The 55918-nt window shown below is 65.0% G+C and carries 57 protein-coding genes and 1 tRNA gene (2 of these 58 running past the window's edge); 47 read left to right on the top strand and 11 right to left on the bottom strand.

Annotated elements, in window-relative coordinates:
- The 10 genes from AC10V3_RS04790 to AC10V3_RS04835 form a co-directional block, all read right to left on the bottom strand.
- Nucleotides 1–178: the start of an LOG family protein gene (locus AC10V3_RS04790; protein WP_022534037.1), read on the bottom strand. It extends 407 nt beyond the left edge of the window; the window shows 178 of its 585 coding nt (coding positions 1–178); the start codon lies at nucleotides 176–178; its stop codon lies beyond the left edge, outside the window.
- Nucleotides 175–876 carry a TetR/AcrR family transcriptional regulator gene (locus AC10V3_RS04795; RefSeq protein ID WP_022534038.1) on the bottom strand — a complete coding sequence of 234 codons (702 nt, stop codon included), beginning with the start codon at nucleotides 874–876 and terminating at the stop codon, nucleotides 175–177. Before AC10V3_RS04795 ends, AC10V3_RS04790 begins: the two co-directional genes overlap by 4 nt.
- Before the next feature lie 92 nt (nucleotides 877–968).
- Nucleotides 969–1454 (bottom strand): diacylglycerol kinase, encoded by a 486-nt coding sequence (locus tag AC10V3_RS04800; RefSeq protein ID WP_022534039.1) that lies wholly within the window; start codon nucleotides 1452–1454, stop codon nucleotides 969–971.
- Nucleotides 1381–2496 carry a glycosyltransferase family 4 protein gene (locus AC10V3_RS04805; protein ID WP_022534040.1) on the bottom strand — a complete coding sequence of 372 codons (1116 nt, stop codon included), beginning with the start codon at nucleotides 2494–2496 and terminating at the stop codon, nucleotides 1381–1383. The genes AC10V3_RS04800 and AC10V3_RS04805 overlap by 74 nt, the downstream gene beginning before the upstream one ends.
- A 71-nt stretch (nucleotides 2497–2567) precedes the next feature.
- The gene (locus AC10V3_RS04810; protein ID WP_490923190.1) at nucleotides 2568–3563 is read right to left on the bottom strand and encodes a UDP-2,3-diacylglucosamine diphosphatase; all 996 of its coding nucleotides are present in this window, start codon (nucleotides 3561–3563) and stop codon (nucleotides 2568–2570) included.
- A 120-nt stretch (nucleotides 3564–3683) separates the two neighbouring features.
- Nucleotides 3684–4664, bottom strand: coding sequence for an esterase/lipase family protein (locus AC10V3_RS04815; RefSeq protein ID WP_022534042.1), 981 nt, complete (start codon nucleotides 4662–4664; stop codon nucleotides 3684–3686).
- Nucleotides 4661–5209, bottom strand: coding sequence for an RDD family protein (locus AC10V3_RS04820; RefSeq protein WP_041681276.1), 549 nt, complete (start codon nucleotides 5207–5209; stop codon nucleotides 4661–4663). The genes AC10V3_RS04815 and AC10V3_RS04820 overlap by 4 nt, the downstream gene beginning before the upstream one ends.
- 115 nt (nucleotides 5210–5324) lie before the next feature.
- Nucleotides 5325–6098: a DUF3106 domain-containing protein gene (locus AC10V3_RS04825; RefSeq protein ID WP_022534044.1), complete on the bottom strand. Its 774-nt coding sequence runs from the start codon at nucleotides 6096–6098 to the stop codon at nucleotides 5325–5327.
- 1 nt (nucleotide 6099) lies between these two features.
- Complete coding sequence (locus tag AC10V3_RS04830; RefSeq protein WP_022534045.1) at nucleotides 6100–6534, bottom strand: DUF3619 family protein; 435 nt, start codon at nucleotides 6532–6534, stop codon at nucleotides 6100–6102.
- A complete protein-coding gene (locus AC10V3_RS04835) occupies nucleotides 6531–7100 on the bottom strand; it encodes an RNA polymerase sigma factor (protein WP_022534046.1) in 570 nt (189 codons plus the stop codon). Before AC10V3_RS04835 ends, AC10V3_RS04830 begins: the two co-directional genes overlap by 4 nt.
- A 391-nt stretch (nucleotides 7101–7491) precedes the next feature.
- Between AC10V3_RS04835 and AC10V3_RS04840 the strand changes: the two genes are divergently transcribed.
- The 7 genes from AC10V3_RS04840 to AC10V3_RS04870 all read left to right on the top strand — a co-directional run bounded on the left by AC10V3_RS04840 (nucleotide 7492) and on the right by AC10V3_RS04870 (nucleotide 15254).
- Nucleotides 7492–9255, top strand: a complete 1764-nt coding sequence (locus tag AC10V3_RS04840; protein ID WP_022534047.1) for an acetolactate synthase 3 catalytic subunit — start codon at nucleotides 7492–7494, stop codon at nucleotides 9253–9255.
- Entirely contained in the window at nucleotides 9255–9746 is a 492-nt protein-coding gene (gene ilvN, locus AC10V3_RS04845) for an acetolactate synthase small subunit (RefSeq protein WP_022534048.1), read from the top strand. The genes AC10V3_RS04840 and ilvN overlap by 1 nt, the downstream gene beginning before the upstream one ends.
- A gap of 129 nt (nucleotides 9747–9875) precedes the next feature.
- Nucleotides 9876–10892 (top strand): ketol-acid reductoisomerase, encoded by a 1017-nt coding sequence (gene ilvC / locus AC10V3_RS04850; RefSeq protein ID WP_022534049.1) that lies wholly within the window; start codon nucleotides 9876–9878, stop codon nucleotides 10890–10892.
- Nucleotides 10893–11136: 244 nt separating this feature from the next.
- On the top strand, nucleotides 11137–11787 hold the full coding sequence (locus AC10V3_RS04855; protein ID WP_022534050.1) for a phosphatidylserine decarboxylase: 651 nt from the start codon (nucleotides 11137–11139) through the stop codon (nucleotides 11785–11787).
- Between the two features lie 25 nt (nucleotides 11788–11812).
- Nucleotides 11813–12721, top strand: a complete 909-nt coding sequence (pssA, locus tag AC10V3_RS04860; protein ID WP_022534051.1) for a CDP-diacylglycerol--serine O-phosphatidyltransferase — start codon at nucleotides 11813–11815, stop codon at nucleotides 12719–12721.
- Nucleotides 12722–12876: 155 nt separating this feature from the next.
- Nucleotides 12877–13380: a peptidoglycan-binding protein LysM gene (gene lysM / locus AC10V3_RS04865; protein ID WP_022534052.1), complete on the top strand. Its 504-nt coding sequence runs from the start codon at nucleotides 12877–12879 to the stop codon at nucleotides 13378–13380.
- Between the two features lie 332 nt (nucleotides 13381–13712).
- Nucleotides 13713–15254, top strand: a complete 1542-nt coding sequence (locus AC10V3_RS04870) for a 2-isopropylmalate synthase (protein ID WP_022534053.1) — start codon at nucleotides 13713–13715, stop codon at nucleotides 15252–15254.
- Between the two features lie 100 nt (nucleotides 15255–15354).
- Here the strand turns inward: AC10V3_RS04870 and AC10V3_RS04875 are convergent, their stop codons facing one another.
- Nucleotides 15355–15888, bottom strand: coding sequence for a membrane protein (locus AC10V3_RS04875; protein WP_022534054.1), 534 nt, complete (start codon nucleotides 15886–15888; stop codon nucleotides 15355–15357).
- A 201-nt stretch (nucleotides 15889–16089) separates the two neighbouring features.
- Between AC10V3_RS04875 and AC10V3_RS04880 the strand changes: the two genes are divergently transcribed.
- The 40 genes from AC10V3_RS04880 to AC10V3_RS05075 form a co-directional block, all read left to right on the top strand.
- Nucleotides 16090–17346 (top strand): branched-chain amino acid ABC transporter substrate-binding protein, encoded by a 1257-nt coding sequence (locus AC10V3_RS04880; protein WP_490923193.1) that lies wholly within the window; start codon nucleotides 16090–16092, stop codon nucleotides 17344–17346.
- Nucleotides 17347–17520: 174 nt separating this feature from the next.
- Nucleotides 17521–17790 carry a 30S ribosomal protein S15 gene (gene rpsO / locus AC10V3_RS04885; RefSeq protein ID WP_010809136.1) on the top strand — a complete coding sequence of 90 codons (270 nt, stop codon included), beginning with the start codon at nucleotides 17521–17523 and terminating at the stop codon, nucleotides 17788–17790.
- 462 nt (nucleotides 17791–18252) lie between these two features.
- Entirely contained in the window at nucleotides 18253–20427 is a 2175-nt protein-coding gene (pnp, locus tag AC10V3_RS04890) for a polyribonucleotide nucleotidyltransferase (protein WP_022534056.1), read from the top strand.
- 183 nt (nucleotides 20428–20610) lie between these two features.
- Nucleotides 20611–21615: an NAD(P)H-quinone oxidoreductase gene (locus tag AC10V3_RS04895; RefSeq protein ID WP_022534057.1), complete on the top strand. Its 1005-nt coding sequence runs from the start codon at nucleotides 20611–20613 to the stop codon at nucleotides 21613–21615.
- A 118-nt stretch (nucleotides 21616–21733) separates the two neighbouring features.
- Nucleotides 21734–22480, top strand: coding sequence for a triose-phosphate isomerase (gene tpiA / locus AC10V3_RS04900; RefSeq protein WP_490923195.1), 747 nt, complete (start codon nucleotides 21734–21736; stop codon nucleotides 22478–22480).
- A 52-nt stretch (nucleotides 22481–22532) separates the two neighbouring features.
- Nucleotides 22533–22907, top strand: a complete 375-nt coding sequence (gene secG / locus AC10V3_RS04905) for a preprotein translocase subunit SecG (RefSeq protein WP_022534059.1) — start codon at nucleotides 22533–22535, stop codon at nucleotides 22905–22907.
- 187 nt (nucleotides 22908–23094) lie between these two features.
- Nucleotides 23095–23179: transfer RNA gene (locus AC10V3_RS04910), tRNA-Leu, on the top strand.
- A 166-nt stretch (nucleotides 23180–23345) separates the two neighbouring features.
- Nucleotides 23346–23705 carry an NADH-quinone oxidoreductase subunit A gene (locus AC10V3_RS04915; protein ID WP_022534060.1) on the top strand — a complete coding sequence of 120 codons (360 nt, stop codon included), beginning with the start codon at nucleotides 23346–23348 and terminating at the stop codon, nucleotides 23703–23705.
- A gap of 6 nt (nucleotides 23706–23711) precedes the next feature.
- Nucleotides 23712–24194 carry a NuoB/complex I 20 kDa subunit family protein gene (locus AC10V3_RS04920; RefSeq protein WP_011297145.1) on the top strand — a complete coding sequence of 161 codons (483 nt, stop codon included), beginning with the start codon at nucleotides 23712–23714 and terminating at the stop codon, nucleotides 24192–24194.
- Between the two features lies 1 nt (nucleotide 24195).
- The gene (locus tag AC10V3_RS04925; protein WP_022534061.1) at nucleotides 24196–24795 is read left to right on the top strand and encodes an NADH-quinone oxidoreductase subunit C; all 600 of its coding nucleotides are present in this window, start codon (nucleotides 24196–24198) and stop codon (nucleotides 24793–24795) included.
- A gap of 9 nt (nucleotides 24796–24804) precedes the next feature.
- On the top strand, nucleotides 24805–26058 hold the full coding sequence (locus tag AC10V3_RS04930) for an NADH-quinone oxidoreductase subunit D (RefSeq protein WP_022534062.1): 1254 nt from the start codon (nucleotides 24805–24807) through the stop codon (nucleotides 26056–26058).
- Nucleotides 26059–26242: 184 nt separating this feature from the next.
- Nucleotides 26243–26743, top strand: a complete 501-nt coding sequence (gene nuoE / locus AC10V3_RS04935; RefSeq protein WP_041681277.1) for an NADH-quinone oxidoreductase subunit NuoE — start codon at nucleotides 26243–26245, stop codon at nucleotides 26741–26743.
- A gap of 1 nt (nucleotide 26744) precedes the next feature.
- Nucleotides 26745–28040 (top strand): NADH-quinone oxidoreductase subunit NuoF, encoded by a 1296-nt coding sequence (nuoF, locus tag AC10V3_RS04940; RefSeq protein ID WP_022534064.1) that lies wholly within the window; start codon nucleotides 26745–26747, stop codon nucleotides 28038–28040.
- A gap of 12 nt (nucleotides 28041–28052) precedes the next feature.
- The gene (gene nuoG / locus AC10V3_RS04945) at nucleotides 28053–30419 is read left to right on the top strand and encodes an NADH-quinone oxidoreductase subunit NuoG (RefSeq protein WP_022534065.1); all 2367 of its coding nucleotides are present in this window, start codon (nucleotides 28053–28055) and stop codon (nucleotides 30417–30419) included.
- 26 nt (nucleotides 30420–30445) lie between these two features.
- A complete protein-coding gene (gene nuoH / locus AC10V3_RS04950) occupies nucleotides 30446–31510 on the top strand; it encodes an NADH-quinone oxidoreductase subunit NuoH (protein WP_022534066.1) in 1065 nt (354 codons plus the stop codon).
- A gap of 70 nt (nucleotides 31511–31580) precedes the next feature.
- The gene (nuoI, locus tag AC10V3_RS04955) at nucleotides 31581–32072 is read left to right on the top strand and encodes an NADH-quinone oxidoreductase subunit NuoI (protein ID WP_022534067.1); all 492 of its coding nucleotides are present in this window, start codon (nucleotides 31581–31583) and stop codon (nucleotides 32070–32072) included.
- A gap of 160 nt (nucleotides 32073–32232) precedes the next feature.
- Nucleotides 32233–32877, top strand: coding sequence for an NADH-quinone oxidoreductase subunit J (locus tag AC10V3_RS04960; RefSeq protein ID WP_022534068.1), 645 nt, complete (start codon nucleotides 32233–32235; stop codon nucleotides 32875–32877).
- A gap of 16 nt (nucleotides 32878–32893) precedes the next feature.
- Nucleotides 32894–33199, top strand: a complete 306-nt coding sequence (gene nuoK / locus AC10V3_RS04965) for an NADH-quinone oxidoreductase subunit NuoK (protein ID WP_022534069.1) — start codon at nucleotides 32894–32896, stop codon at nucleotides 33197–33199.
- A 58-nt stretch (nucleotides 33200–33257) separates the two neighbouring features.
- Nucleotides 33258–35345, top strand: coding sequence for an NADH-quinone oxidoreductase subunit L (gene nuoL / locus AC10V3_RS04970; RefSeq protein WP_022534070.1), 2088 nt, complete (start codon nucleotides 33258–33260; stop codon nucleotides 35343–35345).
- Nucleotides 35346–35372: 27 nt separating this feature from the next.
- The gene (locus tag AC10V3_RS04975) at nucleotides 35373–36839 is read left to right on the top strand and encodes an NADH-quinone oxidoreductase subunit M (RefSeq protein WP_022534071.1); all 1467 of its coding nucleotides are present in this window, start codon (nucleotides 35373–35375) and stop codon (nucleotides 36837–36839) included.
- 18 nt (nucleotides 36840–36857) lie between these two features.
- Nucleotides 36858–38333, top strand: coding sequence for an NADH-quinone oxidoreductase subunit NuoN (nuoN, locus tag AC10V3_RS04980; protein ID WP_022534072.1), 1476 nt, complete (start codon nucleotides 36858–36860; stop codon nucleotides 38331–38333).
- A 13-nt stretch (nucleotides 38334–38346) separates the two neighbouring features.
- The gene (locus AC10V3_RS04985; RefSeq protein WP_022534073.1) at nucleotides 38347–38655 is read left to right on the top strand and encodes a DUF2818 family protein; all 309 of its coding nucleotides are present in this window, start codon (nucleotides 38347–38349) and stop codon (nucleotides 38653–38655) included.
- 44 nt (nucleotides 38656–38699) lie between these two features.
- Complete coding sequence (locus tag AC10V3_RS04990) at nucleotides 38700–39326, top strand: NUDIX domain-containing protein (protein ID WP_022534074.1); 627 nt, start codon at nucleotides 38700–38702, stop codon at nucleotides 39324–39326.
- A 182-nt stretch (nucleotides 39327–39508) separates the two neighbouring features.
- On the top strand, nucleotides 39509–39967 hold the full coding sequence (locus AC10V3_RS04995; RefSeq protein ID WP_022534075.1) for a DUF1178 family protein: 459 nt from the start codon (nucleotides 39509–39511) through the stop codon (nucleotides 39965–39967).
- A 94-nt stretch (nucleotides 39968–40061) separates the two neighbouring features.
- Nucleotides 40062–41264 (top strand): acyl-CoA dehydrogenase family protein, encoded by a 1203-nt coding sequence (locus AC10V3_RS05000; protein WP_349609474.1) that lies wholly within the window; start codon nucleotides 40062–40064, stop codon nucleotides 41262–41264.
- 13 nt (nucleotides 41265–41277) lie between these two features.
- Nucleotides 41278–42396, top strand: a complete 1119-nt coding sequence (locus AC10V3_RS05005; protein WP_022534077.1) for an acyl-CoA dehydrogenase family protein — start codon at nucleotides 41278–41280, stop codon at nucleotides 42394–42396.
- A 160-nt stretch (nucleotides 42397–42556) separates the two neighbouring features.
- Nucleotides 42557–43000 carry a MaoC family dehydratase gene (locus tag AC10V3_RS05010; protein ID WP_022534078.1) on the top strand — a complete coding sequence of 148 codons (444 nt, stop codon included), beginning with the start codon at nucleotides 42557–42559 and terminating at the stop codon, nucleotides 42998–43000.
- Between the two features lie 40 nt (nucleotides 43001–43040).
- Nucleotides 43041–43517, top strand: a complete 477-nt coding sequence (locus AC10V3_RS05015) for a MaoC family dehydratase (protein ID WP_022534079.1) — start codon at nucleotides 43041–43043, stop codon at nucleotides 43515–43517.
- A 609-nt stretch (nucleotides 43518–44126) separates the two neighbouring features.
- Nucleotides 44127–45095 carry a ubiquinol oxidase subunit II gene (gene cyoA / locus AC10V3_RS05020; RefSeq protein WP_022534080.1) on the top strand — a complete coding sequence of 323 codons (969 nt, stop codon included), beginning with the start codon at nucleotides 44127–44129 and terminating at the stop codon, nucleotides 45093–45095.
- 8 nt (nucleotides 45096–45103) lie between these two features.
- Nucleotides 45104–47077: a cytochrome o ubiquinol oxidase subunit I gene (gene cyoB, locus AC10V3_RS05025; protein ID WP_041681278.1), complete on the top strand. Its 1974-nt coding sequence runs from the start codon at nucleotides 45104–45106 to the stop codon at nucleotides 47075–47077.
- A gap of 5 nt (nucleotides 47078–47082) precedes the next feature.
- A complete protein-coding gene (cyoC, locus tag AC10V3_RS05030) occupies nucleotides 47083–47727 on the top strand; it encodes a cytochrome o ubiquinol oxidase subunit III (protein ID WP_022534082.1) in 645 nt (214 codons plus the stop codon).
- Entirely contained in the window at nucleotides 47727–48092 is a 366-nt protein-coding gene (gene cyoD / locus AC10V3_RS05035) for a cytochrome o ubiquinol oxidase subunit IV (RefSeq protein WP_349609471.1), read from the top strand. Before cyoC ends, cyoD begins: the two co-directional genes overlap by 1 nt.
- Nucleotides 48093–48499: 407 nt before the next feature.
- Nucleotides 48500–49756, top strand: coding sequence for an urea ABC transporter substrate-binding protein (gene urtA / locus AC10V3_RS05040; protein ID WP_022534084.1), 1257 nt, complete (start codon nucleotides 48500–48502; stop codon nucleotides 49754–49756).
- 154 nt (nucleotides 49757–49910) lie between these two features.
- The gene (urtB, locus tag AC10V3_RS05045; protein ID WP_041680967.1) at nucleotides 49911–51527 is read left to right on the top strand and encodes an urea ABC transporter permease subunit UrtB; all 1617 of its coding nucleotides are present in this window, start codon (nucleotides 49911–49913) and stop codon (nucleotides 51525–51527) included.
- On the top strand, nucleotides 51527–52732 hold the full coding sequence (gene urtC, locus AC10V3_RS05050) for an urea ABC transporter permease subunit UrtC (protein ID WP_490923659.1): 1206 nt from the start codon (nucleotides 51527–51529) through the stop codon (nucleotides 52730–52732). The genes urtB and urtC overlap by 1 nt, the downstream gene beginning before the upstream one ends.
- Nucleotides 52729–53577, top strand: coding sequence for an urea ABC transporter ATP-binding protein UrtD (gene urtD / locus AC10V3_RS05055; RefSeq protein ID WP_022534087.1), 849 nt, complete (start codon nucleotides 52729–52731; stop codon nucleotides 53575–53577). The genes urtC and urtD overlap by 4 nt, the downstream gene beginning before the upstream one ends.
- Before the next feature lie 2 nt (nucleotides 53578–53579).
- Entirely contained in the window at nucleotides 53580–54272 is a 693-nt protein-coding gene (urtE, locus tag AC10V3_RS05060; protein WP_022534088.1) for an urea ABC transporter ATP-binding subunit UrtE, read from the top strand.
- Between the two features lie 122 nt (nucleotides 54273–54394).
- Nucleotides 54395–55264: an urease accessory protein UreD gene (locus AC10V3_RS05065; RefSeq protein WP_490923197.1), complete on the top strand. Its 870-nt coding sequence runs from the start codon at nucleotides 54395–54397 to the stop codon at nucleotides 55262–55264.
- A gap of 31 nt (nucleotides 55265–55295) precedes the next feature.
- Nucleotides 55296–55598: an urease subunit gamma gene (locus AC10V3_RS05070; RefSeq protein WP_022534090.1), complete on the top strand. Its 303-nt coding sequence runs from the start codon at nucleotides 55296–55298 to the stop codon at nucleotides 55596–55598.
- Nucleotides 55599–55650: 52 nt separating this feature from the next.
- On the top strand, nucleotides 55651–55918 hold the beginning of the coding sequence (locus AC10V3_RS05075) for a HupE/UreJ family protein (protein ID WP_022534091.1). The gene runs 344 nt beyond the window's last position; only the first 268 of its 612 coding nucleotides appear in the window; its start codon is at nucleotides 55651–55653; the stop codon falls past the right edge of the window.

A 55918-nucleotide genomic window follows, 5' to 3' on the forward strand; every position in this document is an offset into this window, starting at 1 on the left:
CGCTGCCGCCGTGCTCGAGCACGGCATCGGCGACGATGCCCATCAGGCCCACCTTGCCGCCGCCATAGACCAGCGCCAGTCCGCTTGCGGCCAGCGTGCGGCCGAGCAGGCGCGCGCCCTCGGCGTATTCGGGGCGGTTGCCGGGGTTGGAGCCGCAATAGACGCAGACGGATTTCACTTCTTCTCCTTTGCCGCTTCGGCGGCTGTCTTGGCTGCCGCGTAGTCGCGCGCAAGCTGGTCGAAGGCTTCCCGGGGCCGGCCGCGCAGGTAGGGTGCAAGGATCGAGAAGATGTGATAGCTCGAGCCGTGCAGGTAACCGCGGATCTGCTCGGGATCGTTGTACTGGCGCGGATGCTGCACGAACTGGAACGACAGCCAGTAGGTGGCGATTACCACCATGTTGGTGCAGATGGCCTCGACCTGCTCGGGCGTGGCTTCCATCTCGCCGTCTTCGATGAACTGGCGGCAGATCTCGTGCGCGAACCGCTTCTTCTGCTCGACGATGCGCTTGAAGTTGGTCTCCAGCATCCGGTTGCGCGCCAGCAGGTCGTTGATGTCGCGATACAGGAAGCGGTAGTTCCACATGAACTCGGACATGTACTGCAGGTAGCCCCAGCTTTCGTCGAGGGTGGCCTTGCGGTCATCCGGCATCTTCAGGCGGCGCTCCATCTCCTGCTCGAAGCGCACGAAGATGGAGTTGATGATGTCGTCCTTGTTGCGGAAGTGGTAGTAGAGATTGCCGGGGCTGATCTCCATCGCTTCCGCGATCGTGGTGGTGGTGACGTTCGGTTCGCCGACTTCATTGAACAGGCGCAGCGAGACGTCGAGGATGCGGTCCCTGGTGCGGCGGGGGCCGGTTTGCGGTTTCGGTTCCATGGGCGTCCGGGCGATCGGTGAATCGTGGCAGGGTAGCGATTATAAGCAATCGGCCCCGGCCACTGCTCCAGGCACACCGGGCGAGCGACGGATCAGCCCGCCAGCGCCCGCACCCAGCGCACCACGTGCGGCCCGGCGATGGCCACCCAGGTGCCGCCGCACAGCACCAGCGCCAGCATCACCGCGGCGCTGCCGAAATCCTTGGCGCGCTTGGACAGGCTGTGCCGCTCCAGCGAAATGCGGTCGATCGCCGCCTCGACGCTGGAGTTGAGCAGCTCCACGATCAGCACCACCAGCAGCGTGCCCAGCAGCAGGATGCGCTCGACCACGTCCACCGGCAGCAGGAAGGCCCACGGCGCCAGGATCACCACCAGTGTCAGCTCCTGGCGGAACGCGCTCTCCTCGAGCACCGCAAAGCGCAGCCCCGAAAGCGAATTGATGGCCGCATGCCAGGCGCGCGTCAGGCCGCGGTTGCCCTTATGGGGGTTCTGCTCGATCGAATAGTCAGCGCTCTGGACTGCCTGCGGCGGCCTCTGCAGAGGCGGGTCGGATGGCAGTTCCGGATGGGGTTTCGGCATGGGTGTGGGATGCGGGTTGGGGCGCCGCGCCGCCCGCCTTGCCAGCGGCGACCGGGCGCAGATGGGCCAGGAACTGCTCGGAGGCGGCGCGCCACGAGAACCGCTCGGCATGGGCTCGGGCCGTGGCGCGGTCGATGCGCAGCGCTTCCAGGCAGGCTTCGCGCAGGTCTTCGTGCATCACGCCCGCGGGGCTGTCGCCCAGCACATCGATCGGACCGGTGACCGGGTACGCCGCCACGGGCAGCCCGCTGGCCAGCGCTTCCAGCAGCACCAGCCCGAAGGTGTCGGTGCGGCTCGGGAACACGAACACGTCAGCCGAAGCATACACCCGGGCCAGTTCCGGTTGGCTCAACACGCCGAGGTAGTTGGCGCCCGGATAGCGCGCCCGCAGCGCCGCCAGCGCGGGGCCGTCGCCGACCACCCATTTCGAGCCGGGCAGGTCCAGGGACAGGAAGGCCTCGACGTTCTTCTCGACCGCCACCCGGCCCACGTACAGGAAGATCGGGTGGGCGGTGTTGAGCACGTTGGGGCGCTGCAGCGTGAACACGTCCAGGTCGACGCCGCGCGTCCACAGCACGCCGTGGGTGATGCCGTGGCTTTGCAGGTCGTCCAGCACCACCGGCGTGGGCGCCATCACGGCGCGCGCCGGGCCGTGGAACCAGCGCAGGAAGCGGTAGGTCCAGGTCAGCGGGATGCCGAAGCGGGCCTGCACGTATTCCGGAAAGCGCGTGTGGTAGGCCGTGGTGAACGGCAGCTTGCGGCGGATCGCATGGCGCCGCGCGGCCAGGCCGAGCGGGCCTTCAGTGGCGATGTGCAGGGCGTCGGGGCCGAAGGCTTCGATACGACGCTGCACGCGTGCCGACGGCAGCAGCGACAGGCGGATCTCGGGATACGTCGGGCACGGCACGGTGCGGAATTCCAGCGGCGTGATCATGTCGACCGTGTGGCCCATGGCCTCCAGTTCGCGGCGCGTGGACTTGAGCGTGCGCACTACGCCGTTGACCTGCGGTTCCCAGGCATCGGTGACGATCATTATCTTCATGCAGCCTCCTCGGGGGGCGGTGGAAGGGCAATGCGGATGGGCGTGGCCGGCGCGCAGCGCGCCGGCCGGGATCAGCTGGCCACGGCGGCGCGGCGACCGCGGCGCGTGGCGGGGGCGGGCGGGTCCAGCAGCGTGGTCCAGTAGACGATCTTCAGCTCGCCTTCCATGGTCTCGACCAGCGCCGACAGGCTTTCTACCCAGTCGCCGTCGTTGCAGTAGAGCTGGCCGTTGAGCTCGCGGATCTCGGCCTTGTGGATATGGCCGCAGACCACGCCGTCGCAGCCGCGCCGGCGCGCCTCGTCGACCATCGCGGTCTCGAACGCACTGATGTAGTTGACCGCGTTCTTGACCTGGTGCTTCAGGTACTGCGACAGCGACCAGTACGGAAAGCCAAGCCGCGCACGCAGGCGGTTGAAATGGCGGTTCATCGCCAGGATCATCGTGTACAGCGAATCGCCCAGGTAGGCCAGCCAGCGCGCGTGCTGGACCACGCCGTCGAACAGGTCGCCATGCACCACCCACAGCCGGCGGCCGGTGGCGGTGACGTGGATGGCTTCTTCGCGCACGGTGATGTCGCCGAAGGCCATGCCGTCGAACTGGCGCGCGCCCTCGTCATGGTTGCCGGGCACGTAGATCACCTCGGTGCCCTTGCGCGCCTTGCGCAGCAGCTTCTGCACCACGTCGTTGTGGCTCTGCGGCCAGTACCAGCCGCGGCGCAGCTGCCAGCCGTCGATGATGTCGCCGACCAGGTAGAGCTGCTCGGACTCGTTGTGCTTGAGGAAGTCCAGCAGGTAGTTGGCCTGGCAGCCGGGCGTGCCCAGGTGGATGTCGGACAGCCAGATGGCGCGGTAGCGGTGGATCGGGTGCGGCTCGGGCGGGTAGGCGTCCTGTTGCTCACGCGGCGGGGCCAGTGTTGCGCCATCCATGCCCGGCGGCATGAAGGCGGTCAGTGCGGCGACGCTGTTGGGATCACTCCCCCAGCCGCTTTCTGGGCTGCGGCCCAGCCGTTGCGTCAGTTGCACGGCCCTCGACAGATATCCGCGGGCAGATCGGATTGCTTGCACCATGGCAGTCCCGGTTGCGGCGATGGCTGCATTCAGCCAGCGTGCGATGACGGTGCCGTGACGGAAACATGACTGCCACATGAAGCGTGGCGGAAGTGGAACAGCTTGTGCCGGTGGCGGAACTCAGCGCCCGCGCGCGGAGAGTTCGGCCAGCGCGTCCAGCACCGCACGCACCGCGGCGGGATGGCGCAGCAGCGACACATGCCCGATCCCCGACAGCGGGATATGCCCGGCCCCGTCGAGCCAGCCGGTGCAGGGCGGCCCGGCAATCGAATCGTGCCAGCTGAAGACCGAGATCATGCGCGCGCGCAGGCGCGGGGTTTCCGTGGCGGCCAGCGCGCGCAGCCACGGGCTGCCGCAGCGCATCTGGCGCGCATTGTCACCACCGCCGAAGCGCGCGAGCGCGCTGCCGTGGTGAGGGCTGCCCAGCGTCACCACGCCGGCGCAGGCGTCTTCGTCGCCGGCCAGTTGCAGCGCGGCGCGCGCGGCCAGGCCGCCCATGCTGTGGCATACCAGCAGCGGGGCGCGGCCGGCCTCGGCGGCGAGGCGCCGGATGGCGGCCAGCAGCGCGTGCGCGTAGTCGTCGATATCGCCGAACACCGGTTCCAGGTCGATCGCTGCGCAGCGGTAGCCCGCGGCGGCCAGGCTCGGCTGCATGTCGAGCCAGATGGCGTGTCCGCAGGCATAGCCGTGCACCAGCAGCACCGGCGGCGCGTCGCGGCCGGGCAGGGCGTCGGCCGGCGCGGCAAAGGGCGCGTGCGCGCGGAACGGCTGCAGCCAGTCGAACATGCGCAGCACGGCCACGTACTCGTTCAGGTAGCAGCGCAGCGCGTCAGCGAGGCGCAATGGGCGGCGCGTGGCGGCAAGTTCGGCGGGCGGAGGGGGCGGGTGGTTGCCGCGCCCGACCCACAGGCCGCGGTCGGTCATGGCAAAGGCGAGTGCAATGCCGCTGGCAAGTCCGCCAAAGATGACGGCCACGCCGGCGATCACGGCGCCGGCCCATGGCCAGCCGCCCCATCGCACCAGTGCGGCGGCGATGCCCAGCGCCGCGGCCGTCTGCAAAGCCACCGCGATACGGCGGATGCCGGCCGCCGACAGGCTCATGGCTTTGGCGGCGGGCGCAGGTCAGTGAGCCGCGTGCGGGCCAGGCGGTCGTGCAGGAACTGGCGGCGCGGATCGAGCCAGGCCAGCAGGATCCAGATCAGCAGGCCGGCACACAGCACGCCGACGAACGGGCCTTTCACCAACCCCAGCAGGTGGCCGACCGCGGCCGACGGCGGGAGCCACAGCCACGCCAGCACATAGCGCAGCGCCGCCTGCGGCCAGCGCGGCGGCACACCGGCGGCGTTCTCCACGCGCATGCGCCAGGTCTGCATCGCCAGGGTCTGGCCGGTGCGCTGCCAGAACCAGGTGAAATACAGTCCCATCACCAGGAAGCTCCACAACTGGATGGTCAACGGACCGTCCGCGCCGATGCGCTGCAACAGCGGACGCACCAGCAGGTAGGCCGCGGTGGACGCGCTCAGCACGCCGAACAGCAGCACGCCCTCGTACAGCATGCAGGCGAAGCGGCGGCGCAGGGGCGGCGCGGCAGGGGCTGCGGCGGGCTTGGGGTCGACGGGTTTGGGACGGAGAGTGGCGGCGGGCATGGAAGGCGACGGAAGCAGGGCGGGCGCGAGGCATGTCGCGCCCGGCAAGACGGCCATTATGCCAAAGGGCTTGCCGCAAATGGCTTGCGGGTTACCCGGCGGGGACACCCGCCAGCTACTGGCGTGCGGTGTCTTCCGACGCGGCGGCGGCTTCCGGGGTGCCTTCGGCAGCGGTGGCGGCGGAAGCGGCGGGCGCTACCGGGACAGCGGGCGCCGCGGCCGATGCTGCCGCGACGGACGGGGCCGAAGCCGCCTGGGCTTCGCTGGCCGGCTTGCCCGCGGCATGGTTGCCCGCATGGGCGCCAGCGCTAGCCGATTTAGAGCCGTGGCGGATCTGCTTGCTGGTGTCGCTGGGCAGGCGCTTGCCGCTGGGCAACGCGCTGACAGCGCCAGGGCGGTGCGGCACGCGTTCGGCGGCGGCCAGCTTCTTTTTCTGCTCTTCGGGCAGCTGCTGGTACTTGTCCCAGGCTTCGGCCTTCTTCTCGGCCGGCAGCGAGCGGGTGATCTGGTAGTTCTCGCGCGCCAGGCGGCGCTGCTGCGGCGTCATCTTGACCCACTCGGCCATGCGCGCCTGCAGCCGGGCCTGTTCCGCCGGCGAGAACTTCGGGTAGCGTTCGGCGATGCGCAGCCACTTGTGCCGGTTCAGTTCCGGCAGCGTGTCCCACAGCGGCTGCAGCGGCGCCAGGATGCGCTGGTTCACCGGGCTCAGCTCGGTCCAGGCGGGGCGGGCGCTGGCGGCGGCCTGCGATGCCGGCGTGGCGCCGGAAGCGCCCTGGGCGTGCGCCGCGGGCGGGAGCAGTCCCCAGCAGGCGGCGGTAGTGGCCGCAGCCAGCAGCAGCGCTGCCAGCCGGCGGCGCGGGGCGTCGGAGCGGGACGTTGCGGGTGCCATGCTATTGCCCGCGCTTGAGGAAGACGTGGAAGCCCTCGTCGGCGTAGGCCGTGGGCGGCAGGTCGTCGAGCAGCATGGCGGCATCGACATCGGCCAGCTCTTCGATGCGCTTCTGCTCCTGCCAGTGGTAGATGCCCATCAGGCCGGCGGCCAGCGCCACCAGCGTCCAGATCAGGCCAAGGCGGCGCAGCCAGGCACCGGCACGGTGCAGCGGCGAGGCGTCGTCATCGTCGAACAGGGTGACCTGCGGTCCCGGCATGGCCAGTTGCGGTACCGGCACGGTGACCGCGGCCTTCTTGCGGGCGAGCGCCATCCGGCGCGCGGCGGCGAGCCGTTGAGTAATGTCGGCCGGCAGGTCGTCCGCGGCGGCGTCTAGTGCCGCCCGAACCTCATGGACAAACCGGCGTTCGCGGATTTCTCTCTCGTTTATGCTCATAGTCGGACCCCCCGTGCACGCAGGGCTTGCGCCAGCGTATGCGTGGCACGGGAACAGTGCGTCTTGACGCTGCCTTCGGAGCACCCCATTACGGCGGCGGTCTCGGCGACGTCCATATCTTCCCAGTAACGCATCAGGAACGCCTCGCGTTGACGCGTGGGCAGGCGCTGGATCTCCTGCTCGATGATGTGCATGACCTGCGCGCGCTCGACCTTGTCGGCGCTGCTTTCGGCCGATTCCGAGCCGGCCTGCGCCTCCAGCGTCTCCAGCAGGTCAGTGTCGTCGCCGCCGTCGCGGTCATCGCGCAGGCTGGAGAACAAGGACACCCAGGTGTTGCGCACCTTCTGGCGGCGGAACCAGTCGTGGATGGTGTTCTGCAGGATGCGCTGGAACAGCGGCGGCAGTTCGGCGGCACCCTTGTCGCCGTATTTCTCGGCCAGCTTGATCATGGCGTCCTGGACGATGTCCAGTGCCGCCTCGTCGTCGCGGACCGCGAACACGGCCTGCTTGAAGGCGCGCCGCTCGACGCTGGCAAGAAAATCGGACAGTTCCTGGTCGGTGGCCATTCAGGCGGAGTTGCGGCTTTGTTGCTGCGGGTCAATGGCCCGGTTTTGGTGAATGTGCTGCGTACGGCCCGTGGCACACGCAAGTGCTGCGATGCTAGCAAAAAAACGCCTTCATGTACCACTTTGTATTTCAGTAAAGACATTGAGGGGCGGGAAATAAGCTGTCGCCTCGGGGAAATCCCTCACCAGCCGGGCCTGACAACCGTGAGCCATGGTGTAGACCGCGCTGGTGCATTGCAGTATCATCGTCGGTTCACACGACATCAGTGGTTGTCTCATCCGGCCGCTTATGAGGCGGTCTTCCATGCAGACGCGCACCGCTTGAACCCGAGCCACAAGCCCGGCAGAGAGCATCCAAACAATTTTTTGCCGAAAATTGCAAAGGACTGAAATGAACATGCCCAGCGCGGAATTCTCCCACGCAGACAGCAATTCATCTGCCGCACCCGAAATGATCGGGGCGGAAATTCTCGTTCACGCACTTGCCGAAGAAGGCGTCGAGTACGTCTGGGGTTATCCCGGCGGCGCAGTGCTGTACATCTACGACGAACTCCACAAGCAAAAGAAGTTCGAGCACATCCTGGTGCGCCACGAGCAGGCCGCGGTCCATGCCGCAGACGGCTATGCGCGGGCAACCGGCAAGGTGGGCGTAGCGCTGGTGACCTCCGGTCCCGGCGTGACCAATGCCGTTACCGGCATTGCCACTGCGTACCTCGACTCGATCCCGATGGTGGTGATCACCGGCAACGTGCCGACCCACGCCATTGGCCAGGACGCCTTCCAGGAGTGCGACACGGTCGGCATCACCCGCCCGATCGTCAAGCACAACTTCCTGGTGAAGGACGTGCGCGATCTCGCCTCGACCATCAAGAAGGCGTTCTTCATTGCCTCGACCGGCCGTCCCGGCCCGGTGGTGGTGGACATCCCCAAGGATGTCTCGCGCAATGCCTGCAAGTACGAGTACCCCAAGTCGATCGACATGCGCTCGTACAACCCGGTGAACAAGGGGCACTCGGGCCAGATCCGCAAGGCCGTGGCGCTGCTGCAGGGTGCCGAGCGTCCGTATATCTATACCGGCGGCGGCGTGGTGCTGGCCAATGCCAGCGACGAGCTGCGCCAGCTCGCGGCGATGACCGGCCACCCGGTGACCAACACGCTGATGGGCCTGGGCGCGTTCCCCGGCACCCATAAGCAGTTCCTCGGCATGCTCGGCATGCACGGGACGTATGAAGCCAACATGGCCATGCAGAACTGCGACGTGCTGATCGCCATCGGTGCCCGCTTCGACGACCGCGTGATCGGCAACCCGTCGCACTTCACCTCGCAGGCGCGCAAGATCATCCATATCGATATCGACCCGTCGTCGATCTCGAAGCGCGTCAAGGTCGACATCCCCATCGTCGGCAACGTCAAGGACGTGCTGCAGGAACTGATCGCCCAGCTCAAGGCCAGCGATATCAAGCCCAAGCGCGAGGCGCTCGCCAAATGGTGGGAGCAGATCGAGCAGTGGCGTTCGGTGGACTGCCTGAAGTACGACCGCACCTCCGAGATCATCAAGCCGCAGTACGTGGTGGAAAAGATCTGGGAACTGACCCACGGCGATGCGTTCATCTGCTCCGACGTTGGCCAGCACCAGATGTGGGCCGCGCAGTTCTACAAGTTCGACGAGCCGCGCCGCTGGATCAACTCCGGCGGCCTGGGCACGATGGGCGTGGGCCTGCCGTACGCGATGGGCATCAAGAAGGCGTTCCCGGAGAAGGAAGTCGTCACCATCACCGGTGAAGGCTCGATCCAGATGTGCATCCAGGAACTGTCGACCTGCCTCCAGTACGACACCCCGGTGAAGATCTGCTCGCTGAACAACGGCTACCTGGGCATGGTGCGCCAGTGGCAGGAGATCGAGTATGACAACCGCTACTCGCACTCCTACATGGACGCGCTGCCCGATTTCGTGAAGCTGGCCGAGGCCTACGGGCACGTCGGCATGCGCGTCGAGAAGACGGCCGACGTCGAGCCGGCGCTGCGCGAGGCGTTCCGCCTGAAGGACCGTACCGTGTTCCTGGACTTCCAGACCGATCCCACCGAAAACGTCTGGCCGATGGTCCAGGCGGGCAAGGGCATTTCTGAAATGCTGCTCGGCGCGGAGGACCTGTAATGCGACACATCATTTCGGTCCTGCTGGAAAACGAACCGGGGGCGCTGTCGCGCGTGGTGGGCCTGTTCTCGGCGCGCGGCTACAACATTGAGACGCTGACCGTGGCGCCGACCGAGGACTCCTCGCTGTCGCGCATGACCATCGTCACCACCGGCTCGGATGACGTGATCGAACAGATCACCAAGCACCTGAACCGCCTGGTGGAAGTGGTCAAGGTGGTCGACCTGACCGAAGGCGCGCACATCGAGCGCGAGCTGATGCTCGTCAAGGTGCGCGCGGTCGGCAAGGAGCGCGAGGAAATGAAGCGCACCGCCGACATCTTCCGCGGCCGCATCATCGATGTTACCGAGAAGACCTACACCATCGAGCTGACCGGCAACGGCGTCAAGCTCGATGCGTTCCTGGACGCGATCGACCGCACCGCCATCCTGGAGACCGTCCGTACCGGCGGCTCGGGCATCGGCCGCGGCGAGCGCATCCTGAAGGTCTGATCGCCAGCCGCCCGCACAGCCAGTCGCACAGGTTCAAGCAGTATCCCCGGGCGGCGCGATCCGGGCGCACACGATGCGCACGAGGATGCCGCCCACCTCATACAAAAGACAGAGATTGAAGGATTTATCATGAAAGTGTTTTACGACAAGGACGCCGACCTCTCCCTGATCAAGGGCAAGAACGTCACCATCATCGGCTATGGCTCGCAGGGCCATGCCCACGCGCTGAACCTGAAGGATTCGGGCGTCAACGTGACGGTCGGCCTGCGCAAGAGCGGCGCGTCGTGGAACAAGGCCGCCACCGCCGGCCTGCAGGTCAAGGAAGTGGCCGATGCCGTCAAGGGTGCCGACGTGGTCATGATCCTGCTGCCGGACGAGCAGATCGCCGACGTGTACAAGAACGAAGTGCACGACAACATCAAGGAAGGCGCCGCGCTGGCCTTCGCCCACGGCTTCAACGTGCACTACGGTGCCGTGATCCCGCGTGCCGACCTGGACGTGATCATGATCGCGCCGAAGGCCCCGGGCCACACCGTGCGCTCGACCTACTCGCAAGGCGGCGGCGTGCCGCACCTGATCGCCGTGCACCAGAACAAGTCCGGCGCCGCCCGTGACATCGCGCTGTCGTACGCCACCGCCAACGGCGGCGGCCGTGCCGGCATCATCGAGACCAACTTCCGCGAAGAAACCGAAACCGACCTGTTCGGCGAGCAGGCCGTGCTGTGCGGCGGTACCGTCGAGCTGATCAAGGCCGGCTTCGAGACGCTGGTGGAAGCCGGCTACGCGCCGGAAATGGCCTACTTCGAGTGCCTGCACGAACTGAAGCTAATCGTCGACCTGATCTACGAAGGCGGCATCGCCAACATGAACTACTCGATCTCCAACAACGCGGAATATGGTGAGTACGTCACCGGCCCGCGCGTGGTGACCGAAGAGACCAAGAAGGCGATGAAGCAGTGCCTGACCGACATCCAGACCGGCGAATATGCCAAGAGCTTCCTGCTGGAGAACAAGGCCGGCGCCCCGACCCTGATCTCGCGCCGTCGCCTGACCGCCGAGCACCAGATCGAAGAAGTGGGTGCCAAGCTGCGTGCGATGATGCCGTGGATTGCCAAGAACAAGCTGGTCGACCAGTCGAAGAACTAAGCTGACCTGACTGCCTGATGGTCCGCGCCGCACGGCGACGGGCCCGTTCAGCGTTCCGTGCCATGCCCTTCTATCATCAGAAGGGGAGGGTGCGGGGCCTGGACGGCTTTTTGTTATGCTTGTCAGACTTCGGGCAAGGCGTGCATCATGCTGCTCCGCGACAATGGGGCACCGATCCGGCGGCCGCTATCGCCGCCGCCGCGCCGTCTTGCCATAGCTTTGTATCCACCGAAACTCGTACTGCATGAACTATCCTCATCCGCTGATCGCCCGTGAAGGCTGGCCGTTCCTGGCCGGCGCCTTTGTCATCTCGCTGCTGGTGCACGCCAGCGCGGGCTTCTGGTGGGCGCTGCCGCTGTGGATCATCACGGTGTTCGTGCTGCAATTTTTCCGCGATCCGCCGCGCCCGATCCCTTCGCAGCCCAACGCGGTGCTGGCCCCGGCCGACGGCCGCATCGTCGTGGTCGAAAAGGCGCAGGATCCTTACGGCGGCCGTGAGGCGCTGAAGATCAGCGTCTTCATGAACGTCTTCAACGTGCACTCGAACCGCGTGTCGGTCGACGGCGCGGTGGAGAAGGTCGAATATTTCCCGGGCAAGTTCGTCAACGCGGACCTGGACAAGGCCTCGACCGAGAACGAGCGCAATGCCGTGCTGATCCGGCGCGCGGCCGACGGCCAGCTGGTGACGCTGGTGCAGGTGGCCGGCCTGGTGGCGCGCCGTATCCTGTGCTACACCAAGGTCGGCGACAACCTGTCGCGCGGCCAGCGCTATGGCTTTATCCGTTTTGGTTCGCGTGTGGACGTCTACCTGCCGCTCGATGCGCGTCCGCGCGTGACCATCGGCGAAAAGGTGTCTGCCTCGTCGACCATCCTCGCCGAACTCGACGTCAAGTGAGCGACGGCCATACAGGAGGACTGTGATGGTTGCCTTCCATCGACGTAACAAGCGGGTCAACAATGGCAACGTGACGCATCTGCGGCCGTTCCGCCATAACCAGCTGCGCGGCGCCGAAGACTATGACGACGATGCCGATGCCGCCGATGACCACGACGACGTCGTCTACGAGCGCCAGCGTCCGCGCCGGCGCGGCATCTACCTGCTGCCCAACGCGTTCACCACCGCAGCGCTGTTCGCGGGGTTCTTTGCCATCGTGCAGGCGATGAACATGCGCTTCGACGTGGCGGCCATCGCCATCTTCGCGGCCATGGTGCTCGATGGCATGGACGGGCGCGTGGCGCGCATCACCAATACGCAGAGTGCGTTTGGCGAGCAGTATGACTCGCTGTCGGATATGACCTCGTTCGGCGTGGCGCCGGCGTTGGTGATGTATGAATGGATCCTGCATGATCTGGGCAAGTGGGGCTGGATAGCAGCCTTTGTCTACTGCACCTGCGCAGCGCTGCGACTGGCGCGCTTCAACGCCAATATTGGCGTTGTCGACAAACGTTTCTTCCAGGGGCTGCCGAGTCCTGCGGCTGCAGCGCTTGTCGCCGGCTTCGTCTGGCTGGTAATCGACAACAAGCTGCCGGTCAAGGAGCTGTGGATGCCGTGGGTGGCGTTCGGCATCACGCTGTACGCCGGGCTGTCGATGGTGTCCAACGCGCCGTTCTACAGTGGCAAGGCGCTCGACGTACGCTACCGCGTGCCGTTCGGCATGATGGTGCTGGTCCTGGTGCTGTTCGTGGTGGTATCGACCGATCCGCCGGTCGCGTTGTTCGGACTCTTTGTGGCCTACGCGATCTCGGGCTACCTGCTGTGGGGCTGGCGTGCCCTGCACGGACAGCAGGGCGGCGTGAAGAAGATGCGCGACAACGGAAGCGATTCCTGATTGTTGCAGGCAGGGAAGGGCGCTACGGCGCCCTTCGTGCTTTCCGGGTCTTTGGGGGTTTTGGGGGATCACGGGGGATTCACAATTGTTTTCATGCCGCGGCCTGGACGGCGTGGCACTCTGCAGTGTTTTCCACTTACCGTCAGGAGGATGTCATGGGCATGTTCGACTTCATCAAGGAAGCAGGGGAAAAGCTGTTCGGCATCGGCGAGGCCAAGGCTGCGCAGGACGCCGCCAAGGCGGATGCGTCGGCCGAGAAGGTTGATGCCGCCAATCGTGCCGCGGGCGACGCGATCGAGGCGTACATCAAGAAGATGGGGCTCGATGCCACCGGGCTGATGGTGCAGGTCGACGGCTCGCAGGGGCTGGTTACCGTATTTGGCGTGGCGCCGGACCAGGCCACACGCGAGAAGATCATCCTGTGCGCGGGCAACGTCGAGGGCGTGGACAAGGTAGAGGACAAGATGTCGGTCAATGTCGAAGCGGCGGAGTCGCAGTGGCACACCGTGGTCAAGGGCGACACGCTGTGGGCGGTCGCGCAGGCGGCTTATGGCAACGGCGCCGACTACAACAAGATCTTCGAGGCCAACAAGCCGATGCTGAGCCACCCGGACAAGATCTACCCGGGCCAGAAGCTGCGCATCCCGCCCAAGGGCTGACCCCTGCAGACGCTGGCGGGGCGCGTGCGGCAAAACCCTGTGTTGCACGCGCTCGCCAAGTCAGCTATAGTCGCAACCATGATTTCGCGCCAAGTCCTAATCGCCCGCACCACCCTAGGTGGCCTACTAGGCCATCAGGTCGGGACGCGCGCACGCTAAGGACGGACTCACCCCTTAGCGCGAAATCCGCAAGGAATTTTCCAACGCCCCGGCCTGCTTCATGCACGCCGGGGCGTTTTGCATTCCACAGCCGTGGAGTGCGGAGCAGGCGGTAAAGCTCCGGTGGCGGCATGCCGGGGACAGCACACTATAAGCAATCAGGAGCTCCACAAATGTCTGACAAACTCATCATTTTCGACACCACGTTGCGTGACGGCGAGCAGTCGCCGGGCGCCTCCATGACCCGCGAGGAAAAGATCCGCATCGCGCGCCAGCTGGAACGCCTGAAGGTCGATGTGATCGAGGCCGGTTTCGCGGCGAGCTCCAACGGCGACTTTGAAGCGATCCGCTCGATCGCCCAGGTCGTCAAGGACTCCACCATCTGCTCGCTGGCGCGCGCCAACGACAAGGACATCGCCCGCGCCGCCGAGGCGCTCAAGCCCGCCAATTCGTTCCGCATCCACACCTTCATCGCCACATCCGCGTTGCACATGGAGAAGAAGCTGCGCATGACGCCGGACCAGGTGTACGAGCAGGCCCGCCTGGCGGTGCGCTTTGCGCGCCAGTTCACCGATGACATCGAGTTCTCGCCGGAAGACGGCAGCCGCTCGGACATGGACTTCCTGTGCCGCGTGCTGGAAGGCGTGATCGCCGAAGGCGCGACCACGATCAACCTGCCGGATACCGTGGGCTATGCCGTGCCCGAGGGCTATGCGGACCTGATCCGCTCGGTGCGGGAGCGCATCCCCAACTCGGACAAGGCGATCTGGTCGGTGCACTGCCATAACGACCTGGGCATGGCCGTCGCCAACTCGCTGGCCGCCGTGAAGCTGGCCGGCGCGCGCCAGATCGAATGCACCATCAACGGCCTGGGCGAACGCGCCGGCAACACCAGCCTGGAAGAGGTGGTGATGGCGGTGAAGACGCGCCGCGACTATTTCGACCTGGACGTCGGCGTGGACACCACGCAGATCGTGCCGGCTTCGAAGCTGGTGTCGCAGATCACGGGTTTCGTGGTGCAGCCGAACAAGGCCGTGGTGGGCGCCAACGCGTTCGCGCATGCCTCGGGCATCCACCAGGATGGCGTGCTCAAGGCGCGCGATACCTACGAGATCATGCGTGCGGAGGATGTGGGCTGGAGCGCCAACAAGATCGTGCTGGGCAAGCTGTCGGGCCGCAACGCCTTCAAGCAGCGCCTGCAGGAACTGGGCGTCGAGCTCGAGAGCGAGAGCGAAGTCAACGCCGCATTCACCCGCTTCAAGGAACTGGCCGACCAGAAGGCCGAGATCTTCGACGAAGACATCATGGCCATTGTCTCGAACGAGGCCCAGCACGATGCCAACGAGCACTTCCGCTTCATCTCGCTGGCTCAGCACTCCGAGACCGGTGAGCGCCCGCATGCGCGCGTGGTGTTCAGCATGGACGGCCAGGAGCAGAGCGGCGAAGGCGAGGGCAATGGCCCGGTCGACGCTACGCTGCATGCGATCGAGTCGCGCGTGGCCAGCGGTGCCGAGATGGTGCTCTATTCGGTGAACGCCATCACCGGCGGCACCGAGGCACAGGGCGAAGTGACCGTGCGCCTGTCCAAGGCCGGCCGCATCGTCAATGGCGTGGGCACCGACCCGGATATCGTCGCCGCCTCGGCCAAGGCTTATCTGGCCGCGCTGAACAAGCTGCACGACAAGGCCGTGCAGAAGATCAACCCGCAGATCTGACCCGACACCTGCGTTAGACGGCGGAAGGCTGACCCGGCCTGAGCGTCCGGACCAAGCCCGTCATTTCCGATCCGGGGATGGCGGGCTTTTTCATGTGCGCCTACCAGCGGCGGAACCTTTCATCCGGTTCGTAGAGCGGGTCGGGCGTGATCTGCGTCCGGCGCAGCACGCCGGCATCGTCGAAATAGAAATGGAACAGCGACGGCCACACGTCTTCATGGCGGAAGCGGTAGGACCAGACCTCGTTGCGCATCCGCGGGTAGTAATCAATCGGCAGGCGCGTCATGCCGAAATGCTCGACCACGTCCCGCTTGGTCCAGGTGTTGACCTGCGCCTTGTATAGCTCGGGGGTCGACAGCATGTTGCGGAAGCTGGTCAGGTTGCCATTACGGTCGAAGTCGGCGCCGTAGGCCTGCTGGCCCATCGGCTGATGTGAATAAATCCAGCGCGACGTGCCGTCGCGCAGCGGGAATGCGTCGGTGGGAGGTCCGAACATCGCCTGGACCGCGGCCTGGGGTTGCCCGATCAGCTTCTGGCCTTCCTGCACCGGCATCAGGGTGGCGCAGGCGGACAGCAGCACGGCGCCCAGCCACAGCGCGAGCCGGCGCGCGCCGCCGGCGATATCAGAACTCATGGCAAACCTCGGTTGATGCAGGGTGTGATACCGGAAGTGTAGTGCCGGGCCCCGGCTTGTGTGCATGAAGCGCTGCTTTCTGGCAGTTCTTCGTGCAATGTCGCGGCTTCGTCGGGGAAATTGTGCCCGCCCGAACGTCCATGGGACATTTGCCTGGAGCATGGCTGCTGCCGTACCATCCAGCGCTTTCCGGGAGAGAACATGAAGGTTGCGGCGTGGTGGCGGGGATGGCTGGGCGGATTGTTGCTGGCGGCGGCGGCGGGCGCGTCGGCGCAGGAGCCGATCCGGCTGGGCATGATCGACGGGCTTTCCGGTCCGTTCGCCAACGCCGGCGAGGCGGTGGCGCGCAACCTGCGCCTGGCCATCGAGCGCATCAATGCGCGCGGCGGCGTCAAGACCGCCGAGGGCGCGCGGCAACTGGAACTCGTTACCTTCGACAGCAAGGGCAATGTGGACGAAAGCCTGATCCAGTTGCGAGCGCTCACTGACAAACGCGTTCCCTTCGTCTTGCAAGGCAACAGCTCGGCGGTGGCCGGCGCGCTCGTGTCGGCGATCAACCGCCACAACGCCCGCCAGCCTGATGCGCGCGTGCTGTTCCTGAACTACTCGGCGGTCGATCCCAGCCTGACCAACGAGAACTGCAGCTTCTGGCACTTCCGCTTCGACGCCAGCGCCGACATGCGCATGCAGGCCCTGACCGAGGTGATCCGGCAGGACCAGTCGGTGCGAAAGGTGTACCTGATCGCCCAGGACTACAGCTTCGGCCACCAGGTGTCGCGCTCGGCGCGCGAGATGCTGGCGGCACGCCGGCCGGATATCCAGGTAGTCGGCGACGAATTCCACCCGATCGGCAAGATCAAGGACTTTGCGCCCTATATCGCCAAGATCAAGGCGAGCGGGGCGGATGCGGTCATCACCGGCAACTGGGGCAATGACCTGACGCTGATGGTAAAAGCTGCGCGCGAGGGCGGGTTGCGGGTCAAGTTCTATACGTTCTATGGCAATGGCCTGGGCGCGCCGGCAGCGATGGGCGATGCCGGCGTCGGCCGCGTGCTGGCGGTGGCGGAGTGGCACCCGAACGTGGGCGGGGCGGCATCCGACGCCTTCTACCAGCAGTTCCGCGCGCGTTATCCGGAGCCCAAGGACGATTACGTCCACCTGCGCATGCAGATGATGGTGGAAATGCTGGCGCGCGCGATCGAGCAAGCCGGCTCCACCGACGCGGTCAAGGTGGCGCGCGCGCTCGAGAACATGCGCTTCGTCAACGACTTCCACGAGGCCACCGTGCGCGCCGACGACCACCAGGTGCTGCAACCGCTGTACGTCTCGGTGATGGAGCGGCAGGGTGGGACCGTGCGCTTCGACAACGAGGGCTCGGGCTACGGCTTCCGCACGGTGCGCAAGCTCAAGGCGGCGCAAACCACGCTGCCAACCACGTGCCGGATGGAGCGTCCCTGAGCGTTGTATTTGGAAGGGCCGGCGGCAGGTTCTCCTGCCATGGCTTTTCCGTTATAATGCACGGCTGTCGTCGCCGGGCCATCGGCTGGTTGGCGGCAGAGAATCCAAAAGCAAGTGACACGACGCATGCGGCGCATCCCGCGCTGTAGCGTTCGCAAGTGAAAGGAAATCATTATGGCAGTCGCCGATATCAACAAGTCCGAAGTCATCAAGCAGTTCGCCCGTGGCGCCAACGACACTGGCAGCCCCGAAGTGCAAGTGGCCCTGCTGACCACCCGCATCAACGAACTGACCCCGCACTTCAAGGCCAACATGAAGGATCACCACAGCCGCCGCGGTCTGCTGCGCATGGTGAGCCGCCGCCGCCGTCTGCTGGACTACCTCAAGTCCAACGACGCCGACCGCTACCGTGCCCTGATCGAAAAGCTGGGCCTGCGCAAGTAAGGTTGCGCCAGAGGTTGCGTCCGATGGCAGCGCGATTCCTGGGTTTGCACGGTTTCGCGTGAGGCCTCGATGCCTGCTTCAGCATTGCTGGGGCAGGCATTTTGCATTTCTGGCCGGGCGCTTCTGCACCGGCCGGGCATGCGGCAAGTTGAGGAAGTGATTTTCGCTTCACGCTTCCCGGCGAGAATTCCGATTCCCCGGGGCCCCGTTGCAGCAAGCCGCGCAACGGAGTAAGTTGTTCTTTTTGTGTTTTTCGGTATCCCGGACCGGACAAGGAAACAGGGCTTTGTGTCATTCCAGCACGGCATCGGCAACAGTGCCGCGCTGGAATGGCATAGCACTTCCCTGAGACTGCGACCGGCAACCGGCAGTTTGCCTGCGGCTGGGAACGCAGGCGTCGCATGCCCAGCCCGGGTCTCATGTATGGACCCGCGCGGCGTGCACGCAAGTCAAGGAATGCAAATGTCCATGTTCAACAAGGTCGTCAAGGAATTCCAGTGGGGCCAGCACACGGTCCGCATGGAAACCGGCGAAATCGCCCGCCAGGCCGGCGGTGCCGTGCTGGTCAATGTGGAAGACACCGTGGTGCTGGCGACCGTGGTCGCCGCCAAGAACCCGAAGCCGGGCCAGGACTTCTTCCCGCTGACCGTCGACTACATCGAGAAGACCTACGCGGCCGGCAAGATCCCCGGCGGCTTTTTCAAGCGTGAAGGCCGTCCGTCGGAAAACGAGACGCTGACCTCGCGCCTGATCGACCGTCCGCTGCGCCCGCTGTTCCCGGAGGGCTTCTACAACGAAGTGCAGGTCGTGGTGCACGTGATCTCGCTGAACCCGGAAGTGCCCGCCGACATCCCCGCGCTGATCGGCGCGTCGGCCGCGCTGGCCGTGTCGGGCATCCCGTTCAGCGGCCCGGTGGGCGCCGCGCGCGTGGGCTACAAGGACGGCCAGTACCTGCTGAACCCGACCCGCTCGCAGATCGCTACCTCGGACCTGGACCTGGTGGTCGCCGGTACCGAGCGCGCCGTGCTGATGGTGGAATCGGAAGCCAACCAGCTGTCTGAAGACGTGATGCTGGGCGCCGTGGTCTATGGCCATGAGCAGATGCAGATCGCGATCAACGCGATCCATGAATTGGTGCGCGAAGGTGGCAAGCCCGAGTGGGACTGGACCCCGGCCGCCAAGAACGAGCCGCTGATCGCCAAGGTCACCGAAGTCGCGCTGCCGCTGCTGCAGGAAGCCTACCAGCTGCGCCAGAAGTCGGCCCGCAGCCAGAAGCTGAAGGAAGTGAACGCCAACGTGGCGGCCGCACTGGAAGCCGCCGGCGTGGAAGCCGACAAGGTGGAAGTCGGCAATGTCATGTTCGACCTGGAAGCCAAGATCGTGCGCGGCCAGATCCTGGGCGGCGAGCCGCGTATCGACGGCCGCGACACCCGCACCGTGCGCCCGATCGAGATCCGTTCGTCGGTGCTGCCGCGCGCGCACGGCTCGGCGCTGTTCACCCGCGGCGAGACGCAGGCGCTGGTGGTGGCGACGCTCGGCACCAAGAGCGACGAGCAGATCATCGACGCGCTCGCCGGCGAGTACCGCGACCGCTTCATGCTCCACTACAACATGCCCCCGTTCGCCACCGGTGAAACCGGCCGCGTGGGCAGCCCGAAGCGTCGTGAAATCGGCCACGGCCGCCTGGCCAAGCGCGCACTGATCCCGGTGCTGCCGAAGGACGACGAGTTCGCCTACACCATTCGCCTGGTTTCGGAAATCACCGAATCCAATGGTTCCTCGTCGATGGCTTCGGTCTGCGGCGGCTGCCTGGCACTGATGGACGCCGGCGTTCCGGTCAAGGCGCACGTGGCCGGCGTTGCCATGGGCCTGATCCTGGAAGGCAACAAGTTTGCCGTGCTGACCGACATCCTGGGTGATGAAGATCACCTGGGCGATATGGACTTCAAGGTTGCGGGTACCGACAACGGCATCACCGCGCTGCAGATGGACATCAAGGTCCAGGGCATCACCAAGGAGATCATGCAGGTTGCGCTGGCACAGGCCCGTGAAGGCCGCCTGCACATCCTGCACAAGATGCAGGAAGCGATGGGCCACGCCCGCACCGAGCTGTCGGCACACGCCCCGCGCATGATCACCATGAAGATCCATCCGGACAAGATCCGCGAAGTGATCGGCAAGGGTGGCTCGACCATCCAGGCGCTGACCAAGGAAACCGGCACCACCATCGACATCCAGGAAGACGGCACCATCACGATCGCCTCGACGTCGACCGAAGGCATGGCCGAAGCCAAGCGCCGCATCGAAGGCATCACCGCCGAAGCCGAAGTGGGCAAGATCTACGCCGGCACCGTGCTGAAGCTGCTGGATTTCGGTGCCATCGTCAACATCCTGCCGGGCAAGGATGGCCTGCTGCACATCTCGGAAATCGTCAACGAGCGTGTGAAGGACATCAAGGACTGGCTGAAGGAAGGCCAGCAGGTCCGCGTCAAGCTGATCCAGGCCGACGAGAAGGGCCGCTTGCGCCTGTCGCTGAAGGCCGCACTGGCAGAAGAGGGTGGCAGCATCAGCCCGATCAATGCCGGCGAAAGCGCCGCGCCGGCAGCACCGGCCGGTGGCTCGGAGCAGCAGCAGTAAGCGGGACGGATTGTCCCAATGGCGCCGCCGCAAGGCGGTGCCGCAGAAAAACGGCTGGGCGATGCCCAGCCGTTTTTTTGTTTACACTGCCGGCAACCCAAACGAGCAACGGCTCACACCGATCCTGGCGCGGTGAGCGTTCAGCCCGGCCCGCGCCAGGACAAAGACAAGGAGCAGAGAAGCATGCAAGCCATCGAGATCCGCGAATACGGCGCCCCGGAAGTCCTCCAGCTGACCGAGCGTCCTGACCCGGTGCCCGCCGCGGGCGAGATCCTGATCCGCGTGGCCGCCGCCGGCGTGAACCGTCCGGACGTATTCCAGCGCACCGGCAACTACCCGGTGCCGCCGGGCGCATCGGACCTGCCCGGCCTGGAAGTGGCGGGCGTGGTGGTGGGCGGCGACCTGTCGCATGCGGACAACCGCTTCGGCCTGAAGGTCGGCGACCGCGTCTGCGCGCTGGTGCAGGGTGGCGGCTACGCGCAGCTGTGCACCGCGCCGGTGGCGCAGTGCCTGCCGGTGCCGCAAGGCCTGAGCGATATCGAGGCGGCGGCGCTGCCCGAGACCTTCTTCACCGTGTGGAGCAATGTGTTCGATCGCGGCTACCTGGGGCAGGGCCCGCGCGGCAAAGGTGAGACGCTGCTGATCCAGGGCGGGTCGAGCGGCATCGGCACGACCGCGATCCAGATCGCCAAGGCGCTGGGCTTCAAGGTGTTCGTCACCGCCGGCACCGATGAAAAGTGCAAGGCGTGCGAGGACCTCGGCGCCGACCGCGCGATCAATTACAAGACCCAGGACTTCGTCGCCGAAGTGGCGGCGCTGACCGAAGGCAAGGGCGTCGACGTGATCCTCGACATGGTCGCCGGCCCCTACCTGGCACGCGAACTGAAGTGCATCGCCGACGATGGCCGCATCGTCATCATCGCGCTGCTGGGCGGTGCCAAGGCCGAGATCCCGCTGGGCGACATCCTGCGCCGGCGCATCACCGTGACCGGCTCGACGCTGCGCCCGCGCCCGGCCTCGTTCAAGGGCAAGATCGCCGCGGCGCTGCACGAGCAGGTGTGGCCGCTGCTGGCCGCCGGCAAGATCAAGCCGGTGATCCACGAGGTGTTCCCGGCAGCGCAGGCCGCTGACGCGCACCGGCTGATGGAGTCGAGCGAGCACATTGGCAAGATCGTGCTGAACTGGTGAGGCCCGGCCGGCTTCCGTTGTGATGTGACGAATGCCGCCGCCCGCGGCCATCGGGCGGCGGTAGCGCCGCGCCCCTGCGACACGCTACAATAGCGGGTTTGATTTCGGAGGGGCACAAGTGAGACAGAAGCTCGTCATCGGCAATTGGAAGATGCATGGCAGCCTGGCTGCGAACGCGGCGCTGCTGGAGGGAGTCAAGGCTGGTGCCGGGCGTTCGACCGGCGCAAAGCTGGCGGTGTGCGCACCGTTCCCCTATCTTGCACAATGCCAGGCGCTGCTGAATGGCTCGCAAGTGGCTTGGGGTGCACAGGATGTATCGGCGGAGGCGCGTGGCGCCTTCACCGGCGAAGTGGCTGCGTCGATGATCGGCGAGTTCGGCTGCACTTACGTGCTGGCCGGCCACTCCGAGCGCCGCGCCTATCATGGCGAGACCGACCAGGTGGTGGCGGCCAAGGCGCTGCGCGCACTTGAGTTCGGCATCGTCCCGGTGATCTGCGTCGGTGAAACGCTGGCCGAGCGTGAAGCGGGCGAGACCGAGGCGGTGGTCGGACGCCAGCTGCAGGCGGTGCTGGAAGCGTTGTCGGTGGAGCAACTGAGCCGCGTGGTGCTGGCCTATGAGCCGGTCTGGGCGATCGGCACGGGCAAGACCGCGACCAGCGCGCAGGCGCAGGCGGTGCACGCCTTCCTGCGCGGCCGGGTGGCGGCGCGCGACGCCGGCGTGGCCGAACGCATGGCTATCTTGTATGGCGGCAGCGTCAAGCCGGACAATGCGGCCGAACTGTTTTCGATGGCCGACATCGACGGGGGCCTGATTGGTGGCGCCTCGCTGAAGTCGGAAGATTTTCTCGCGATCGGCAACGCCTGAATGCCGGCCGTACCGATCGTCCGATCAGGCAAGTAACGCTTATTTAAATCAAATGGCAATCTTCAAGACTTTGTTGGTGGTGTTGCAGGTGTTGTCTGCGCTGGGCGTGATTGGCCTGGTGCTGATCCAGCATGGCAAGGGCGCCGATGTCGGTGCGGCGTTCGGCTCGGGCGCCTCGGGCAGCCTGTTCGGTGCCACCGGCTCGGCAAACTTCCTGTCGCGCACCACCGCCGTGCTGGCCACGCTGTTCTTCGTCTGCACGCTGGCACTGACGCTGCTGGGCAACTACAAGCCGGCCGCTTCGCTGGGCGTGATGGGCGCGGCGCCGGCTTCGGCGCCCGCCACGGCAGGCGCTTCGGCACCGGCCGCGGCCCCGGCTGCGGCAGCTGCCGCATCGGCGCCCGCAGCCCCCGCTGTACCGAAATAATCCGTTAGCCTTGCGGCGGATTCCTGAGTTTTTTTGCAGTTGTGCGTTGAACAAAGCAAGAAATTTGGGTTAGAATGCAAGGCTTGAAACGATTCCCCAGCGATGGGTCTTAAGCGAAGGCGAAAGCCTCTGCAAAAGGCCTGAAGGGCCTGAAAACCCGGCGCCAGGCAATATTGTTTCTCCCCCAGCCGACGTGGTGAAATTGGTAGACACGCTATCTTGAGGGGGTAGTGGCGAAAGCTGTGCGAGTTCGAGTCTCGCCGTCGGCACCAAACAACTTGATCGGAGTCCCTGGCCGGGCAATGCACCCGAGCGTGGGGCTCCGGCAGTCCGCAAGGCGGCGCGCCATGAGGCTCATGGCTTAGCGCCTGGGGTGGGCAACAGGACGCCGCTTCAGCTGGTGCTGTTGACAACATTCCAGATAAGGCTGGCCGTACCTTGAATCTCGAAGCCTACTTCCCCGTTCTCATCTTCATCATCTTCAGTGTCGTGCTCGGCGTGGCACTGATGTCGATCGGTCGGATCCTCGGTCCGAACAAGCCCGATCCCGCGAAGCTGTCGCCGTACGAGTGCGGCTTCGAAGCGTTCGAGGATGCGCGCATGAAGTTCGACGTGCGCTACTACCTCATCGCCATCCTGTTTATCCTGTTCGATCTCGAAACCGCCTTCCTGTTTCCGTGGGGTGTTGCCCTGAGGGATATCGGCTGGCCGGGATTCATCGCCATGGGCGTGTTTCTGCTGGAATTCATCGTGGGCTTCGTCTACATCTGGAAAAAGGGCGCGCTCGATTGGGAGTGATGTGAAATGGCAATCGAAGGCGTTCTCAACGAAGGCTTCGTCACGACTACCGCTGACAAGCTGATCAATTGGACCCGCACCGGGTCGCTGTGGCCGATGACCTTTGGCCTGGCCTGCTGTGCCGTGGAAATGATGCATGCCGGCGCCGCGCGCTATGACCTGGACCGCTTTGGCGTGGTGTTTCGCCCGTCGCCGCGCCAGTCGGACGTGATGATCGTGGCCGGCACGCTGTGCAACAAGATGGCCCCCGCGCTGCGCAAGGTCTACGACCAGATGGCCGAACCGCGCTGGGTGATCTCGATGGGCTCGTGCGCCAACGGCGGCGGCTACTACCACTATTCGTACTCGGTGGTGCGCGGCTGCGACCGGATCGTGCCGGTGGATATCTACGTGCCGGGCTGCCCGCCGACGGCCGAAGCGCTGATCTACGGCGTGATCCAGCTGCAGAACAAGATCAAGCGTACCAACACCATCGCGCGCAAGGGCTGAAATGGCGAAGCTCGACACCCTGAAGGCCGCGCTCGAGAAGGCTCTCGGCAAGCGCGTGCAGAATCTGATCGAGGCGACCGGCGAACTGACGCTGATCGTCAAGGCCGACGACTACCTGGAAGTCGCCCGCATCCTGCGCGACGATCCGTCGCTGCGTTTCGAGCAGCTGATCGACCTGTGCGGCGTGGACTATTCCGAATACGGCGACGGCGCCTGGGATGGCCAGCGCTTTGCCGCCGTCTCGCACCTGCTGTCGGTGACCCACAACTGGCGCCTGCGCGTGCGCGTGTTCGCCCCGGATGACGGTTTCCCGGTGCTGGCCAGCGTGATCGACGTGTGGAACTCGGCGAACTGGTTCGAGCGCGAAGCCTTCGATTTCTACGGCATCGTGTTTGACGGCCACCCGGACCTGCGCCGCATCCTGACCGACTACGGTTTCGTCGGCCATCCGTTCCGCAAGGATTTCCCGGTCTCCGGCTACGTCGAGATGCGCTACGACCCGGAGCAGAAGCGGGTTATCTACCAGCCGGTCACGATTGAGCCGCGCGAGATTACGCCACGCGTGATCCGCGAGGACAAGTACGGCGGTTTGGAGCACTGAGATCGCGCCATGGCAGACATCAAGAATTACACCCTGAACTTCGGCCCTCAGCACCCGGCCGCGCACGGCGTGCTGCGCCTGGTGCTGGAACTGGACGGCGAAGTCATCCAGCGCGCCGACCCGCATATCGGCCTGCTGCACCGTGCCACCGAAAAGCTGGCTGAGCAGAAGACCTGGATCCAGAGCGTGCCCTACATGGACCGCCTCGACTACGTGTCGATGATGGTCAACGAGCACGCCTACGTGATGGCGATCGAGCGCCTGCTGGACATCGAAGTGCCGATCCGCGCGCAGTACATCCGCGTGATGTTCGACGAGATCACCCGCCTGCTGAACCACCTGATGTGGATCGGCGCACACGCGCTGGACGTGGGCGCGATGGCGGTGTTCCTGTACGCCTTCCGCGAGCGTGAGGACATGTTCGACATGTACGAGGCGGTCTCGGGTGCGCGCATGCACGCGGCCTACTATCGTCCGGGCGGCGTCTACCGCGACCTGCCTGACACGATGCCGCAATATCGTGCCTCCAAAGTCCACAACGAGCGTGCCATCAAGGCCATGAACGAAGCGCGTTCGGGCTCGCTGCTGGACTTCATAGAGGACTTCACCAACCGGTTCCCGAAGCACGTCGACGAATACGAGACGCTGCTGACCGACAACCGGATCTGGAAGCAGCGCCTGGTGGACATCGGCGTGGTCAGTCCGGAACGTGCACTGCAGATGGGCTTTACCGGCCCGATGCTGCGCGGCTCGGGCATCGAGTGGGACCTGCGCAGGAAGCAACCGTACGAGGTGTACGACAAGCTGGACTTCGACATCCCGGTGGGCGTGGGTGGTGACTGCTACGCGCGCTACCTGGTGCGCGTGGAAGAGATGCGCCAGTCCAACCACATCATCAAGCAGTGCGTGGAATGGCTGCGCCGCAACCCGGGCCCGGTGATTACCGATAACCACAAGGTAGCACCGCCCTCGCGCGTGGACATGAAGTCCAACATGGAAGAGCTGATCCACCACTTCAAGCTGTTCACCGAAGGCCTCCACGTGCCCGAAGGCGAAGCGTACGCGGCGGTGGAGCACCCGAAGGGCGAGTTCGGCATCTACGCGATCTCGGATGGCGCGAACAAGCCGTACCGCCTGAAGATCCGTGCACCTGGCTTCCCCCACCTGGCCGCGCTGGACGAAATGGCCAAGGGACACATGATTGCTGACGCGGTAACGATCATCGGCACGCAAGACATCGTCTTCGGCGAGATCGACCGTTAATCACGGACCGCCGGCCCGGACGACGATCCGGGCGCTTTCCGCGGCGCTCCCCTGAGTGGAGCGGCCCGGAAGACCCGCGGCGGACCGGCAAGGCCTAAGGCCCGCCGGCGGAACGGCAGCGACGGCTGCAAACCTGCGGAAGGACGCCCAGTTGCGCTGCCTCCGCCGTTTTACTGCAATGACCATGCTATCAGCAGAAGCTCTCAAGGAAATCGATCGCGCGATCGCGAAGTATCCGGCCGACCAGAAGCAGTCGGCCGTGATGGCGGCGCTTGCCGTGGCGCAGGGCGAGGTGGGCTGGGTTTCCCCCGAAGTCATGCAGTTCGTCGCCAACTACCTCGAGATGCCACCCGTGTGGGTGGAAGAGGTGGCGACCTTCTACAACATGTATGACACCAGGCCGGTGGGCAAATTCAAGCTCGCCGTCTGCACCAACCTGCCGTGCGCCCTGTCGGGCGGCGAGCGGGCCGGCGAGTACCTGAAGCGCAAGCTCGGGATCGACTACAACGAGACCACCGCTGACGGCTGCTTCACCCTGAAAGAGGGCGAGTGCATGGGCGCTTGCGGCGACGCGCCGGTGATGATCGTCAACAACACCCGCATGTGCAGCTTCATGAGCGACGACAAGCTCGACGCGCTCGTGGACGAGCTCAAGGCCGAGGCTGCAGCCAAGGGGGGCAAGTAACATGACCAGTCTGCACGACCGCCATATCCAGCCGCTGATCCTGGCCGGCCTGGACGGCAAGAATTGGCACCTGGAAGACTACGTCAAGCGTGGCGGCTACCAGCAACTGAAGCGCATCCTGACCGAGAAGATCCCGCCGGAACAGGTGATCGCCGACGTCAAGGTCTCCGGCCTGCGCGGCCGTGGCGGTGCGGGCTTCCCGACCGGCCTGAAGTGGAGCTTCATGCCGCGCACGTTCCCGGGTCAGAAATACCTGGTCTGCAACACCGATGAAGGCGAGCCCGGCACATTCAAGGACCGCGACATCATCCGCTACAACCCGCACTCGCTGATCGAAGGCATGGCCATCGGCGCGTATGCGATGGGCATCACCGTGGGCTACAACTACATCCACGGCGAGATCTGGAACGAGTACAAGATCTTCGAGGAGGCCCTCGAAGAGGCGCGTGCTGCCGGCTTCCTGGGTGACAACATCCTGGGCTCGGGCTTTGATTTCCAGCTGCACGCCCACCACGGCTATGGCGCCTACATCTGCGGTGAGGAAACCGCGCTGCTCGAATCGCTGGAAGGCAAGAAAGGCCAGCCGCGCTTCAAGCCGCCGTTCCCGGCCAGCTTTGGCCTGTACGGCAAGCCGACCACCATCAACAACACCGAGACCTTCGCCGCGGTGCCGTTCCTGCTCGCCGTCGGCCCCGAGAACTACCTGAAGATGGGCAAGCCGAACAACGGCGGCACCAAGATCTTCTCGATCTCGGGTGACGTCGAGCGTCCCGGCAACTACGAGATCCCTCTGGGCACGCCGTTCGCCAAGCTGCTGGAACTCGCCGGCGGCATGCGCGGTGGCAAGCGCATCAAGGCGGTGATCCCGGGCGGTTCGTCGGCGCCGGTGGTGCCGGGCGACCTGATGATGGCGTCCGACATGGACTACGACTCGATCGCCAAGGCCGGCTCGATGCTGGGCTCGGGCGCAGTGATCGTGATGGACGAGACGCGCTGCATGGTCCGCTCGCTGCTGCGCCTGTCGTACTTCTATTTTGAGGAATCGTGCGGCCAGTGCACGCCGTGCCGCGAAGGCACCGGCTGGCTCTACCGCATGGTCAATCGCATTGAACACGGAGAGGGGCGCCAGGAAGACCTGGACCTGCTCAACAACGTCGCGGAAAACATCATGGGCCGCACCATCTGCGCGCTCGGCGATGCCGCGGCGATGCCGGTCCGCGGCATGCTCAAGCACTACTGGAAAGAGTTCGAGTATCACGTCGAACACAAGCAGTGCATGGTTCCGGCCTACATCTAAGCGTGGCAGAACATGGTTGAACTAGAGATCGACGGCAAGAAGGTTGAGGTTGCTGAAGGCAGCCTGGTGATGGAAGCCGCCCGCAAGCTGGGCACCTACATCCCGCACTTCTGCTACCACCGCAAACTGTCCATCGCGGCCAACTGCCGCATGTGCCTGGTCGAGGTCGAGAAGGCGCCCAAGGCGCTGCCCGCCTGCGCCACGCCGGTGACCCCTGGCATGAAGGTCTTCACCAATTCGGAGAAGGCAGTCAAGGCGCAGAAGTCCGTGATGGAATTCCTGCTGATCAACCACCCGCTCGACTGCCCGATCTGCGATCAGGGCGGCGAATGCCAGCTGCAGGATCTGGCCGTGGGCTACGGTGCCTCGGAGTCGCGCTACAAGGAAGAGAAGCGCGTGGTGTTCCACAAGAACGTGGGCCCGCTGATCTCCATGGAGGAGATGACGCGTTGCATCCACTGCACCCGCTGCGTGCGTTTCGGCCAGGAAGTGGCCGGCGTGATGGAGCTGGGCATGCTGGGCCGCGGCGAGCATTCGGAAATCACCACGTTCGTCGGCAAGACCGTCGATTCGGAACTGTCGGGCAACATGATCGACCTGTGCCCGGTCGGCGCGTTGACCAGCAAGCCGTTCCGCTACTCGGCCCGTACCTGGGAACTGGCACGCCGCAAGTCGGTGTCGCCGCACGATGGCCTGGGCGCGAACCTGGTGGTGCAGACCAAGAACCAGCGCGTGATGCGCGTGCTGCCGCTGGAAAACGAAGACATTAATGAGTGCTGGATCTCCGACAAGGACCGCTTCTCGTATGAAGGCCTGAACAGCGCCGACCGCCTGACCCGCCCGCTGCTGAAGCAGGGCGGCGAATGGATGGAAACCGACTGGCAGACCGCACTGGAATACGTCGCCAACGGGCTGGCCGGCATCAAGCGCGAGCATGGCGCCGACCAGATCGCCGCGCTGGCCAGCCCGCACAGCACGCTGGAAGAACTGTTCCTGCTGGGCAAACTGGTGCGCGGCCTGGGCAGCGACAACGTCGACTTCCGCCTGCGCCAGTCCGACTTCTCGGCGGCGCTCAAGGGCGCGCCGTGGCTCGGCATGCCGGTAGCCGACGTGACCGCGCTGCAACGCGTGCTGGTGATCGGCTCGTCGCTGCGCAAGGATCATCCGCTGCTGGCCTCGCGCCTGCGCCAGGCCACCAAGAAGGGTGCCCGTGTCGCGGTGCTGGGCGCAGGTGGTGAAGACCTGCTGATGCCCGTGGCCGCCCGCATCGACGTGGCGCCGTCGGGCTGGACCGCGGCTCTCGCCGGCGTGGCCCGTGCCGTGGCTGCCGCCAAGGGCGTGGCCGCTCCGGCCGGTACCGAAGGTTTCGACGGCGGCGATGCCGCCGGCAAGACGGCAGAAGCCCTGCTGTCGGGCGAGCGCCGCGCCGTGTTCCTTGGCAATGAGGCCGTGCGCCATCCGCAGTTCTCAGCGCTGCACGCGCTGGCACAGTGGATCGCCACGGAAACGGGTGCAAAGCTGGGCTTCCTGACCGAGGCGGCGAACACCGTCGGCGGTTATGTCGCCGGCGCGCTGCCCAAGCAGGGCGGCGCCAATGCCCAGGCGATGCTGGACACGCCGCGCAAGGCCTACATCCTGCTGAACACCGAACCCGAGTTCGATACCGCCGACCCGCGCAAGGCACTGGCCGCGCTGGCCCAGGCCAACACGGTGGTGGTGCTGTCGCCGTTCCGTTCGGAAGCGGCCATGCAGTACGCCGACGTGATCCTGCCGGTGACGCCGTTCACGGAAACCGCCGGTACCTTCGTCAATTGCGAAGGCCTGCCGCAGAGCTTCAACGGCGTGGTCCGCGCACTGGGCGAATCGCGTCCGGGCTGGAAGGTGCTGCGCGTGCTGGGCAACCTGCTCGACGTGGCCGGCTTCGACTACGACACCGCCGAAGCGGTCCGTGCCGAAGTACTGTCGGCCCCGGTTGCCGAGCAACTGGACAACGGCACCGACGCGGCGATCCGCGTCAGCGCCGCTGCCGCCAACGGCATCGAACGCATCGCCGACGTGCCCATCTACCACGCCGACCCGATCGTGCGCCGCGCCGATTCGCTGCAGCTGACCGCCGCCGCGCGCCGCGCCATGCAGATCGCGTTGCCGGCCGACCTGTTCAACCGCCTGGGCATCCAGTCGGGCGACCCGGTCCGCGTCACGCAAGGGCAGGGCAGCGTGGTGCTGCCGGCCGTGCTCGAAGCCACGCTGCCGGCCAACACCGTGCGCGTGCCGGCGGCAACGCCGGCGGCCATCGGGCTGGGCGGGATGTTCGGCACCGTGACGATCGAGAAGGCCGTCGAACTGCCGGTCGGCCAGCAGGCCGAAGTCACCGCCTAAGCGCAGAAGAATAGCGAGAACGCAACATGATCGACTGGATTACCTCGCAAGGCCACGCCATCTTCGGCGGCGCATGGACGCCGCTGTGGATCCTGATTCGCGCCGTGGTCATTGTGGTGCCGCTGCTGCTGTGCGTGGCTTACCTGATTCTGTGGGAGCGCAAGCTGATCGGCTGGATGCACGTCCGTCTCGGCCCGAACCGCGTGGGCCCGCTCGGCCTGCTGCAGCCGATTGCCGACGTGCTGAAGCTGCTGCTCAAGGAAGTCATGATGCCCACGCAGGTCAGCCGGGGCATGTACCTGATTGCCCCGCTGATGGTGCTGATGCCGGCCGTGGCGATCTGGGCCGTGATTCCGTTCCAGGCCGAAGTGGTGCTGGCGGACGTCAACGCCGGCCTGCTCTATGTGATGGCAATCAGCTCGGTGGGCGTGTACGGCGTGATCCTGGCCGGCTGGGCCTCGAACTCCAAGTACGCCTTCATCGGCGCCATGCGTGCCGCGGCCCAGATGGTGTCGTATGAAATCGCCATGGGCTTCGCGCTGGTGACGGTGCTGATGGTTGCCGGCAGCCTGAACCTGTCGGCGATCGTCAACGGCCAGAACACCGGCTACTTCGCCGACATGGGCATCAACATCCTGTCGTGGAACTGGCTGCCGCTGCTGCCGATGTTCGGCGTCTACTTCATCTCGGGCGTGGCCGAAACCAACCGCCACCCGTTCGACGTGGTGGAAGGCGAATCGGAAATCGTCGCCGGCCACATGATCGAATACTCGGGCATGGGCTTCGCGCTGTTCTTCCTGGCCGAGTACATCAACATGATCGTCATCTCGACGATGACCGCGCTGATGTTCCTGGGCGGCTGGGCGCCGCCGATCAGTAGCGTGCTGACCAACGCGATCCCGGGCTTCTTCTGGCTGGTGATCAAGGTATTCCTGCTGCTGTCCGTCTTCATCTGGATCCGCGCCTCGTTCCCGCGCTACCGCTACGACCAGATCATGCGCCTGGGCTGGAAGGTGTTCATCCCCCTGACGGTGGCGTGGCTGATCATCGTGGCGATCTGGATCAAGTCGCCCTGGAACATCTGGCCCTGAACGGCCAAACGACGGTGCGCCTTCTGCAACACGGCAGGGCGCGCACCGTGTGGAAATACTAGGAAGCATCATGCTGCTCGCCATCAAGGACTTCTTCAACAGCCTGCTCCTGAAGGAACTCTTCAAGGGTATGGCGCTGACCGGCCGCTATCTCTTCGCGCGCAAGGTCACCGTCCAGTTTCCGGAAGAGAAGACGCCGATCTCGCCGCGTTTCCGCGGCCTGCACGCGCTGCGCCGCTACCCCAACGGGGAAGAGCGCTGCATCGCCTGCAAGCTGTGCGAGGCAGTGTGCCCGGCGCTGGCCATCACGATCGAGTCGGACGTGCGCAACGACGGCACCCGCCGCACGACCCGCTACGACATCGACCTGACCAAGTGCATCTTCTGCGGTTTCTGCGAGGAGGCCTGCCCGGTCGACGCCATCGTGGAAACGCAGATCCTGGAGTACCACGGCGAGAAGCGTGGCGACCTGTACTTCACCAAGGACATGCTGCTGGCAGTGGGCGACCGCTACGAGCCGCAGATCGCCGCGGCCAAGGCTGCCGACGCCAAGTACCGCTGACCGGTTTGCGGCTGCCGCCAGTAGCAGACCTGGCAGCCGCTGCCACCGAATTTGAATTCGGCCCCTTGAGTGTGAGGGGCCAAAGCAAGGATGCCGCAGGAGCGGGCCACCCGAAGGGGTGGCTTGTGCCGGACGGCCCTGAGAGGATCCGATAGGGACCATGGAACTCACGACCACCATCTTCTACGTTTTTGCGCTGGTGCTGGTGCTCTCCGCACTGAAAGTCATCACTGCGAAGAACCCGGTGCACTCCGCACTGTTCCTCGTGCTGTCGTTCTTCACGGCCGCCGCGATCTGGATGCTGCTCAAGGCGGAATTCCTCGCCATCCTGCTGGTGCTGGTCTATGTCGGCGCGGTGATGGTGCTGTTCCTGTTCGTGGTGATGATGATCGATATCGACATCGAGCACCTGCGCCGGGACTTCTGGACCTACGTGCCGATGGCATCGGTGGTCGGCGCGCTGATCATCGCCGAGATGGCGATCGTGCTGGTGCGCAACTTCATCGGCACCACCACGCCGGTGGTCGCCAACGGTTCGCAGGATCCGGGCTACTCCAACTCCGCCGCGCTGGGCAAGGTGATCTACACCGACTACATCTACGCCTTTGAAGTGGCCGGCATCATCCTGCTGGTGGCCATCATCGCCGCCGTCGCGCTGACCCTGCGCCGCCGCAAGGACGTCAAGGCCCAGGACGTGTCGGCGCAGCTGCGTACCCGCCGCGACGACCGCGTGCGCCTGGTGCCGATGCAGTCCGAAAGCCAGACCTCGCAGACGGAAGCCGCGGCTGCCGCCAATAAGAACTAAAGCCCGGAGAAACGCTGTGCTCTCTCTCGCTCACTACCTCGTCCTCGGTGCGATCCTGTTCGCGATCAGCATCGTCGGCATCTTCCTGAACCGCAAGAACGTGATCGTGCTGCTGATGGCGATCGAATTGATGCTGCTTGCGGTGAACATCAACTTCGTCGCCTTCTCGCATTACCTGGGCGACCTGGCTGGTCAGGTTTTCGTTTTCTTCATCCTCACGGTGGCCGCCGCCGAGTCGGCAATCGGTCTGGCAATCCTGGTGGTGCTGTTCCGCAACCTGGATACGATCAACGTGGACGACCTGGACACCCTCAAGGGCTGATCCGTGGCGCACTACGCAGATACCCAAGACTCACCGACCGCACACCACTAAGCGTCCTATGGCAACCACGCTCAACCCCAACCTGCTGCTTGCGATTGCGCTGGCGCCGCTAGTCGGCTCCGCGATCGCCGGCCTGTTCGGTACCAAGTTCTTCGACCTGTTTTCCTCGGAGTCGCGCGGCGGCCGGATCGTGGCGCATACCGCCACGATCCTGGGCGTTGCCATTTCCTTCGTGCTGTCGGTGATGGTGCTGATCGACGTGATGAACGGCGCCAGCTTCAACGCCACCGTGTACGAGTGGATGGCCATCGGCAGCCTGAAGATGGAAGTCGGCTTCCTGGTCGATTCGCTGACGGCAATGATGATGGTGGTCGTCACCTTCGTCTCGCTGATGGTGCATATCTACACCGTCGGCTACATGGAAGGCGATCCCGGCTACAACCGGTTCTTCGGCTACATCTCGCTCTTCACCTTCTCGATGCTGATGCTGGTGATGAGCAACAACTTCCTGCAGCTGTTCTTCGGCTGGGAAGCGGTGGGCCTGGTGTCGTACCTGCTGATCGGCTTCTGGTACACCCGCCCGACGGCGATCTTCGCCAACCTGAAGGCTTTCCTGGTCAACCGCGTCGGTGACTTCGGCTTCATCCTGGGCATTGGCCTGCTGCTGGCCTACAGCGGCAGCATGAACTACACCGAAGTGTTCGCCGCGCGCGACCAGCTGGCGACCGTGATCTTCCCGGGCACCGACTGGCTGATGATCACCGTGGCCTGCATCTGCCTGTTCATCGGCGCGATGGGCAAGTCGGCGCAGTTCCCGCTGCATGTCTGGCTGCCTGACTCGATGGAAGGCCCGACCCCGATCTCCGCACTAATCCACGCGGCCACCATGGTGACCGCCGGCATCTTCATGGTCGCGCGCATGTCGCCGCTGTTTGAACTGTCGGATACCGCGCTGTCGTTCGTGCTGGTGATCGGTGCCATCACGGCGCTGTTCATGGGCTTCCTGGGTATCATCCAGAACGACATCAAGCGCGTGGTGGCTTACTCGACCCTGTCGCAGCTCGGCTACATGACCGTGGCGCTGGGCGCCTCGGCTTACTCGGTGGCCGTGTTCCACCTGATGACGCACGCGTTCTTCAAGGCACTGCTGTTCCTGGGCGCCGGTTCGGTCATCATCGGCATGCACCACGACCAGGACATCCGCAACATGGGCGGCCTGCGCAAGTACATGCCGATCACCTGGATCACTTCGCTGGTGGGTTCGCTGGCGCTGATCGGCACGCCGTTCTTCGCGGGCTTCTACTCCAAGGATTCGATCATCGAGGCCGTCGCCGAATCGCATATCGCCGGTTCGAGCTTTGCCTATTACTCCGTACTGGCCGGCGTGTTCGTGACCGCGTTCTACTCGTTCCGCATGTACTTCCTGGTCTTCCACGGCAAGGAGCGCTGGGGACAGAACCATGTCCACCAGCACCATGAGGGCGACCACGAGGACGAAGAGGTTTCGCTCGACCACCACCATGGCCTGGCCGCCGGCGAGAAGCCGCACGAGTCGCCGTGGGTGGTGACGCTGCCGCTGGTGCTGCTGGCGATCCCGTCGGTGATCGTTGGCGCGATCGCGATCGACCCGATGCTGTTCGGCAACTTCTTCAAGAATGGCGTGGCCTTCAAGGACGTGATCTTCGTCGGCGAGAACCACCACGCCATGGCTGAGCTCAAGGAAGCGTTCCACGGCTGGGTGCCGATGGCGATTCACTCGCTGACCACCCCCGTGCTGTGGCTGGCCATCGCCGGTGTGGTGCTGTCGTGGTTCTTCTACATGAAGCGCCCGGACATCCCTGAAGCCATCGCGAACCGCTTTTCGGGTCTCTACAAGCTGCTCGACAACAAGTACTACATGGATGCCATCAACCAGGTGGTGTTCGCTCGTGGCGCACGCCTGCTCGGTACCGGCCTGTGGAAGGGCGGCGACCAGGGCCTGATCGACGGCCTGCTCGTCAACGGCTCGGCGCGGGTGGTGGCTTCGTTCGCCTCGGCCAGCCGTTACCTGCAGTCGGGCTATATCTACCACTACGCATTCGCGATGATCGTCGGCATGCTGGTGCTGCTGACGCTGACGGTCACGGGCGTGATCGGCACCAAGTGATAGGCACCAAGTAAGGAAAACATAGAAATGGTTCTGTCTTTCTCAATCTGGCTGCCTGTCTTTTTCGGCCTGCTGATCCTCGCCTTCGGCTCGGACCGAAGCCCGGGCTTCGTGCGGTGGATGTCGCTCTTCGGCTCGATCGCGAGCTTCGTCGTCACGCTGCCGCTGGTGTTCCACTTCGACCGCACCACCGCGTCGATGCAGTTCGTCGAGAAGGCGAACTGGATCGAGCGCTTCAATATCAACTACCTGCTGGGGGTTGACGGCATCTCGATGTGGTTCGTCGTGCTGACCGCCTTCATCACGGTGATCGTGGTGATCTCGGCCTGGGAAGTGATCACCGATCGTGTGGCCGAATACATGGCCTCGTTCCTGATCCTGTCGGGCCTGATGGTCGGCGTGTTCTGCACGCTGGACGGCATGCTGTTCTACGTGTTCTTCGAGGCCACGCTGATCCCGATGTACATCATCATCGGCGTGTGGGGCGGCCCGAACCGCGTCTATGCCGCGTTCAAGTTCTTCCTGTACACGCTGGCCGGCTCGCTGCTGACGCTGGTCGCGCTGCTGTACCTGTACAACAAGACCGGCACCTTCGACATCCTGCAATGGCACCAGGCCAAGCTGTCGATGAACGAGCAGATCGCACTGTTCATTGCCTTCTTCGTCGCCTTCGCGGTCAAGGTGCCGATGTGGCCGGTGCACACCTGGCTGCCGGACGCTCACGTGGAAGCGCCGACCGGCGGTTCGGTGGTGCTGGCCGCCATCATGCTGAAGCTGGGCGCCTACGGTTTCCTGCGGTTCTCGCTGCCGATCGCCCCTGACGCGAGCCACTACCTGGCCCCGTTCATCATCACGATCTCGCTGATCGCCGTGATCTACATCGGCCTGGTCGCGCTGGTGCAGGCGGACATGAAGAAGCTGGTGGCGTACTCGTCGATCGCCCACATGGGCTTCGTCACGCTGGGCTTCTTTATCTTCAGCGACATTGGCGTGGAAGGCGGCATCGTGCAGATGATCTCGCACGGCTTTATCTCCGGCGCGATGTTCCTTTGCATCGGCGTGCTGTACGACCGCGTCCACTCGCGCCAGATCGCCGACTACGGCGGCGTGGTCAACACCATGCCCAAGTTCGCCGCGCTGGCAGTGTTCTTCGCGATGGCCAACTGCGGCCTGCCGGCCACCTCGGGCTTTGTCGGCGAATTCATGGTGATCCTGGGCGCGGTCAAGTTCGACTTCTGGATCGGCCTGCTGGCCGCCACCGCCCTGATCTTCGGCGCTGCCTACTCGCTGTGGATGGTCAAGCGCGTGATCTTCGGCGACATCGTGCACCAGCACGTGCGCGAGCTGGCCGACCTGAACAAGCGTGAGTTCGTCATGCTCGGCCTGCTGGCCATCATGACGCTGTACATGGGCCTGCATCCGAAGCCCTTTACCGACGTGATGCACCCGTCCGTGGTGAACCTGCTGCAGCATGCTGCACAGTCCAAGCTGTAATCGGGGAGAGATATCAACATGCAACCGTCCTCGACACTCGGCCCCGTGGCGCCGATCATCTTCCTGGCGATCGCCATCGGCGCGGTCAACTGGATCGACCTTGCCCGCGGCAAGGGCAAGCAGAGCGTGGCCTATCCGCTGTCGCTGCTCACCACGCTGGTCCTGACCGTATGGTTCGGCCTGAACGCCGCCGCCGGCGAGACGCATTACGCGTTCTCCAACCTGGTGGTGATCGACCCGATGGCCAACGTGCTGTCCGCGTTCTGCTCGGCCGGCCTGTTCGTGACGCTGGTCTATACGCGCCGCTACCTGGCTGAGCGCGACATGTTCGCCGGCGAGTTCTACCAGCTCGCGCTGTTTACGCTCGGCGGCCAGATCGTGATGATCACCGGCAACAACTTCCTGACCCTGTACCTGGGCCTGGAACTGCTGTCGCTGTCGTCGTACGCGCTGGTGGCGCTGCGCCGCGATTCGCGCGTGACCTCTGAATCGGCGATGAAGTACTTCGTGCTGGGCGCGCTGGCTTCGGGCTTCCTGCTGTACGGCATCTCGATGATGTACGGCGCCACCGGTTCGCTGAACCTGGGCGAGGTGTTCCGCGTGGTCGAGTCGGGTCGCGTCAACACCACCATGCTGGCCTTCGGCGTGGTCTTTATCGTCGCCGGCCTGTCGTTCAAGCTGGGCGCCGCACCGTTCCACATGTGGATCCCGGACATCTACCAGGGCTCGCCGACCGCAGTGACGTTGCTTATCGCCGGCGGCCCGAAGGTTGCTGCGTTCGCGCTGTTTATCCGCGTGCTGGTGGAAGGCCTGCTGCCGCTGGCCAACGACTGGCAGATGATGCTGGTGGTGCTGTCGATCATCTCGCTGGCCATCGGCAACCTGACTGCCATCGTGCAGAGCAACCTGAAGCGGATGCTGGCGTACTCGACCATCTCGCACATGGGCTTCGTGCTGCTGGGCCTGCTGTCGGGCGTGGTGGCCAACAAGGCCGACGGCGCCGCGGATGCCTACAGCTCGGCGATGTTCTACTCGGTGACCTACCTGCTGACCACGCTGGGCACCTTCGGCATCATTCTGCTGCGCACGAACAAGGGTTTCGAGGCCGAGACGCTGGAAGACCTGAGGGGCATGTCGCGCCGCAACCCGTGGTTCGCGTTCCTGATGCTGGTGATGATGTTCTCGCTGGCCGGCATTCCGCCGACCGTGGGCTTCTATGCCAAGCTGGCCGTGCTGGATGCAGTGGTCAAGGCCGGCATGACCTGGCTGGCCGTGGTGGCCGTGCTGTTCTCGCTGATCGGCGCGTTCTACTACCTGCGTATCGTCAAGCTGATGTACTTCGATGCGCCCGCTGCTGAAGAAGAACTGGAAGCCACCTTTGGCCTGCGCTCGATGCTGAGCGTGAACGGCGCCGCGGTGATCCTGCTGGGCATTTTCCCGGCCGCGCTGATGAACCTGTGCTACCAGGCCATCCGCGCGACGCTGGGTTCCTGATCCGCCACACGCCATGAGCGCATCCGCAAGCGGCTGGTTTGTCATCCTGCTGGCACTGGTCAGTGCGAACCTGCCGTTTGTGAACCAGCGCCTGTTCGCGGTGATCCCGTTGCGGCAGGCGCGCAAGCCCCTGTGGCTGCGCCTGCTGGAACTGATCTTGTGGTACGCGGTGGCCGGCGCCGCCGGCTTTGCGGTGGAAGCCAGCCTCGGCAACGCCTTCCCGCAGGGCTGGCAGTTCTACGCCATCACCGCCTGCATGATGCTGGTGTTTGCCTTCCCGGGCTTCACCTGGCAATACCTCGTCAAACACCGCACGGCCTGAAGCCGGTCTTGTCGGCCCCGGGCCCTGCCTGATCCGGAGCGTCCATGACCGACAAGACTCAAGGCGGTACCTCGCTGCCCGCCGACCAGACTGAAAACGACGACGCACTGAAGGAAGTGTGCGTCGCCTCGGCCACGGTCCATCGCGGCAAGTTCCTCACCCTCAAGCAAGACATCGTCAGGCTGCCCGACGGCAAGCAGACCGGGCGGGAGTACATCGTCCACCCCGGCGCGGTGATGATGATCCCGCTGTTCGACGACGGCACCGTGCTGATGGAGCGCCAGTTCCGCTACCCGATCGGTGAAGTGATGCTGGAATTCCCGGCCGGCAAGCTCGATCCGCAAGAGGGCGCGCAGCGCTGCGGCGAGCGCGAGCTGCTGGAGGAGACCGGCTACAGCGCGGCGCGCTGGGACTACCTGACGCGCATCCATCCGGTGATCTCGTATTCGACCGAATTCATCGACATCTTCCTGGCGCGCGACCTGACGCACGGCGAGGCGCAACTCGACGACGGCGAGTTCATCGAGACCTTCATCACCCCGGTGGAGCAGGTGCTCGACTGGGTCCGCAGCGGGCGCATTACCGACGTGAAGACCATCATCGGCGCATTCTGGCTGGAAAAAGTGATCTCCGGTACGTGGCAGCCAGGCGAGCAGTCCCTGCCAGGCTGAGATACGCATTCGTCACGTCGGCGCGTTGGACTGGCCTGCGCTAAGCTGGTGACAGGGCACGGCGCGCGGCGTGAATTGTGCGGCAGGCAGCTGTTCCGAACGGTCGTTCGAAAAAATTTAGCACGACCGTTCACAAAATTTCGATTCACGGATAATATAGCTTTTGACGGGCTGGATAGATCATGAAGGTGCTCGACCTGCGCTGTGCGCAAGACCATCGTTTCGAGGGCTGGTTTGCCTCGGAGGAAGAAGCGCAGTCGCAAATCTCGCGTGACCTCGTCCAATGCCCGGTCTGTGGCGACCACGCCGTTACGCGGCTGCCCAGCGCGCCGCGCCTGAACCTGTCGGGCGCGACCGCGCCCAAGGGCGCCGCCAAACCGGCGCAGCAGGCGGCGCAGCAAGCCGCGCCACCGGCAACACTGCAAGCGCTCTATTTGAAGGCAGTGAAGCAGGTGCTGGCCCAGACCGAGGACGTTGGCGACCGCTTTGCCGAAGAGGCAAGGCGCATGCACTATGACGAAGCGCCGGAACGCGGCATCCGCGGTTCGGCCTCGCCGGAGGAAGTGCAGGCGCTGGCCGAGGAGGGCATCGAGACTTTTCCGCTCGTAGTGCCGGATGCGCTGAAGCAGACGGCTCACTGAATTGCGTCCTGTGCCCGTTGCTGTCGGCGCATGACGCGCAGGCAGAACAAACCGCCGGCAGCTTCAGAAAATGCCGGCACCACTGGAGACGGGCATGGATCTCAACTACTCGGCGTCCGACAACGCCTTCCGCGAGGAAGTGCGTAGCTGGCTCGAAGCCAACTTGCCGGCGGACATCCGCAGCAAGATTCTCAATCACCGCCGTCCGAACCGCGACGACCTGGTGCGCTGGCACAAGATCCTCGCCGGCAAGGGCTGGTCGGCGCCGCACTGGCCCGTACAGTACGGCGGCACCGGCTGGAACGCTACGCAACGCCATATCTGGGACGAGGAGAATGCCCGCGTCGGCGCGCCCGGCGTGCTGCCTTTCGGCGTGGCGATGGTTGCGCCAGTCATCATGAAGTACGGCAGCGAGGACCAGAAGTCCTACTACCTGCCGCGCATCCTGGACTGCACCGACTGGTGGTGCCAAGGCTATTCGGAGCCGGGCTCGGGTTCGGACCTGGCGTCGGTGAAGACCCGCGCCGAGCTGACCCCGGACGGCAAGCACTACATCGTCAACGGCCAGAAGACGTGGACCACGCTCGGCCAGCACGCCGACATGATCTTCTGCCTGGTGCGCACCGATCCCGAAGCCAAGAAGCAAGAGGGCATCTCGTTCCTGCTGATCGACATGAAGACGCCGGGCATCACCGTGCGCCCGATCATCATGCTCGACGAAGAGCACGAGGTGAACGAAGTCTTCTTCGACAACGTCAAGGTGCCGGTCGAGAACCGCGTCGGCGAAGAGAACCGCGGCTGGACCTACGCCAAGTACCTGCTCGGCCATGAGCGCACCGGCATCGCCCGCGTCGGCAATTCCAAGCGCGAGCTGGGCTTCCTCAAGCGCGTGGCGCGCCAGCAGCAGAAGAACGGCAAGCCGCTGCTGGAGGATCCGGTGTTCGGCGCCAAGGTCGCCGCTTTGGAGATCGAGCTGATGGCGCTGGAGATTACCGTGCTGCGCGTAGTGTCGAGCGAAGCCGCCGGCAAGGGCCCCGGCCCCGAGGCCTCTATGCTCAAGATCAAGGGCACCGAGATCCAGCAGCTGCTGACCGAGCTGATGGTCGAGGCCGTCGGCCCGTACGCCCAGCCGTTCGACACGGCCTACCTGGAGTGCGAGACCGAACACGCCGTCACCGGCTACGACGACGCGGCGCCGCTGGCCGCGTACTACTTCAACTATCGCAAGACCTCCATCTACGGCGGGTCCAACGAAATTCAGAAGAACATCATCAGCCAGATGATTCTGGGGCTGTGAGGAGACACGCATCATGAACTTCAATCTCAGCGACGAACAGAAGCAACTGGCTGACGCCGTCCGCCGTTTTATCGACAAGGACTACGGCTTCGAGTCCCGCAAGAAGAACTACGAAAGCGCCGCCGGCTACGGCGAGGCCGCTTGGGGCTCGCTGGTCGAGCTCGGCCTGACCGCGCTGCCGGTGCCGGAAGAGCAGGGCGGCTTCGCGGGCAAGGCCCTGGACATGATGGTGGTGCAGCAGGAGCTGGGCCGCGGACTGATCGTTGAACCGTACCTGGCCACGGTGGTGGGTGCCTATGCGCTCGGCCTGGCCGGGGGCCAGGACGCGCTGCTGGAGCAGGTCGCCGGCGGCGAACTGAAGCTGGCGGTGGCCTTCAACGAGCCGCAGGCGCGTTATGAGCTGAACAACGTGCGCGTGACCGCGCGCGACGGCAAGCTCAGCGGCCGCAAGGTCGTGGTGGTGCATGGCGGCCAGGCCGACAAGCTGGTCGTGTCGGCCCGCAGCAGCGGCGCCGATGCCGACCAGGACGGCATCTCGCTGTTCCTGGTCGATGCCAAGGGTGCCGGCGTCAGCATCAAGGACTACCGCACCATCGACAACCTGCGCGCGGCCGACATCACCTTCCAGGACGCGCCGGCGCAACTGCTGGGCGAGGCTGGCAAGGCTTTCCCGATCATCGAGCAGGTCGCCGACTACGCCGCCGTGCTGCTGTGCGCCGAGGCCGTGGGCGTGATGGATACGCTCAATGCCGCCACGCTGGATTATGCCAAGACGCGCCAGCAGTTCGGCCAGCCGATCGCGCGCTTCCAGGCGCTGCAGCACCGCATGGTCGAGATGTTTATCCATGCCGAGCAGTCTCGCTCGATCACGCTGCTGGCCGCGGCCCGCTTTGAGGAGGCGTCGCCGGAAGAGCGCCGCCGCTATGTCTCCGCCGCCAAGGCGCGTGTGGGGCAGGCAGCCCGCACGGTCGGCCAGGAAGCGGTGCAGATCCACGGCGGCATGGGCGTGACCAACGAACTGCCGGCCGCGCACATGTTCAAGCGGCTGACGCTGATCAACACCAGCTTCGGCGACGTGGATCACCACCTGGGCAGGTTTGCCGCCCAGCCGGGGTTCCAGGAAGCCGCCTGAGCCAAGCAGGGCCAGACAGAAACCGCGCCGTAGTCCAGGCGCGGTTTTTTTCTTTGCGCGCTGTTAGGGGCGGGTTCCGCAAATACGGACGCTCGCCTGCCCCTGTCATGCGATCATCGTGCAGACAAGTCAACAGCCAGACACCACGGAGAGACAACCGATGCTGTATTTCGAGGATTTTGCAGTCGGCAGCCGCCGCGAACTGGGCTCCTACCTCGTCACGGAGGAAGAGATCCTCAGCTTCGCGCGGCAGTACGATCCCCAGCCGTTCCATGTCGACAAGGAAGCCGCCGCCAAGAGCATCTACGGCGGTCTGATCTCGAGCGGCTGGATGACGTGCTCGATCATGATGCGCCTGCTGGTGCTGAGCACCACCGGCAAGTCGGCCAGCATGGGTTCGCCCGGTGTCGACGAGATCCGCTGGCTCAAGCCCGTCTACGCAGGCGACACGCTCACCGTCGTGCTGAACGTACTGGATACCCGGCCGTCGCAGTCCAAGCCGGACCGCGGCGTGGTCCACACCCAGTGGGAAGCCACCAACCAGCGCGGCGAGCTGGTCTGCACGGTCAAGGGCATGGGCATGTACGGACGTCGGCCGGCCTGAGCGCAAGAACACCAACCCACCCATCGAGGAGACAACCGCCATGCGTACCATCGCATCGTTGGAAGAGCTGGAAGGCCTGCAGGGCCAGGAAGTCGCGGTCAGCGACTGGATCGAGGTGACCCAGCAGCAGGTCAACCAGTTTGCCGAGGCCACCGGCGACCACCAGTGGATCCACGTCGACGTGGAGCGCGCAAAGAAGGAGTCGCCCTATGGTGGCCCGATCGCCCACGGCTTCCTGACGTTGTCGCTGCTGCCCAAGTTCATGCACAACGCACTGCATATGCCGTCCAAGATCGGCGTCAACTACGGCCTGAATCGCGTGCGCTTCACCGCACCCGTGCCGGTCGGCAGCAAGCTGCGGGCACGCATCAAGCTGCTCAAGGTCGAACGGCTCGACCCGCTGCCGAAGTCGCCCGAACTGGTGGGCGCGCAATCCACATGGGAAGTGACGATCGAACGCGAGGGCAGCGAGCGTCCCGTGTGCGTGGCAGAGTCGATCACACGCCGGTACGGTTGACCCTGCGAGGTCGGTTCTGACGCACTGCGACAATATGCCACACGGTGTTGTCGCACCCGGCAAAGCCGCGCAATGCGCGGCTTTCTGCATATTTACATACGGATTTTGTGACGTTGACGCCGATCAAGACTCGCGCTGCGGTCAGCGTTGTCGATTGTCCGTTCAGCCGAACAGTGTGTTCTGTGGCGTTGGGTTTACCCGTAATGTTGCGTTGCGGTACAGTCGCGCCCACGATGTTTTACGTGTTGCACTCCCCGGCCGAAAACCGCGCCTGCCATGAAGGCAGGTCCGTCGGGAAGTGCAAAAACCTCGTATTCCAACGCTACCCGGCCGCTGTACTGAGCCGGGACCGTTCGCGGTTTCGGCCACCAGGTGCCGCAGCGCCGGCAAGGTCCCACAGGGCCTGCAGCGCGCGCAGTCAGTTGTCCTTCCGTGTTCATGGCGTTGCAAGGCCGCATGGTCCTCCGGCGTTAGATCCGCCGCCCGACCGCAACGCCAGCTAAGGACACGTCCTTCCGGTTTTCCCATAGCCCCACGCCTCTTGCGCGAGCATCAGGCGGTTTAGCCACGCTTTTGCCCAAAGCGCGGTGTAACCAAACCAGTCGTGACATGAAGAAACCCATACTGCCGCGTTGGACGCGGTTCCTGCCCTGCCTCGGCCTGCTCCTGCTCGCTGGCTGCAACATGACGCTGCTCGACCCGAAGGGGCAGGTCGGCGTCGACATCAAAGGCATCATCCTGATCGCCACCTGGCTCATGCTGCTGGTGGTGGTCCCGGTGATCGTGCTGACGCTGTGGTTTGCGTGGAAGTACCGCGCCAGCAATACCTCGGCACGCTATGAACCCGACTGGTCGCACTCCACCGCGATCGAAGTGGTGGTATGGCTGATCCCCTGCCTGATCATCATTGCGCTGGGCATCATCACCTGGAAGTCCTCGCACGACCTGGACCCCTATAAGCCGCTCGAATCCAACAAGAAGCCGGTCACCATCGAGGTGGTGGCGCTGAACTGGAAGTGGCTGTTCATCTATCCGGAACTGAAGATCGCCACGGTCAACCAGATCGCCTTCCCGGTCGACACCCCGGTGAACTTCAAGATCACCTCGGATTCGATCATGAATTCGTTCTTCATCCCGCAACTGGGCAGCCAGGTGTACGCCATGGCAGGGATGCAGACCAAGCTGCACCTGATCGCCAACGAAGCCGGCTCGTATGACGGCGTTTCCGCCAACTACAGCGGCGGCGGCTTCTCGGGCATGAAGTTCAAGGCCCTCGCCATGTCGAACTATGAGTTCGACCAGTGGGTCGCCAAGGTTCGCGCCTCGTCCACCGAACTGGGCGTTGAAGGCTACCAGACGCTGGCACAACCCAGCGAGAAGGAGCCGGTCACGTACTACGGCAAGGTGGAAGACCAGCTCTTCCACAGCATCCTGCACAAGTACATGGGCCAAAGCGGCGCCGCGCTGGCCGCCGACGGGTTCAAGGGCGGCCCGATCTGCACGTCGCGCAACACCCTCGGTGAAAAGCAGCTGTCGATGACCACGCCGGTGAAGCCGACGCTGGGCGCGCAATCCTAGGAGCAATGATGTTTGGCAAGTTGAGTTTGTCGGCGATTCCGTTTCATGAGCCGATCATCATGGTCGTTCTGGCTGGCATCGCCCTGGGCGGTGCCGCGCTGCTAGGCGCGATCACCTATTTCAAGAAGTGGGGCTATCTCTGGAACGAGTGGTTCACCTCGGTCGACCACAAGAAGATCGGCGTGATGTACTGCCTGGTCGCCCTGGTCATGCTGCTGCGCGGCTTCGCCGACGCGGTCATGATGCGTACCCAGCTGGCGCTCGCCACGAATGGCGCGACCGGCGTTCTGCCGCCTGAGCACTACGACCAGATCTTCACCGCCCACGGCGTGATCATGATCTTCTTCGTGGCCATGCCGCTGATGACCGGCCTGATGAACCTGGTCGTGCCGCTGCAGATCGGCGCGCGCGACGTGGCCTTCCCGTTCCTGAACACGCTGAGCTTCTGGCTGTTCGTGTCGGGCGCCATGCTGGTCAATGTCTCGCTGGGCGTCGGTGAATTCGCCAAGACCGGCTGGCTGGCCTACCCGCCGCTGTCGGGCCTGGACTACAGCCCTGGGGTAGGGGTGGACTATTACCTCTGGAGCTTGCAGATCTCCGGCCTCGGCACGCTGCTGACCGGCGTGAACTTCCTGGTGACCATCATGCGCATGCGCGCGCCTGGCATGACGCTGATGCGCATGCCGGTGTTCACCTGGACCGCGCTGTGCACCAACGTGCTGATCGTGGCCGCCTTCCCGGTGCTGACCGTGACCCTGGCGCTGCTGGGCCTGGATCGCTACGCCGGTACGCACTTCTTCACGAACGACGGTGGCGGCAACGCCATGATGTACGTGAACCTGATCTGGATCTGGGGCCACCCCGAGGTGTACATCCTGATCCTGCCGGCGTTCGGTATCTTCTCTGAAGTCATCGCCACGTTCTCGGGCAAGAAGCTGTTCGGCTACAAGGGCATGGTGTACGCGACCGCCGCGATCATGGTGCTGTCGTTCATCGTGTGGCTACACCACTTCTTCACGATGGGCTCGGGCGCCAATGTCAACGCGTTCTTCGGCATCACGACCATGATCATCTCCATCCCGACCGGGGTGAAGATCTTCAACTGGCTGTTCACGATGTACCGCGGCCGGGTCCAGATGACCTCGCCGGTGCTGTGGACGCTGGGCTTCATGATCACCTTCGTGATCGGCGGCATGACCGGCGTGCTGATGGCCGTGCCGGCTGCCGACTTCGTGCTGCACAACAGCCTGTTCCTGATCGCCCACTTCCACAACGTGATCATCGGCGGCGTGCTGTTCGGCTACCTGGCTGGCATCACCTACTGGTGGCCGAAGGCGTTCGGCTTCACGCTGAACGAGCGCCTGGGCAAGTGCGCCTTCTGGTGCTGGCTGGTCGGTTTCTACTTCGCCTTCATGCCGCTGTACGTGCTGGGCCTGATGGGCATGACCCGCCGCCTGAACCACACCGACAACCCGGCCTGGACGCCGTGGCTGTACCTGGCCGTGGTCGGCGTGGTGTTCGTGGCACTGGGCATCTTCTTCCAGGTGCTGCAGATCGTCGTGTCGATCCGCGACCGCAAGAAGCTGGCCGACGTGACCGGCGACCCGTGGGGCGGCCGTACCCTGGAGTGGGCCACCTCGTCGCCGCCGCCGTTCTACAACTTCGCGCACACCCCGGTGGTGCGTGACCTGGACGCGTTCGCCGACATGAAGGCCCGTGGCGAGACGCTGCCGACCGAAGGCTACGAGAAGATCCACATGCCCAAGAACACGGGCGCGGGCTTCATCATCGGCGCCTTCAGCCTGGTGTTCGGCTTTGCCCTGACCTGGCATATCTGGTGGATGGCCATCGTTGGCCTGGTGGGCATGATCTGGGCGTTTATCCACCGCAGCAACGACGACCATATCGACTACTACGTGCCGGCCACCGAGGTCGAGCAGATCGAAACGCGCCAACTGCAGCGCATTGCTTCGCAGGCCTAAGAACCATGTCGACTCAAGTCCTAGACCGCATCCCCGCGCAGGCCGGCGCCTCGGCTCACGCCGACGCCCATGGCCATGACCATGCGCACCACGATACCAGTGCCAATACGGTGTATGGCTTCTGGATCTACCTGATGAGCGACTGCATCATCTTCGCCGGACTGTTCGCGGCCTTCGCCGTGCTGCGCGGCGAAGTGGCAGGCGGCCCGTCGGGCAAGGAGCTGTTCGAGCTCAACTACGTGCTGGTGGAGACCTTCATCCTGCTGTTCTCCTCGATCACGTACGGCATGGCGATGATCTCGCTGCAGAACCGCAGCCTGAGCCGCGTGCAGGTGTGGCTCGGCATCACGTTCCTGCTGGGCCTGGCCTTCATGGCGATGGAAATCAACGAGTTCCACCACCTGATCGCCGAAGGCGCCGGCCCGGGCCGCAGCGCGTTCCTGTCGTCGTTCTTCACGCTGGTCGGCACCCACGGCCTGCACGTCGCCAGCGGCATGCTGTGGATGATCGTGCTGATGTGGCAACTGGCCAGGAAGGGCATCACCCCAACGCTGGTCAAGCGCCTGACTTGCCTGTCGCTGTTCTGGCACTTCCTGGACGTGGTCTGGATCGGCGTCTTTACCGTGGTCTACCTGATGGGAGCAGTGTGATGGCACAACACAACGCACCGGCGGCGCATGGCGCCCACGACTCGCACGCGCATGCCTCGCATGACACCCATGCCAGCTTCAAGTCGTACGCGATCGGCTTTATCCTGGCCGTGATCCTGACCGTGATCCCGTTCAAGCTCGTGATGGACGGGACCATGGACAAGGGCACCATCCTCTGGATCATCCTGGGCATGGCCGCGGTCCAGATCCTGGTCCACCTGAAGTACTTCCTGCACCTGGACTCGTCGTCCGAGCAGCGCAGCAACGTGGTCGCGCTGCTGTTCACGGTGCTGGTGCTGGTGATCGTGCTGGCGGGTTCGCTGTGGATCATGCACAACCTGAATACCAACATGATGGTGATGTAAGGACTGAAGTCCTGGCATCGAGAAACGGGGCCCCGCGAGGGGCCCCGTTTTTTTGCTGCGTGGCTTCGCTACAGCCTTAGGGTTTGAACGTATCTACGGGTTTAAGTGTGCGCTTAATATCCGGGCGGGACGCGCACCCCCCGTATGGGTCCGCCCGGTTCTGGCGCACGCCTTCGTCGTGATCGCGCACGCGATGCACTGTGGGTGCACGCATTTGTGCCGGCGCACTGTCTCAGTGCGCACGTGCAATGCACGCCCATGGTGCGCGCAGGGGTCGCCGGCCTCGTCGCGCCACGCCGGCCGCCAGTATCCGGCCTCAAACCGCCAGGACTCCAATGGCACGCTAGTTGCAGAAGCATCACCCGGGGAGCGTAGTCCCTGACTAACACCATAAACGGGAGCTGCAAATGCAACGACGTGACATGCTGAAGCTGTCGGCCATCGCCGCCGCGGCAATGATCGGTATCAGCCCGCTGGCCATGGCGCAGTCCAAGGAACCGATCAAGGTCGGTATCCTGCACTCGCTGTCCGGCACGATGGCCATCTCGGAAACGTCGCTGAAAGACGTGGCCCTGATGACCATCGACGAGATCAACAAGAGCGGCGGCGTGCTCGGCCGCAAGCTCGAGCCGGTGGTGGTGGACCCGGCCTCCAACTGGCCGCTGTTCGCGGAGAAGGCGCGCCAGCTGGTCAGCAAGGACAAGGTTGCGGTGACCTTCGGCTGCTGGACCTCCGTGTCGCGCAAGTCGGTGCTCCCGGTCTATGAGGAACTGAACTCGCTGCTGTTCTACCCGGTGCAGTATGAAGGCGAGGAAATGTCCAAGAACGTCTTCTACACCGGCGCGGCGCCCAACCAGCAGGCGATCCCGGCGGTGGAATACCTGATGAGCAAGGAAGGTGGCGGCGCCAAGCGCTTCTACTTGCTGGGCACTGACTACGTCTACCCGCGCACCACCAACAAGATCCTGCGCGCCTTCCTGAAGAGCAAGGGCGTTGCCGACAAGGACATCGAAGAGGTCTACACGCCGTTTGGCCACAGCGACTACCAGACCATCGTCGCCAATATCAAGAAGTTCTCGCAGGGCGGCAAGACCGCGGTGATCTCGACCATCAACGGCGACTCCAACGTGCCGTTCTACAAGGAACTGGGCAACGCCGGCCTGAAGGCCAAGGACGTGCCGGTGGTGGCGTTCTCGGTGGGTGAGGAGGAACTGCGCGGCATCGACACCAAGCCGCTGGTTGGCCACCTGGCCGCGTGGAACTACTTCATGTCGGTCAAGAACCCCGAGAACGACGCCTTCCGCAAGCAGTGGGCGGCGTGGGTCAAGGCCAACAACCTGCCGGGCGGCGACAAGCGCGTGACCAACGACCCGATGGAAGCCACCTACGTGGGCATCAAGATGTGGGCGCAGGCCGTGAAGAAGGCCGGGTCCACCGACGCCGACAAGGTGCGTGCGGCGATGTACGGCCAGACCTTCAAGGCGCCGGACGGCTTCACGCTGACCATGGGCGAGAACCACCACCTGTACAAGCCAGTGATGATCGGCGAAGTGAAGGGCGATGGCCAGTTCTCGGTGGTGTGGAAGACGCCGAAGGCGGTGCGCGCGCAGCCGTGGAGCCCGTTTATCACGGGTAATGAAGGCAAGCCGGACAAGGTGATGTAAGCGGACGCAAGTCCGTCTCCCTGGCGATAGCTTCCTGCTCCCGCAAGGCGGGGGAGGGAAGCGCGTCGCCCCCTTCTCGCACACCAGAACAACAAGGCGCATAAGCGCCGCCACTCCGCCAGCCCTTATGCGCCAACACCTCCCGATAAACGCGATGCCGTGGCTGCGCGCCATGCTGGCAGCGCTGCTGCTGGCCGCGGCGCCGTGGGCCGCGGCGCTGACGCAGGCTGACCTGAAGCCGCTGGTCGAAGACGATTTCGACGCCAAGACCGCGGCGCTGACCGCGCTGGCGAAGGCACCGCCCGAGCAGGCCGGCCCGATCCTGAAAGCCTTGCAGGACGATGCGCTGCAATACGCACCATCGGTCGGCATGGTGCGGCAGGACGGCGACAAGACCGTCGATGCGATCACCGGCAAACCAGTCTCGGTGAAGACCGACGAACTGGAATCGCTGACCCTGAACAACAGCTTGCGTGCACTGGTCGACAGCGCCGCCAGCAGCCTGCTGCTGCAGTCGCCCGACATCGCGGTGCGCGCGCAGGCGGTCGCCACGCTGCGCGCCCAGCCGGAAAGCGCCTCGCGCCCCGCGGTCGAAGCCGCGCGCAAGAACGAGGCCGATGCCGGCCTGCGCGCCAGCCTCGACGTGATCTGGGCCAACCTGGTGCTGGCCGAGCCGGCCGATCCTGCTGCGCATGACGCGCGGCTCGAGGCGATCCGTATCCTCGGCAACGACAGCAATCCGCAGAGCCGCCAGAAGCTGGCGCCGCTGGTGGAGCGCGACAGCGCCGGCAACTACCGCGAGCCCGACGCCGACGTTCGCCTGGCCGCCCAGCAGGCGCTGGACACGCTGCGCAGCGACCAACGCCGCGCCGAGCTGATTGGCAACCTGTTCGCCGGGCTGAGCCTGGGCAGCGTGCTGCTGCTGGCTGCGCTCGGGCTGGCCATCACCTATGGCCTGATCGGCGTCATCAACATGGCGCACGGCGAGTTCCTGATGATCGGCGCCTATGCCACCTACGTGGTGCAGTCGCTGTTCCGTGCCTACGCTCCGGGTGCGTTCGACTGGTACCTGCCGGCGGCGCTGCCGGCGTCGTTCCTGGCGGCGGCGGTGGTGGGCTTCGTGCTCGAGCGGCTGGTGCTGCGCCACCTGTACGGCCGTCCGCTGGAAACGCTGCTGGCCACCTTCGGCGTGAGCCTGCTGCTGATGCAGGCGGTGCGCACGCTGTTCGGCGCGCAGAACGTCGAAGTGGCCAACCCGGCCTGGATGAGCGGCGGCGTCGAATGGATGCCTGGGCTGGTGATCCCGTACAACCGCATCGTCATCATCCTGTTTGCGCTGGCCGTGGTGGCGGTGGCGTGGGCGGTGCTGAACCGTACGCGGCTCGGGCTGTTCGTGCGCGCCACCACGCAGAACCGCACCATGGCTGCCTGCGTCGGCGTGCGTACGTGGAAGGTGGATAGCTATGCCTTTGCCTTCGGCGCAGGCATCGCCGGGCTGGGTGGCTGCGCGCTGTCGCAGATCGGCAATGTCGGTCCTGACCTAGGCCAGGCTTACATCATCGACTCGTTCATGGTGGTGGTGCTGGGCGGGGTGGGGCAACTGGCGGGGACCATCGTCGGCGCGTTCGGACTGGGCATCATCAACAAGTTCATCGAGCCGTTCTACGGCGCGGTGCTGGCCAAGATCCTTGTCCTGGTGCTGATCGTGCTCTTCATCCAGAAGCGGCCGCAGGGACTTTTCGCGCTCAAGGGGCGCAGCGCGGAGGCATGATGCAGCGATTCCAATCGAATTCTCCCGCCACGCCGTTCCGGCTGGCGGTGCCAGAGCGCCAGTCGCTATTCTCGCGGCGCGGCTGGATGATGCTGGTGGCGGTCACGGTGATCGTCGGCATCGGCGTGCCGGTATGCGCGCTGGTGCTGCCGGAGGGCCATCCGCTGCACCTGTCGGCGTATGCGCTGACGCTGGTCGGCAAGATCATGTGCTTTGCGCTGGCGGCGATCGCGCTGGACCTGGTGTGGGGCTACTGCGGCATCCTGAGCCTGGGCCACGGGCTGTTCTTCGCGCTCGGCGGCTATGCCATGGGCATGTACCTGATGCGTTCGATCGGGCGTGAGGGCGTGTACAAGAGCGACCTGCCGGACTTCATGGTGTTCCTCGACTGGAAGGAGTTGCCGTGGTTCTGGCATGGCACTGAGCATCTGGGCTTCGCGCTGTTGCTGGTGGTGCTGGTGCCGGGCGTGCTGGCGTGGCTGTTCGGCTTCTTTGCCTTCCGCTCGCGCATCAAGGGCGTGTACCTGTCGATCATCACGCAGGCAATGACGTATGCAGCGATGCTGCTGTTCTTCCGCAACGAGACCGGCTTTGGCGGCAACAACGGCTTTACCGACTTCAAACGCATCGCGGGCTTTGCCATCGCCGCGCCGCAAACGCGTACGGCGCTGTTCGTGCTGACCTTCCTGGCGCTGCTGGCCGGGTTTGTCGCCTGCCGCTATATCGTCACCTCGAAGCTCGGCCGCGTTGTCACCGCGGTGCGCGATGCCGAGATGCGCGTGATGTTCTCCGGCTACAACCCGCTCGGCTACAAGCTGTTCGTATGGACCTTCTCCGCTGTGCTGTGCGGCATCGCAGGTGCGTTGTATGTGCCGCAGGTCGGCATCATCAACCCCGGCGAGATGTCGCCCGGCAACTCGATTGAAATGGCCGTCTGGGTAGCCGTGGGCGGGCGCGGCACGCTGATCGGGCCGGTGATCGGCGCCTTCCTGGTCAATGGCGCCAAGACCGTCTTCACGGCCCACTTTGCCGAGTACTGGCTGTTCCTGTTGGGCGCGATGTTCGTGCTGGTGACGCTGTACTTGCCCGACGGCGTGACCGGCTTGTGGGATCGCCTGCGCGAGCGACGCGCGGCTGCTGCGCCGCCTGCACCAGAACCTGTTTCCGCGCCTGCCGTGGCGGCCCGCACCGGAGGTGAAGCATGAACGCCGCACTCGAACATGGCCAGGCGGAAAGCGGCGACGCCACCGGCCTGGGCCGGATCGTCGAGCCCGGCACCATCGATGTGTCGCACGGCCCGATCCTGTACCTGGAAGACCTGACAGTCCAGTTCGACGGCTTCCGCGCGCTCAACAAGCTGACACTGTCGATCGACCACGGCGAACTGCGCTGCGTGATCGGCCCCAACGGCGCCGGCAAGACCACGATGATGGATGTCATCACCGGCAAGACCGGCCCGCGCAACGCCAATGTCAGCGGCCGCGTGTTCCTCGGCCAGACCATCGACCTGATGCGCATGACCGAGCCGCGCATTGCCCAGGTCGGCATCGGCCGCAAGTTCCAGAAGCCTACCGTGTTCGAGCAGCACGCGGTGTGGGAGAACCTGGAGCTGGCGATGAAGGCCGACAAGCGCTGGTGGTCGTCGCTGCGCGCGCGCCTGACGGGGGAGGGGCACCGCCGCATCGAGGAGACGCTGGCGCTGACCGGGCTGGAGGACGAGGCCTACCGGCCCGCCGGCCTGCTGTCGCACGGGCAGAAGCAGCGGCTGGAGATCGGCATGCTGCTGATGCAGCAGCCACAGCTGCTGTTGCTCGACGAGCCGGTGGCGGGCATGACCGATGAGGAAACGATGCAGCTCGCGGCGCTGCTCAACGGCCTGCGCGGCAGCTGCTCGATGATGGTGGTGGAGCACGACATGGAGTTCGTTGCCGCGCTGGCTGGCGATGCCGGCAAGGTCACGGTGCTGGCAGAGGGCAGCGTGCTGGCCGAAGGCACGCTCGACAGCGTCAAGCGCGACGATCGCGTGATCGAATCCTACCTGGGAAGATAAGCATGCTGCAGGTCAATGCACTGAACCAGTTCTATGGCGGCAGCCATATCCTGCGCAACGTCAGCTTCGACGTGCCCGCCGGCAAGCTGACCACGCTGCTGGGCCGCAACGGCGTGGGCAAGAGCACATTGCTCAAGTGCCTGATGGGCGTGGTGCCGACGCGCAGCGGCAGCATCCAGTGGGAGGGCAAGGCGCTGGAGAAGAAGCCGCCCTACGAGCGCGTCTCGGCCGGGCTGGCCTACGTGCCGCAGGGCCGAGAGATCTTCCCGCGCCTGACCGTGGAAGAAAACCTGCTGATCGGCGCTGCCAGCCGCGCGCGTCCGTCCGGCGTGCCGGACCGGATCTACCAGCTCTTTCCCGTACTGCGCACCATGCGCCTGCGCCGCGGCGGCGACCTGTCGGGCGGCCAGCAGCAGCAACTGGCGATCGGCCGCGCGCTGATGAGCGAGCCGGGTTTGCTGATCCTGGACGAGCCTACAGAAGGCATCCAGCCGTCCATCATCCAGGACATCGGCCGCGCGCTGCGGCTGCTGGTCGACGAGTTCGGCATGACGGTCCTGCTGGTCGAGCAGTACTACGAGTTCGCGCGCCATATCGCCGACCACTATGTGGTGATGAGCCGCGGCGAGGTGGTGGCGCGCGGCGCCGGCGCCAGCATGGAGCAGGACGGCGTGCGGGAGCTGATCGCCGTGTAAGGCGGGCACGGCGCAGCGCGGGGAATTGTCGGCTGCGCGCCGCTTCCGCCCAGGCGGGTGGCGCGCTATGATGCCTGCAACCCCCGCCATCGCGCGCGCTCCGCCGCCGGCTTTTCCTTGCCATGCGTCATCCCGATTTCCCTTCGTCCCTCGCCGTGCCCGCCGCATGGCAGGCAACGCTGCGGCTGCGCTTTGCGCAACGCGGCGAACGCACCGCGCTGATTGAGCGGCGCCACCAGGGGCCGCTGCTGGTGCAGAAGCCGCTGTATCCCGAGGGCGGGATCTGCCACGTCGTCATCCTGCACCCGCCGGCGGGCGTGGCGGGCGGGGACAGCCTGGAAATCGACGTGACGGTGGAGGCGGGCGCGCATGCTGTGCTGGCCACACCGGGTGCGACCAAGTGGTACAAGTCGCTCGGCCGCGAGGCGGCGCAGTATGTGCGCCTCACCGTCGGGCCGGGCGCGCGGCTGGACTGGCTGCCGCAGGAGAACATCGTCTTTGACGATGCCCGCGCGCGCATTTCGACGGTGCTCGAGGTGGCGCCCGGCGGCAGCGCGATCGGCTGGGATGCTGTGGTGCTGGGGCGGCAGGCGTCGGGCGAGCAGTGGGCTCGCGGCGCGCTGTGGCTGGATACCCGGATCGGCGCGGGCGAGCGTGCGCTGTGGATCGAACAATCGCATTTCGAGGCGGCCTCGCCGCTGCGTACAGGGGTGGCCGGGCTCGACGGCCTGAACGTGCTGGGCACGCTGTGGGCAGTGGGCAAGGGCGCCACGCAGGAGCTGGCTGAAATGCTTGCCGACCGACTGCCTTATACGCCGGAGCTGCGCGCCGGTGTGACCTGCCTCGCAGCCAACGGGCAATCGATGCTGCTGTTGCGCGTGCTCGGCCGGCAGATGGAAGCCGTGCGCCACGTCATGGTGGATAGCTGGCAGGCACTGCGCGAGCCGATTCACGGTGTGGTCGCGCGGCCGCTGCGCCTGTGGGCAACATAAGCGAAAACATCCGTAGAACAAGGAACACAAGATGGAACTGACGCCGCGAGAGAAAGACAAGCTGCTGATCTTCACCGCCGCGCTGCTGGCTGAACGGCGCAAGGCACGCGGACTCAAGCTGAACTACCCGGAGGCGGTGGCGCTGATCACCGCCGCCATCATGGAAGGCGCGCGCGACGGCCGCACCGTGGCCGAGCTGATGCACGAGGGCACCACGGTGCTGAGCCGCGACGACGTGATGGACGGCGTGGCCGAGATGATCCCCGAGATCCAGGTCGAAGCGACTTTCCCTGACGGCACCAAGCTGGTGACCGTGCACCATCCCATCGTCTGAGCGCCACGCGCCGACGCCCGATCCCGAACAACAAGATCAACCGAGAGCCGACATGAATCGTACCGCCTGCCTGCGCCTTGCCCTGGGCACTGCCCTGACCGTTGCCGCCAGCGCCGCGCTGGCGCATCCTGGCCATGATGCCGCCACTGTCGGCGCCAGCCTGTGGGCCGGCCTGGCGCATCCCTTCACCGGTGCCGACCACTTGCTGGCGATGGCGGCGGTGGGTGTGTGGAGCGCGCTGATCGCGCGCTCGGCATCCGACACGATGCGCCTGCCGCTGGCTTTCGTCGCGCTGATGCTGGTAGGTGCTGCGCTGGGGC

Source organism: Cupriavidus sp. PB-02 (assembly GCF_058252315.1).

Excerpts from the sequence above, each read along its gene's own strand:
- AC10V3_RS04795 (WP_022534038.1), bottom strand. The coding sequence starts at position 876 with ATGGAACCGAAACCGCAAACCGGCCCCCGCCGCACCAGGGACCGCATC.
- AC10V3_RS04800 (WP_022534039.1), bottom strand. The coding sequence starts at position 1,454 with ATGCCGAAACCCCATCCGGAACTGCCATCCGACCCGCCTCTGCAGAGG.
- AC10V3_RS04805 (WP_022534040.1), bottom strand. The coding sequence starts at position 2,496 with ATGAAGATAATGATCGTCACCGATGCCTGGGAACCGCAGGTCAACGGC.
- AC10V3_RS04810 (WP_490923190.1), bottom strand. The coding sequence starts at position 3,563 with ATGGTGCAAGCAATCCGATCTGCCCGCGGATATCTGTCGAGGGCCGTG.
- AC10V3_RS04815 (WP_022534042.1), bottom strand. The coding sequence starts at position 4,664 with ATGAGCCTGTCGGCGGCCGGCATCCGCCGTATCGCGGTGGCTTTGCAG.
- AC10V3_RS04820 (WP_041681276.1), bottom strand. The coding sequence starts at position 5,209 with ATGCCCGCCGCCACTCTCCGTCCCAAACCCGTCGACCCCAAGCCCGCC.
- AC10V3_RS04825 (WP_022534044.1), bottom strand. The coding sequence starts at position 6,098 with ATGGCACCCGCAACGTCCCGCTCCGACGCCCCGCGCCGCCGGCTGGCA.
- AC10V3_RS04830 (WP_022534045.1), bottom strand. The coding sequence starts at position 6,534 with ATGAGCATAAACGAGAGAGAAATCCGCGAACGCCGGTTTGTCCATGAG.
- AC10V3_RS04835 (WP_022534046.1), bottom strand. The coding sequence starts at position 7,100 with ATGGCCACCGACCAGGAACTGTCCGATTTTCTTGCCAGCGTCGAGCGG.
- AC10V3_RS04840 (WP_022534047.1), top strand. The coding sequence starts at position 7,492 with ATGAACATGCCCAGCGCGGAATTCTCCCACGCAGACAGCAATTCATCT.
- ilvN (WP_022534048.1), top strand. The coding sequence starts at position 9,255 with ATGCGACACATCATTTCGGTCCTGCTGGAAAACGAACCGGGGGCGCTG.
- ilvC (WP_022534049.1), top strand. The coding sequence starts at position 9,876 with ATGAAAGTGTTTTACGACAAGGACGCCGACCTCTCCCTGATCAAGGGC.
- AC10V3_RS04855 (WP_022534050.1), top strand. The coding sequence starts at position 11,137 with ATGAACTATCCTCATCCGCTGATCGCCCGTGAAGGCTGGCCGTTCCTG.
- pssA (WP_022534051.1), top strand. The coding sequence starts at position 11,813 with ATGGTTGCCTTCCATCGACGTAACAAGCGGGTCAACAATGGCAACGTG.
- lysM (WP_022534052.1), top strand. The coding sequence starts at position 12,877 with ATGGGCATGTTCGACTTCATCAAGGAAGCAGGGGAAAAGCTGTTCGGC.
- AC10V3_RS04870 (WP_022534053.1), top strand. The coding sequence starts at position 13,713 with ATGTCTGACAAACTCATCATTTTCGACACCACGTTGCGTGACGGCGAG.
- AC10V3_RS04875 (WP_022534054.1), bottom strand. The coding sequence starts at position 15,888 with ATGAGTTCTGATATCGCCGGCGGCGCGCGCCGGCTCGCGCTGTGGCTG.
- AC10V3_RS04880 (WP_490923193.1), top strand. The coding sequence starts at position 16,090 with ATGAAGGTTGCGGCGTGGTGGCGGGGATGGCTGGGCGGATTGTTGCTG.
- rpsO (WP_010809136.1), top strand. The coding sequence starts at position 17,521 with ATGGCAGTCGCCGATATCAACAAGTCCGAAGTCATCAAGCAGTTCGCC.
- pnp (WP_022534056.1), top strand. The coding sequence starts at position 18,253 with ATGTCCATGTTCAACAAGGTCGTCAAGGAATTCCAGTGGGGCCAGCAC.
- AC10V3_RS04895 (WP_022534057.1), top strand. The coding sequence starts at position 20,611 with ATGCAAGCCATCGAGATCCGCGAATACGGCGCCCCGGAAGTCCTCCAG.
- secG (WP_022534059.1), top strand. The coding sequence starts at position 22,533 with ATGGCAATCTTCAAGACTTTGTTGGTGGTGTTGCAGGTGTTGTCTGCG.
- AC10V3_RS04920 (WP_011297145.1), top strand. The coding sequence starts at position 23,712 with ATGGCAATCGAAGGCGTTCTCAACGAAGGCTTCGTCACGACTACCGCT.
- AC10V3_RS04925 (WP_022534061.1), top strand. The coding sequence starts at position 24,196 with ATGGCGAAGCTCGACACCCTGAAGGCCGCGCTCGAGAAGGCTCTCGGC.
- AC10V3_RS04930 (WP_022534062.1), top strand. The coding sequence starts at position 24,805 with ATGGCAGACATCAAGAATTACACCCTGAACTTCGGCCCTCAGCACCCG.
- nuoE (WP_041681277.1), top strand. The coding sequence starts at position 26,243 with ATGCTATCAGCAGAAGCTCTCAAGGAAATCGATCGCGCGATCGCGAAG.
- nuoF (WP_022534064.1), top strand. The coding sequence starts at position 26,745 with ATGACCAGTCTGCACGACCGCCATATCCAGCCGCTGATCCTGGCCGGC.
- nuoG (WP_022534065.1), top strand. The coding sequence starts at position 28,053 with ATGGTTGAACTAGAGATCGACGGCAAGAAGGTTGAGGTTGCTGAAGGC.
- nuoH (WP_022534066.1), top strand. The coding sequence starts at position 30,446 with ATGATCGACTGGATTACCTCGCAAGGCCACGCCATCTTCGGCGGCGCA.
- nuoI (WP_022534067.1), top strand. The coding sequence starts at position 31,581 with ATGCTGCTCGCCATCAAGGACTTCTTCAACAGCCTGCTCCTGAAGGAA.
- AC10V3_RS04960 (WP_022534068.1), top strand. The coding sequence starts at position 32,233 with ATGGAACTCACGACCACCATCTTCTACGTTTTTGCGCTGGTGCTGGTG.
- nuoL (WP_022534070.1), top strand. The coding sequence starts at position 33,258 with ATGGCAACCACGCTCAACCCCAACCTGCTGCTTGCGATTGCGCTGGCG.
- AC10V3_RS04975 (WP_022534071.1), top strand. The coding sequence starts at position 35,373 with ATGGTTCTGTCTTTCTCAATCTGGCTGCCTGTCTTTTTCGGCCTGCTG.
- nuoN (WP_022534072.1), top strand. The coding sequence starts at position 36,858 with ATGCAACCGTCCTCGACACTCGGCCCCGTGGCGCCGATCATCTTCCTG.
- AC10V3_RS04985 (WP_022534073.1), top strand. The coding sequence starts at position 38,347 with ATGAGCGCATCCGCAAGCGGCTGGTTTGTCATCCTGCTGGCACTGGTC.
- AC10V3_RS04990 (WP_022534074.1), top strand. The coding sequence starts at position 38,700 with ATGACCGACAAGACTCAAGGCGGTACCTCGCTGCCCGCCGACCAGACT.
- AC10V3_RS04995 (WP_022534075.1), top strand. The coding sequence starts at position 39,509 with ATGAAGGTGCTCGACCTGCGCTGTGCGCAAGACCATCGTTTCGAGGGC.
- AC10V3_RS05000 (WP_349609474.1), top strand. The coding sequence starts at position 40,062 with ATGGATCTCAACTACTCGGCGTCCGACAACGCCTTCCGCGAGGAAGTG.
- AC10V3_RS05005 (WP_022534077.1), top strand. The coding sequence starts at position 41,278 with ATGAACTTCAATCTCAGCGACGAACAGAAGCAACTGGCTGACGCCGTC.
- AC10V3_RS05010 (WP_022534078.1), top strand. The coding sequence starts at position 42,557 with ATGCTGTATTTCGAGGATTTTGCAGTCGGCAGCCGCCGCGAACTGGGC.
- AC10V3_RS05015 (WP_022534079.1), top strand. The coding sequence starts at position 43,041 with ATGCGTACCATCGCATCGTTGGAAGAGCTGGAAGGCCTGCAGGGCCAG.
- cyoA (WP_022534080.1), top strand. The coding sequence starts at position 44,127 with ATGAAGAAACCCATACTGCCGCGTTGGACGCGGTTCCTGCCCTGCCTC.
- cyoB (WP_041681278.1), top strand. The coding sequence starts at position 45,104 with ATGTTTGGCAAGTTGAGTTTGTCGGCGATTCCGTTTCATGAGCCGATC.
- cyoC (WP_022534082.1), top strand. The coding sequence starts at position 47,083 with ATGTCGACTCAAGTCCTAGACCGCATCCCCGCGCAGGCCGGCGCCTCG.
- cyoD (WP_349609471.1), top strand. The coding sequence starts at position 47,727 with ATGGCACAACACAACGCACCGGCGGCGCATGGCGCCCACGACTCGCAC.
- urtA (WP_022534084.1), top strand. The coding sequence starts at position 48,500 with ATGCAACGACGTGACATGCTGAAGCTGTCGGCCATCGCCGCCGCGGCA.
- urtB (WP_041680967.1), top strand. The coding sequence starts at position 49,911 with ATGCCGTGGCTGCGCGCCATGCTGGCAGCGCTGCTGCTGGCCGCGGCG.
- urtC (WP_490923659.1), top strand. The coding sequence starts at position 51,527 with ATGCAGCGATTCCAATCGAATTCTCCCGCCACGCCGTTCCGGCTGGCG.
- urtD (WP_022534087.1), top strand. The coding sequence starts at position 52,729 with ATGAACGCCGCACTCGAACATGGCCAGGCGGAAAGCGGCGACGCCACC.
- urtE (WP_022534088.1), top strand. The coding sequence starts at position 53,580 with ATGCTGCAGGTCAATGCACTGAACCAGTTCTATGGCGGCAGCCATATC.
- AC10V3_RS05065 (WP_490923197.1), top strand. The coding sequence starts at position 54,395 with ATGCGTCATCCCGATTTCCCTTCGTCCCTCGCCGTGCCCGCCGCATGG.
- AC10V3_RS05070 (WP_022534090.1), top strand. The coding sequence starts at position 55,296 with ATGGAACTGACGCCGCGAGAGAAAGACAAGCTGCTGATCTTCACCGCC.